General features: G+C 60.0%; 57 protein-coding genes and 10 pseudogenes (2 of these 67 running past the window's edge). 27 read left to right on the top strand and 40 right to left on the bottom strand.

Annotation, left to right across the window (positions count from 1 at the left end):
- The 6 genes and pseudogenes from V1278_RS12600 to V1278_RS12575 form a co-directional block, all read right to left on the bottom strand.
- Positions 1–76 carry the 5' end (the start) of a DUF6894 family protein gene (locus tag V1278_RS12600; RefSeq protein WP_334380936.1) on the bottom strand. 155 nt of this gene lie to the left of the window's left edge, so only the first 76 of its 231 coding nucleotides appear in the window; it begins with the start codon at positions 74–76; its stop codon lies off the left edge, out of view.
- A gap of 334 nt (positions 77–410) precedes the next feature.
- Positions 411–1,427 (bottom strand): annotated as a pseudogene (locus V1278_RS12595) (YihY/virulence factor BrkB family protein).
- A 30-nt stretch (positions 1,428–1,457) separates the two neighbouring features.
- Entirely contained in the window at positions 1,458–2,195 is a 738-nt protein-coding gene (locus V1278_RS12590) for a hypothetical protein (protein ID WP_334380935.1), read from the bottom strand.
- Positions 2,192–2,608, bottom strand: coding sequence for a phage holin family protein (locus V1278_RS12585; protein ID WP_334380934.1), 417 nt, complete (start codon positions 2,606–2,608; stop codon positions 2,192–2,194). Before V1278_RS12585 ends, V1278_RS12590 begins: the two co-directional genes overlap by 4 nt.
- Complete coding sequence (locus V1278_RS12580; protein ID WP_334380933.1) at positions 2,605–3,186, bottom strand: hypothetical protein; 582 nt, start codon at positions 3,184–3,186, stop codon at positions 2,605–2,607. The genes V1278_RS12585 and V1278_RS12580 overlap by 4 nt, the downstream gene beginning before the upstream one ends.
- Before the next feature lie 11 nt (positions 3,187–3,197).
- Entirely contained in the window at positions 3,198–4,214 is a 1,017-nt protein-coding gene (locus tag V1278_RS12575; RefSeq protein ID WP_334380932.1) for a DUF3618 domain-containing protein, read from the bottom strand.
- A gap of 222 nt (positions 4,215–4,436) precedes the next feature.
- Between V1278_RS12575 and V1278_RS12570 the strand changes: the two are divergent.
- A pseudogene (locus V1278_RS12570) lies at positions 4,437–5,136 on the top strand (SDR family oxidoreductase).
- A gap of 23 nt (positions 5,137–5,159) precedes the next feature.
- On the top strand, positions 5,160–5,333 hold the full coding sequence (locus tag V1278_RS36920; protein ID WP_442893664.1) for a hypothetical protein: 174 nt from the start codon (positions 5,160–5,162) through the stop codon (positions 5,331–5,333).
- Between the two features lie 28 nt (positions 5,334–5,361).
- Here V1278_RS36920 and V1278_RS12565 read toward each other — a convergent pair whose 3' ends face one another.
- The 3 genes and pseudogenes from V1278_RS12565 to V1278_RS12555 all read right to left on the bottom strand — a co-directional run bounded on the left by V1278_RS12565 (position 5,362) and on the right by V1278_RS12555 (position 7,984).
- Entirely contained in the window at positions 5,362–5,877 is a 516-nt protein-coding gene (locus V1278_RS12565; RefSeq protein ID WP_334380931.1) for a YciE/YciF ferroxidase family protein, read from the bottom strand.
- Between the two features lie 409 nt (positions 5,878–6,286).
- Positions 6,287–6,458 (bottom strand): annotated as a pseudogene (locus V1278_RS12560) (DUF3606 domain-containing protein).
- Between the two features lie 254 nt (positions 6,459–6,712).
- Entirely contained in the window at positions 6,713–7,984 is a 1,272-nt protein-coding gene (locus V1278_RS12555) for a DUF892 family protein (protein ID WP_334380930.1), read from the bottom strand.
- A 1,339-nt stretch (positions 7,985–9,323) separates the two neighbouring features.
- Here V1278_RS12555 and V1278_RS12550 point away from each other — a divergent pair.
- Both V1278_RS12550 and V1278_RS12545 read left to right on the top strand, forming a co-directional pair.
- Complete coding sequence (locus V1278_RS12550; protein WP_334380929.1) at positions 9,324–9,524, top strand: hypothetical protein; 201 nt, start codon at positions 9,324–9,326, stop codon at positions 9,522–9,524.
- A gap of 30 nt (positions 9,525–9,554) precedes the next feature.
- Positions 9,555–10,216: pseudogene (locus V1278_RS12545) on the top strand (SOS response-associated peptidase).
- A gap of 248 nt (positions 10,217–10,464) precedes the next feature.
- Here V1278_RS12545 and V1278_RS12540 read toward each other — a convergent pair.
- The 3 genes from V1278_RS12540 to V1278_RS12530 all read right to left on the bottom strand — a co-directional run bounded on the left by V1278_RS12540 (position 10,465) and on the right by V1278_RS12530 (position 11,434).
- The gene (locus V1278_RS12540) at positions 10,465–10,734 is read right to left on the bottom strand and encodes a DUF6894 family protein (protein ID WP_334380928.1); all 270 of its coding nucleotides are present in this window, start codon (positions 10,732–10,734) and stop codon (positions 10,465–10,467) included.
- 48 nt (positions 10,735–10,782) lie between these two features.
- Positions 10,783–10,983 carry a hypothetical protein gene (locus V1278_RS12535; RefSeq protein WP_334380927.1) on the bottom strand — a complete coding sequence of 67 codons (201 nt, stop codon included), beginning with the start codon at positions 10,981–10,983 and terminating at the stop codon, positions 10,783–10,785.
- 262 nt (positions 10,984–11,245) lie between these two features.
- Positions 11,246–11,434, bottom strand: a complete 189-nt coding sequence (locus V1278_RS12530; protein ID WP_334380926.1) for a DUF3606 domain-containing protein — start codon at positions 11,432–11,434, stop codon at positions 11,246–11,248.
- A 17-nt stretch (positions 11,435–11,451) separates the two neighbouring features.
- Between V1278_RS12530 and V1278_RS12525 the strand changes: the two genes are divergently transcribed.
- From V1278_RS12525 to V1278_RS12500, 6 genes and pseudogenes are all read left to right on the top strand, one after another.
- Entirely contained in the window at positions 11,452–12,474 is a 1,023-nt protein-coding gene (locus V1278_RS12525; protein WP_334384162.1) for an IS1182 family transposase, read from the top strand.
- 211 nt (positions 12,475–12,685) lie between these two features.
- The gene (locus V1278_RS12520) at positions 12,686–13,465 is read left to right on the top strand and encodes an AI-2E family transporter (RefSeq protein ID WP_334380925.1); all 780 of its coding nucleotides are present in this window, start codon (positions 12,686–12,688) and stop codon (positions 13,463–13,465) included.
- 9 nt (positions 13,466–13,474) lie between these two features.
- Positions 13,475–13,708: pseudogene (locus tag V1278_RS12515) on the top strand (AI-2E family transporter); the annotation flags it as partial.
- Between the two features lie 115 nt (positions 13,709–13,823).
- On the top strand, positions 13,824–14,003 hold the full coding sequence (locus tag V1278_RS12510) for a hypothetical protein (RefSeq protein ID WP_334384336.1): 180 nt from the start codon (positions 13,824–13,826) through the stop codon (positions 14,001–14,003).
- Between the two features lie 57 nt (positions 14,004–14,060).
- Entirely contained in the window at positions 14,061–15,092 is a 1,032-nt protein-coding gene (locus tag V1278_RS12505; RefSeq protein WP_334380924.1) for a GAF domain-containing protein, read from the top strand.
- A complete protein-coding gene (locus tag V1278_RS12500; protein ID WP_334380923.1) occupies positions 15,071–15,628 on the top strand; it encodes a diguanylate cyclase in 558 nt (185 codons plus the stop codon). The genes V1278_RS12505 and V1278_RS12500 overlap by 22 nt, the downstream gene beginning before the upstream one ends.
- 576 nt (positions 15,629–16,204) lie before the next feature.
- Here the strand turns inward: V1278_RS12500 and V1278_RS12495 are convergent.
- Positions 16,205–16,450: pseudogene (locus V1278_RS12495) on the bottom strand (TrbI/VirB10 family protein); the annotation flags it as partial.
- A gap of 277 nt (positions 16,451–16,727) precedes the next feature.
- On the opposite strand from V1278_RS12495, the pseudogene V1278_RS12490 reads away from it, so the two are divergent.
- Positions 16,728–16,890 (top strand): annotated as a pseudogene (locus tag V1278_RS12490) (SOS response-associated peptidase); the annotation flags it as partial.
- An 11-nt stretch (positions 16,891–16,901) separates the two neighbouring features.
- On the opposite strand, the gene V1278_RS12485 reads toward V1278_RS12490, so the two are convergent.
- Positions 16,902–17,174, bottom strand: a complete 273-nt coding sequence (locus tag V1278_RS12485; RefSeq protein ID WP_334362638.1) for a hypothetical protein — start codon at positions 17,172–17,174, stop codon at positions 16,902–16,904.
- Between the two features lie 311 nt (positions 17,175–17,485).
- Complete coding sequence (locus V1278_RS12480; RefSeq protein WP_334362639.1) at positions 17,486–17,689, bottom strand: cold-shock protein; 204 nt, start codon at positions 17,687–17,689, stop codon at positions 17,486–17,488.
- 1,407 nt (positions 17,690–19,096) lie between these two features.
- Between V1278_RS12480 and V1278_RS12475 the strand changes: the two are divergent.
- The 3 genes and pseudogenes from V1278_RS12475 to V1278_RS12465 all read left to right on the top strand — a co-directional run.
- Positions 19,097–19,222: pseudogene (locus tag V1278_RS12475) on the top strand (DUF3551 domain-containing protein); the annotation flags it as partial.
- A 50-nt stretch (positions 19,223–19,272) separates the two neighbouring features.
- Positions 19,273–19,656: a hypothetical protein gene (locus V1278_RS12470; protein ID WP_334380922.1), complete on the top strand. Its 384-nt coding sequence runs from the start codon at positions 19,273–19,275 to the stop codon at positions 19,654–19,656.
- Between the two features lie 192 nt (positions 19,657–19,848).
- Entirely contained in the window at positions 19,849–20,115 is a 267-nt protein-coding gene (locus V1278_RS12465) for a PRC-barrel domain-containing protein (RefSeq protein ID WP_334380921.1), read from the top strand.
- A gap of 270 nt (positions 20,116–20,385) precedes the next feature.
- On the opposite strand, the gene rocD is transcribed toward V1278_RS12465, so the two are convergent.
- The 12 genes and pseudogenes from rocD to V1278_RS12405 form a co-directional block, all read right to left on the bottom strand.
- Positions 20,386–21,600 carry an ornithine--oxo-acid transaminase gene (gene rocD, locus V1278_RS12460; RefSeq protein ID WP_334380920.1) on the bottom strand — a complete coding sequence of 405 codons (1,215 nt, stop codon included), beginning with the start codon at positions 21,598–21,600 and terminating at the stop codon, positions 20,386–20,388.
- Between the two features lie 484 nt (positions 21,601–22,084).
- On the bottom strand, positions 22,085–23,392 hold the full coding sequence (locus V1278_RS12455; protein WP_334380919.1) for an MFS transporter: 1,308 nt from the start codon (positions 23,390–23,392) through the stop codon (positions 22,085–22,087).
- A 127-nt stretch (positions 23,393–23,519) separates the two neighbouring features.
- Positions 23,520–24,095, bottom strand: coding sequence for a ribbon-helix-helix protein, CopG family (locus tag V1278_RS12450; RefSeq protein WP_334380918.1), 576 nt, complete (start codon positions 24,093–24,095; stop codon positions 23,520–23,522).
- 220 nt (positions 24,096–24,315) lie between these two features.
- A pseudogene (locus tag V1278_RS12445) lies at positions 24,316–26,069 on the bottom strand (relaxase/mobilization nuclease domain-containing protein).
- Positions 26,066–26,371 carry a hypothetical protein gene (locus V1278_RS12440; RefSeq protein WP_334380917.1) on the bottom strand — a complete coding sequence of 102 codons (306 nt, stop codon included), beginning with the start codon at positions 26,369–26,371 and terminating at the stop codon, positions 26,066–26,068. The pseudogene V1278_RS12445 and the gene V1278_RS12440 overlap by 4 nt, the downstream one beginning before the upstream one ends.
- A 186-nt stretch (positions 26,372–26,557) precedes the next feature.
- Entirely contained in the window at positions 26,558–27,043 is a 486-nt protein-coding gene (locus V1278_RS12435) for a S26 family signal peptidase (protein WP_334380916.1), read from the bottom strand.
- Positions 27,044–27,066: 23 nt separating this feature from the next.
- The gene (locus tag V1278_RS12430; protein ID WP_334380915.1) at positions 27,067–27,531 is read right to left on the bottom strand and encodes a DUF2840 domain-containing protein; all 465 of its coding nucleotides are present in this window, start codon (positions 27,529–27,531) and stop codon (positions 27,067–27,069) included.
- 247 nt (positions 27,532–27,778) lie between these two features.
- On the bottom strand, positions 27,779–28,660 hold the full coding sequence (locus V1278_RS12425) for a replication initiator protein A (RefSeq protein ID WP_334380914.1): 882 nt from the start codon (positions 28,658–28,660) through the stop codon (positions 27,779–27,781).
- Positions 28,660–28,941, bottom strand: a complete 282-nt coding sequence (locus tag V1278_RS12420) for a helix-turn-helix transcriptional regulator (protein ID WP_334380913.1) — start codon at positions 28,939–28,941, stop codon at positions 28,660–28,662. The genes V1278_RS12425 and V1278_RS12420 overlap by 1 nt, the downstream gene beginning before the upstream one ends.
- A gap of 129 nt (positions 28,942–29,070) precedes the next feature.
- Positions 29,071–29,601, bottom strand: a complete 531-nt coding sequence (locus V1278_RS12415) for a DUF2285 domain-containing protein (RefSeq protein WP_334380912.1) — start codon at positions 29,599–29,601, stop codon at positions 29,071–29,073.
- A gap of 46 nt (positions 29,602–29,647) precedes the next feature.
- Positions 29,648–29,836 carry a transcriptional regulator domain-containing protein gene (locus V1278_RS12410; protein ID WP_334380911.1) on the bottom strand — a complete coding sequence of 63 codons (189 nt, stop codon included), beginning with the start codon at positions 29,834–29,836 and terminating at the stop codon, positions 29,648–29,650.
- Positions 29,837–29,970: 134 nt separating this feature from the next.
- Positions 29,971–30,267, bottom strand: coding sequence for a DNA -binding domain-containing protein (locus V1278_RS12405; protein ID WP_334380910.1), 297 nt, complete (start codon positions 30,265–30,267; stop codon positions 29,971–29,973).
- A gap of 185 nt (positions 30,268–30,452) precedes the next feature.
- Between V1278_RS12405 and V1278_RS12400 the strand changes: the two genes are divergently transcribed.
- A complete protein-coding gene (locus V1278_RS12400) occupies positions 30,453–30,704 on the top strand; it encodes a helix-turn-helix domain-containing protein (RefSeq protein WP_334380908.1) in 252 nt (83 codons plus the stop codon).
- Between the two features lie 200 nt (positions 30,705–30,904).
- On the opposite strand, the gene V1278_RS12395 is transcribed toward V1278_RS12400, so the two are convergent.
- Positions 30,905–32,095: a DUF932 domain-containing protein gene (locus V1278_RS12395; RefSeq protein ID WP_334384161.1), complete on the bottom strand. Its 1,191-nt coding sequence runs from the start codon at positions 32,093–32,095 to the stop codon at positions 30,905–30,907.
- A gap of 4 nt (positions 32,096–32,099) precedes the next feature.
- Between V1278_RS12395 and V1278_RS12390 the strand changes: the two genes are divergently transcribed.
- The gene (locus tag V1278_RS12390) at positions 32,100–32,276 is read left to right on the top strand and encodes a hypothetical protein (protein ID WP_334380907.1); all 177 of its coding nucleotides are present in this window, start codon (positions 32,100–32,102) and stop codon (positions 32,274–32,276) included.
- Positions 32,277–32,457: 181 nt separating this feature from the next.
- Here V1278_RS12390 and V1278_RS12385 read toward each other — a convergent pair whose 3' ends face one another.
- The 8 genes from V1278_RS12385 to ku form a co-directional block, all read right to left on the bottom strand.
- A complete protein-coding gene (locus tag V1278_RS12385; protein ID WP_334380906.1) occupies positions 32,458–32,769 on the bottom strand; it encodes a DUF736 domain-containing protein in 312 nt (103 codons plus the stop codon).
- 705 nt (positions 32,770–33,474) lie between these two features.
- Positions 33,475–35,475 carry a ParB/RepB/Spo0J family partition protein gene (locus V1278_RS12380; protein WP_334380905.1) on the bottom strand — a complete coding sequence of 667 codons (2,001 nt, stop codon included), beginning with the start codon at positions 35,473–35,475 and terminating at the stop codon, positions 33,475–33,477.
- Between the two features lie 635 nt (positions 35,476–36,110).
- Entirely contained in the window at positions 36,111–36,293 is a 183-nt protein-coding gene (locus tag V1278_RS12375) for a hypothetical protein (protein WP_334380904.1), read from the bottom strand.
- Between the two features lie 134 nt (positions 36,294–36,427).
- Positions 36,428–36,952: a thermonuclease family protein gene (locus V1278_RS12370; protein WP_334380903.1), complete on the bottom strand. Its 525-nt coding sequence runs from the start codon at positions 36,950–36,952 to the stop codon at positions 36,428–36,430.
- 331 nt (positions 36,953–37,283) lie between these two features.
- The gene (locus tag V1278_RS12365) at positions 37,284–38,948 is read right to left on the bottom strand and encodes a recombinase family protein (protein WP_334380902.1); all 1,665 of its coding nucleotides are present in this window, start codon (positions 38,946–38,948) and stop codon (positions 37,284–37,286) included.
- Between the two features lie 226 nt (positions 38,949–39,174).
- A complete protein-coding gene (locus V1278_RS12360; RefSeq protein ID WP_334380901.1) occupies positions 39,175–39,792 on the bottom strand; it encodes a cell envelope biogenesis protein TolA in 618 nt (205 codons plus the stop codon).
- 22 nt (positions 39,793–39,814) lie between these two features.
- A complete protein-coding gene (locus V1278_RS12355; protein WP_334380900.1) occupies positions 39,815–40,720 on the bottom strand; it encodes a ribonuclease Z in 906 nt (301 codons plus the stop codon).
- A gap of 83 nt (positions 40,721–40,803) precedes the next feature.
- A complete protein-coding gene (gene ku / locus V1278_RS12350) occupies positions 40,804–41,727 on the bottom strand; it encodes a non-homologous end joining protein Ku (RefSeq protein ID WP_334380899.1) in 924 nt (307 codons plus the stop codon).
- Between the two features lie 174 nt (positions 41,728–41,901).
- Here ku and V1278_RS12345 point away from each other — a divergent pair, with 174 nt between their 5' ends.
- The 7 genes from V1278_RS12345 to V1278_RS12315 all read left to right on the top strand — a co-directional run bounded on the left by V1278_RS12345 (position 41,902) and on the right by V1278_RS12315 (position 48,519).
- Positions 41,902–42,303 carry a hypothetical protein gene (locus V1278_RS12345; protein ID WP_334380898.1) on the top strand — a complete coding sequence of 134 codons (402 nt, stop codon included), beginning with the start codon at positions 41,902–41,904 and terminating at the stop codon, positions 42,301–42,303.
- Positions 42,304–42,325: 22 nt separating this feature from the next.
- Complete coding sequence (locus V1278_RS12340; RefSeq protein WP_334380897.1) at positions 42,326–42,775, top strand: hypothetical protein; 450 nt, start codon at positions 42,326–42,328, stop codon at positions 42,773–42,775.
- A 2-nt stretch (positions 42,776–42,777) separates the two neighbouring features.
- Positions 42,778–43,506 (top strand): SOS response-associated peptidase, encoded by a 729-nt coding sequence (locus tag V1278_RS12335; protein WP_334380896.1) that lies wholly within the window; start codon positions 42,778–42,780, stop codon positions 43,504–43,506.
- Between the two features lie 128 nt (positions 43,507–43,634).
- Positions 43,635–43,904, top strand: coding sequence for a hypothetical protein (locus V1278_RS12330; protein ID WP_334380895.1), 270 nt, complete (start codon positions 43,635–43,637; stop codon positions 43,902–43,904).
- A gap of 48 nt (positions 43,905–43,952) precedes the next feature.
- Complete coding sequence (gene dinB / locus V1278_RS12325) at positions 43,953–45,056, top strand: DNA polymerase IV (protein WP_334380893.1); 1,104 nt, start codon at positions 43,953–43,955, stop codon at positions 45,054–45,056.
- Positions 45,057–45,344: 288 nt separating this feature from the next.
- Positions 45,345–46,358 (top strand): NAD(P)/FAD-dependent oxidoreductase, encoded by a 1,014-nt coding sequence (locus tag V1278_RS12320; protein WP_334380892.1) that lies wholly within the window; start codon positions 45,345–45,347, stop codon positions 46,356–46,358.
- 883 nt (positions 46,359–47,241) lie between these two features.
- Entirely contained in the window at positions 47,242–48,519 is a 1,278-nt protein-coding gene (locus V1278_RS12315) for a S41 family peptidase (RefSeq protein ID WP_334380891.1), read from the top strand.
- Positions 48,520–48,850: 331 nt separating this feature from the next.
- Here the strand turns inward: V1278_RS12315 and V1278_RS12310 are convergent, their stop codons facing one another.
- Both V1278_RS12310 and V1278_RS12305 read right to left on the bottom strand, forming a co-directional pair.
- Positions 48,851–49,552, bottom strand: a complete 702-nt coding sequence (locus V1278_RS12310) for a phosphatase PAP2 family protein (protein WP_334380890.1) — start codon at positions 49,550–49,552, stop codon at positions 48,851–48,853.
- A gap of 1,019 nt (positions 49,553–50,571) precedes the next feature.
- Positions 50,572–50,793 (bottom strand): hypothetical protein, encoded by a 222-nt coding sequence (locus tag V1278_RS12305; protein WP_334380889.1) that lies wholly within the window; start codon positions 50,791–50,793, stop codon positions 50,572–50,574.
- Positions 50,794–52,179: 1,386 nt separating this feature from the next.
- On the opposite strand from V1278_RS12305, the pseudogene V1278_RS12300 reads away from it, so the two are divergent.
- Positions 52,180–52,352 (top strand): annotated as a pseudogene (locus V1278_RS12300) (tyrosine-type recombinase/integrase); the annotation flags it as partial.
- Between the two features lie 167 nt (positions 52,353–52,519).
- Here the strand turns inward: V1278_RS12300 and V1278_RS12295 are convergent.
- Entirely contained in the window at positions 52,520–52,765 is a 246-nt protein-coding gene (locus V1278_RS12295) for a hypothetical protein (RefSeq protein ID WP_334380888.1), read from the bottom strand.
- Here V1278_RS12295 and V1278_RS36915 point away from each other — a divergent pair.
- Both V1278_RS36915 and V1278_RS12290 read left to right on the top strand, forming a co-directional pair.
- The gene (locus V1278_RS36915) at positions 52,716–52,829 is read left to right on the top strand and encodes a DUF3551 domain-containing protein (RefSeq protein ID WP_334476345.1); all 114 of its coding nucleotides are present in this window, start codon (positions 52,716–52,718) and stop codon (positions 52,827–52,829) included. The two genes, V1278_RS12295 and V1278_RS36915, sit on opposite strands and share 50 nt — an antisense overlap.
- A gap of 756 nt (positions 52,830–53,585) precedes the next feature.
- Positions 53,586–53,795 (top strand): hypothetical protein, encoded by a 210-nt coding sequence (locus tag V1278_RS12290; RefSeq protein WP_334380887.1) that lies wholly within the window; start codon positions 53,586–53,588, stop codon positions 53,793–53,795.
- Between the two features lie 367 nt (positions 53,796–54,162).
- Here V1278_RS12290 and V1278_RS12285 read toward each other — a convergent pair whose 3' ends face one another.
- Positions 54,163–54,561: a hypothetical protein gene (locus V1278_RS12285; RefSeq protein ID WP_334380886.1), complete on the bottom strand. Its 399-nt coding sequence runs from the start codon at positions 54,559–54,561 to the stop codon at positions 54,163–54,165.
- A gap of 908 nt (positions 54,562–55,469) precedes the next feature.
- On the opposite strand from V1278_RS12285, the gene V1278_RS12280 reads away from it, so the two are divergent.
- Positions 55,470–55,514, top strand: partial view of a hypothetical protein gene (locus tag V1278_RS12280; RefSeq protein ID WP_334380884.1) — the beginning only. It continues 120 nt past the right edge of the window; 45 of the gene's 165 nt are visible here — the first part of the coding sequence; it begins with the start codon at positions 55,470–55,472; its stop codon lies off the right edge, out of view.

The raw sequence follows: 55,514 nt of genomic DNA, 5'->3' as shown, positions 1-55,514 counted from the left end.
AATCCGCAAGCTCGATGGCTTCCGTCGGCTCGTCAGTTCTCCCGTTGCTCTCGATGGCGAAGAAAAAATGGGGCATTCACCCGCAAACGCCCCGTGTGCAGGTTAGGCACTGAGCATGAACCTGATCTGAACCCCGCCCGGTGAATCTCGGGATCTCCGCGATTGGATGCGCCTCCTATTTCTGGCCGGCCTTCGGGTCGGTAGTCGGCGGCCCCGCCGCTCGTATTCCGCCGCCAGATGTCTCAACCGCGCGACGACCTCGGGATCGTTGATCGAATCGGCAGGCGACGGCGCCGTGCGGCCTGCTCCAGGAGTTTGCTTTTTTGGTCCTGCAATTCTAACGGGCGCGATAGTTTTGGGTTGCAGGCCGCTTGGGACCTCGGCTGCGCGCGGGGTGTGAACGCCAAGCGTCAGGCGGAGATGGAGACGCCGATGAGCACCGGAATCCCTTGCGGGCTTGGGTTGCTGGTCTCGCTGCTGGCTTGCGATGAGCGGGAAGTCGCGGCCGATTTTCTAGAAAGCCCGATTCGCTCGCCTTCCTGGGCCCCGCCCGGCTGAGACAGAGGCTGCACGTTCGCGCAGTCGTTCTGTGATCGTCGCCGCTTGATCGAGCCCTCGTGCTTGGCGTAGGCCTGGGTGATCTCCGCGCCCATCAGGATAATCTGAGAGGTGTAGTAGACCCAGATCAGCACCACGACGATCGAGGCGGCGGCTCCGTAGGTCGATTCCAGGCCTTGCTTGCCGATGTAGAAGCCGATCGCCGCCTTTCCGACCTCGAAGAACAGGGCGGTCAGGAACGCGCCCAGCCATACGTCCCGCTAACTGACCGAGACATCCGGCAGCCACTTGAACATCATGGCGAAAAGCACCATCACAACGGCAAACGAGACCAACATGCTGACGACGTGCAGAACGCCCTCGGGCAGGTAAGGCGACGCGAATTTGCCGGCGGCGGCCAGTGCCGCGGTAACCAAAAGCGAGACGAGGAGAAGAAAGCCGAGGGCAAGGACGGCGGCGAACGACAGCACGTAGTTGCGGGCGAAATACCAAATCCCACTCTTCTCCGACTCCTTCACCTCCCAGACCACGTTGAGCGCATCCTTCAGCTGCACGACAACGCCGATGGCGGCAAACAGGAGCGCGCCGATGCCGAGGATCGTCGCTAAGGCGCCCTCGGCGGGACGGCTGGCTCCCGCCAGCATGGATTCGATAGCCTTTGCTCCGGCGTCTCCAAGCATCTGCTTCAAGGAGGACGTGACCTGCGAGGTGACCGCGTCGTGGCCGAAGAAAAGCCCAGCGATCGCGATGGCGATCACGATAATAGGGCCCAAGGAGAACACCGAGTAATATGCGAGGGCGGCACCCTGCCGGGCATCCTTGTGGCTCGACCAACTGGTCGCCGCCTCTTTCGCGACCGTCCACCACATCGAAGCTCCTCCGGTTCGGCCCGGCCTCAACTAAGGCGACTTCACCTTGTCCCGTGCCGCCTCTGCCGCATCCATGCCGGCCTGCTTCACGCGATCGACCGCCTCGGCTCCGGTGTCGCTGAGTTCGGCCTTTAGCGTATCCGAGGCTTCGCGCAGGCTCTGCGATACCGCTCCTGCGCGCGTATTCAGATCGACTTTCACATCGTCGCTGAGTTCGCCGATCCATTCGTTCTCGAGGTCGGATGTCCGGAACGCACCCGCGACTGCCGCACCGATCGCCAAGCCCACCGCGCCGAGGACGAGCGGTTGCCGTTCAAGCACGTCGACCAGCGATGATTGCGCTTTCGTGAGGGTCTCTTTTCCGGAAAGCGGATTGCCCAGCTTGCCGAAATTCTCCCGCGCATAGGCGACCCCTTCGGCGAACCGGTCTCTGATCTTGTCGGCCGCTCCTGACGTGGCATCGGAAGCCGCGCTAGCGGCATCCCGCAAGGTTTCACCGACGCGGAACGATCCGCCCTCATGGTCCATTTCAGGCGCGGTCGGCGGCGCCGCGGTGCGTTGGAGCCCGGACGCTGCCGCGCGTAGATTGTGAGCGTCGATATCGACCATCGGGGAAGCCGCGGCTGTCGCCGAACGCGCTGCACTCTTGAGTTTCTCGTTGCCGACCAACAGCCAGAACGCGCCGCCTCCGATAAGCGCTGCGGCAAGGGGATTTTCCCGGACCGCCGACACTAGACTGTCGAAAAAACCGGTTTGCGTGCTGCTCATCGCACCATTCCCTTTACGGTGTCCTTGTCCTTTTCGAGCTGCCGCATGGTCTCATGCGGCGCCAGATTGCGTGAGTCGATCCGGTTAATGCCGATGGCAAACAACACGCCGGCGATCACAGCGGCCACTATCGCTGACGTCAAATAGGAGACGGGCGGCGACCACCCCGCCGCAATCAACGCCGCGGATAACGCAAACAGCGCCATCACGAGTGCGGGGATCACCAGGACGGCGCCGCCGGCAATGAAGCCCAGCGCGCCACCGACCTTCTGAATCTTCTCGCCGAATTCGGCCTTGGCGAGATCCACCTCGTTCTGAAATAGCTTGGCGAACTGCGACAGCGCATCGCCCAGCAGCGTGGAGATGGTCCGAAGGTCGTCCTTGCTGGTTCTGATATCGTTCTGGATGCTCATGACATGTTGCTTCGCTGTGAGGATGACGATTGCTCCCGGGTATTTTCGGGCCGTTTCGAAGCTGAAGACTGGCCGCCGGACGCGTTGAGGAAGCGGACTGTCGCGAAGCCAACAAGCACGGAGATCCCGAGAAACGCGGCTGGCTGCCGCCTCGCGAAGTCGGTGGCGCCGTCGACTAGATCGCGGAAGCTTCCGTTGCGGATTTTCTCGGCGGCATCGTCGACATATCCGGCGGCGAAATTGATGCCGCGGGCGGCGAAAGGGGCGTCGCTTTCGAAGGCGCGAGCGGCCTCTCGGATGTTGCCGGCAAAGCGAGCGACGAAATCGGCGCCGGTGCGTTGCTGTTGGCGGGCCTGGTCCTGGACCTGGTGCGCGGTTCCGGAGGCAACGTCCTTGGCCGCATCAGCCGCTTCCTTGAACTGTTCACGCGCAGCATCGGTCGATGCTCGCAAGGCGTCGCCGGCGCGCTGCTTCACCTCCGCCCCGGCATCGGCCACTTGATCCTTCAGGTCCTGCGACGAGCTTGTATTCTGGTTCTGGCTGAAGTTCGTCTTCTTGGTCAGGTCCAAATCGCTCATGACGGCCTCTTTTAGGTGTTCGGGTTTCGGGAAGGACTGACGGCCGCCGTCACGACGTCATCAGCAGCCTCCTTGAGCGTGTTGGCCATGTTTTGCGTCATGCGGCTTGCATTTCCCCCGAGATCTGCCTCGGCGACGCTTTTCGCTGCCGCGTCGGCCGCTGACATCGTCGCATCCTTAGCTGCCTCAAATCCAGATTGCGCCGCCTCGGCTGCCGCCTGCTTTACACTCTCGCTCGTCTGGCCCATCACCTTGGCTTCGGCCTTGGTCTCAGGGAGGGCCGCGGCGATGATCGCCCCGATCGCGATCCCGAGACCGCCGATCAGCGCGGCGTTGTCGCCGATGACTTGATGGGCCTTTGCAGGCGCCGTGGCCGCCGCATCCTTGGCTGCGGCTGCCGTATCCGTTGCGGTGGAGCGCGCCCGCTCGATTGTGTTCTTGGCGGCATCCATGCCGCTCCTGAGTTTATCGCTGACCGTGCTGGTGGCCTGCCCCGCCCGGCTCCGGAGATCGTCGGCAATGCCGGCAGCCGTATCTTGCGCGTCATTGGCCATGCCGGTGGCCTGGATTTGAGCCGAAGAGAGTCCGTCCTTGACGTCGCCGCGCAGCGCCTGCGCGCGTTCCGCCGCGTCATCCAGCATTTCCCTGGCCTTGTCCATCGGTGGAGCCGCCGCCTCTGCGGCGCGTTCCCGCGCTGTCTTCGAGGTCAGGGCAAGGCCGGCGCCAATCATCAGAAGCGGCAGCGGAAAACCACGCGCCAGGCGCAGCACTGGAACCGCGACCGCGGTGCCGGCCGCGATCGCCCGCATCGGATTTTCTGTGGCCTGTTGCTTCAGTGCCCCGACCCAACTCTGGGTCTTGTGGCTGACGTAATCGGAGACTTCCGATTTGATGTGTTGCGGCGAAACCTTGTGGCGGATGTCTTCGGCGGTATCGGATATCCGCTCCCTCAACTGATCCACCGTTGCGGCCAGCTCTGCGCGGCTGCGCTCGGACTCACGCCTCAACTCCTCCACGGATCGTGTCATGGCGTCACCCTCTTGGATTTCTTTCAGCACGAACTCATGCTGCATTGATTGGTTCCTCGCGCGCCCTTATGGCCGGCGGCCGGTCGTAAAACTCCGCCATCACCTGGATGCGTGAGAGGTGCTTTCCAGGGTTGCCACGACCGCAGGTTCGCCGTTCTTTGCGTGGTCATCGCTGGCGATTCGAGCTGGCAGGGGACGCTTTCCAAGCTCGCCGCTGACGTCATGCTGCTGCGGGCAGGCAGTGCCGGCCGTCCACGTTTCCAAGGTGATCGATGTCAGCAACCCGGAGCGGGTCGTGTTCGAACTGACGGTCCGCGCGCGCGTCAAAATGTCTCACACAAAAAGGTCGTCATCACTGTTGGCGATAGCGGAATCGGTCGGGCGGTTGCCATCGCCTACGCCAGAGAGGGAGCTGACGTCCTGATTTCCTATCTCGACGAGCGACGACGCCCGGGAGACCGAGCGGCTGGTGACGGAAGCCGGCAGGGAGGCAGTTTGCTGCCCGGCGACATACAGGATCCCGGTCAATGCCGCGCAGTCGTCGCGAAGGCGGTGTCGGAGTTCGGCGGCATCGACATCCTCGTCAACAACGCGGCCCGTCAGGCCAGCTTCAAATCAATCGAGGACATCAGCGACGAGGAATGGGAGCTGACGTTCAAGGAGAATATCCACGCGATGTTCTATCTCAAAGGCTGCGGTCAGCCACATGAAGCCGGGTAGCTGCATCATCAACACGGCCTCGATCAATTCGGACGTACACCTCCCAACGCTGCTGGCCTATGCAACGACCAAGGGTGCGATCCACAATTTCACGGCGGGGCTGGCGCAGATGCTGGCCGAGAAGGGTATTCGCGCTAATGCGGTCTCCCCGGGGCCGATCTGGAGGCCGCTCATCCCTCGACCTTGCCTGATGAACCTGTAAAGAATTTCGGCAAGCAGGTCCCGATGAAGCGCCCCGGTCAGCCCGTCGAGTTGGCCACGGCTTATGTCATGCTGGCAGATCCGCTTTCGAGCTATGTATCCGGTGCGACGATCGCCGTTACCGGCGGAAAGCCCTTCCTGCAAAAGCCGTCCTCACAGGCTAGGCGCTGCCAAGACCCCGTTCTCGCTGGAACTTGATTCTCGAGTCTTGGCAGCCGGTGTTGGATCAGGCGGCGTGCGACGCCTTGGCGTTGACACCTTTTCGAAGGGCAATGGTATTGAGCTTCGTGTTGGCCGCCTTTTCCTCGTTGAGGTTGGTGGTCAGCAAGCGCACCACTTCGTCGTGACCGAGCTTCTCGGCCCAGGCAATCAGCGTGCCGTAGCGGCACATCTCGTAATGTTCGACGGCTTGCGCACTGGCAATGATCGCGGCATCAAGAACGGCCTTGTCTGCCACTTCGCCGGTCACCTCATCGGCTTCCTTGATCAGACCATCGATGGCCGGGCACTGGGTACCGCTCGGCTGCTTCTCGAGCTTCAAGAACACCTTGTCCAGCCGCTCGATCTGCTTGTTTGTCTCCTCCAGATGCGTCTTCAGACCCGCCGCGAGATCGCGGTTGGTCGCCTTATCGATCATCTTCGGCAATGCCTTCGTGATCTGCTGCTCTGCGTAATAGATATCCTGCAAGCCGTGCAGGAACAGGTCGTCCATTGTCTTGATGTCTCGTGAGAATAGTCCCATGGCATCCTCCTGATTTAGATGCCCGTTAAAACACTGCTGCCGCGGTTGTTGTTCCCAAAGCGGCATCATCGCTCCTTCGCCAGCCCACTGGGCGCCGGAACGAATTCGAACATGCTACGACTTGGCGGACGCGGGCTCGGGCATTCGACGATGGTGAGACGCCAAAACGCCGGCTGGCGTCACTGGTCGCTGCCTACAGTCGGAGCTTACGGGGCGGCGTGTGTGTTTCTGCATTCAACGATCACGCGTTGCCAATGGGCGTCAGCGGCGCTAGTTCTGCCGAACAGCAGGCGCTCATCACCGCGGCAGATACCGGTCGATACGACGTTCTTACAAAAGCGCTTCAGTCCTCGCTTGAAAAGCGTGCGGGCCTCGCTCCAAAGATCGCAAGCGTACCGCAGGCCTTCAGTCACACCGCCAATTCCTTGCGGACAGCACCAGCTGAATTTCCGACTTTGTCGACGGTTTTCTGTAGTTCTTCCTTCGAGACTTTCAGGTGCTTTGTCCAACACCTCATGGTGCTCACTCATGTTGATTTTGCTGCGGTCCGGCTTGTCCCTCTTGGTCAGACTATCCGTCATCAAGCTTCCTTGTTATCGGCTATCTTGAAATCCGGTCCGGCCCCCGCAAATAGCGAAATCCCTCAACCACGAGCGCTTTTCATCAGCATCCATACCGGCCAAAACTGTGACGGTAGCACCGTTCCTAATTAAGCGAACAGCGATGCACGCTCGTAGTGGACGCTCCGTTTGAACGGCGACGCTGTGCGCTGCTCATCGCGCTCAGTATCCGTTGCGCTGGCAACGGATACCGGGAGATACTTTGCAATGCGCAGTTACTCAGCCTGCTCGATCGCAGCAGGCATCTTTGCCACTGACATCAGCGAGCGGGCTACCTGATTGAGGAGCTGGTCGGCGTTTTCTTCTTCGGCCAGCGACTTCGATAACAAGGCGACAACTGCGCTGTTGCGCAATTGCTGAGCCAGGCTCTTCGCCGTCGTATAGCTCGCCATCTCGTAATGTTCCACGCGTTGCGCGGCACCGATCAGCGCAAGGTCCGCACCGGCGTCCTCCTTCTCCTCGCCCTCGGCCATGATCTCCTGACCTTCCTCGACGAGACCCATCATGCCCTTGCACGGCTTGGCGCGGGCAGTTTTGCCAAGCAGTTCGAAGCACTCGTTGATGCGCTCGATCTGCTTTTCGGTCTCGACCAGATGCTGCTCGAAAAGCTCGCGGAGCTGATCGAAGCGCGCCGCCTGCGCCATCTTTGGCAATGCCTTGGTAAGCTGTTTCTCCGCATGCAGAATGTCACGGAGTTCTTCGATCAGCAGTTCGTTCAGGCCGGCCTCGTCGACCGGCGCCGTGCTTTCCGTGACAATTCCAGTGGCCGCGCCAGGTTCGCCGGCCTGAATGGCAGGAGATTCCATGAAGACCCAGCCGTCACCCTCGTTCCAGGGGCCACGGGTATCGATTTCGCCGTGCTCTCCAGTTCCGGTGGAATCGTTGAAGAACTGGTTGACCAATCCTGGCGTCGGCGCGATGCGGCCGATGCTGAGCGCCGGCTTGTTCATGCTCTCGAGCGCAAGCGAGAACGCCTTCATGTGGGTGATTTCCCGGGTCATCAGGAACTGGAGGGCGTCCTTGGTGCCCGCGTCGTCGCAGAAGTTGATCAGGCGTTCATAGACGATCTTTGCCCGCGCCTCGGCGGCGATGTTGCTCCGGAGGTCGACATCGAGCTCGCCGGTTATTTTGAGGTAATCGGCCGTCCATGGATTGCCTTGCGAATTGAACAGGTTGATGCCGCCTCCGCCGGCGATCGCGATCAGCGGATCGGCTTCGGCGGCCTGACGATCGAACTTGGAAGGCTTGAGATGCATGCGCGCCAGACAGCCGACCACTTCGAGGTGGCTCAACTCCTCGGTGCCGATGTCCATTAGCAGGTCCTTGCGGTCCGGATCCTCGCAATTGAGCCCCTGTATCGAATACTGCATTGCAGCCGCCAATTCGCCATTAGCGCCGCCGAACTGTTCGAGCAGCATGTTGCCAAAGCGCGGATCGGGCTCGTCAACGCGAACAGTGAACATCAGCTTCTTGACGTGATGATACATAGGAGACCTCGACGGTTGGGATGATGATTGCCGAACGGCAGCGCCGTCGGTTAGTTCCTAAATTCGCCCGCGGCGGGGCCGCTGACGCGGATCCAGGGACGCAGCTCAAAGGCGAGTATTGACGTTCGCCAAGGCAATTCGCTTCGCCACCAGGGGAAAGCCCATGAAGAAAGTCTACCTCGCTGCCATTTCTGACGTGGCGTTTTCAGGTCTTGCGAGATTCGCAAGGGCAGAAGGCGCAGGCAGTGGTTTCCGTCCGACCGTTACGGCCTCTCGCCAATGCTGGGACGCGAGCACCAAAATGGCCTGGGAAATCAGACAATGACGCCGCGCGAGCGCAAAGACATGCCTTGGCTCATCATGGCCTTTGCCGTCGTCCTCGTGGTGATAATCGCGGCGGCTGTCTTGCGCTGGGTCTGATCGCAGAGAGAGACGTCAGGATCAGCCATTGACGCGTCTTGTACTGAGGCTTCCGACCTCGGGCACAAAGTATCGTCGCGATATGAGGGCGCCCGCGGCGAGACCGGCAGCCAAGCCCGCAAATGCCCCCATCATCGATTTCTTGGATAGGGTCAACTCCCAGCCCGGTGTCAGACGCTTTGGGGTTATCGTAATCCACGACCGCGGAAATTGCCGACATTGCAGCAGCGTCGCGCAATAGTTCGATTGATGATCGAGGCGGATGAGACGCCAACCATGCCTCAAAAGGCAGCGCCCAGAACAGGGTTGATGCGTGGTGAGTAGTGAGACCTGGACCCGGATCGTTTTTCCCCTTGGGTGCGCGACCCTGTGCATGGCAACCGAGCGTCGTCGCCAGCACGGCAGTTCCAGCAATTACCAGGATCATACAAGTGGCGAAGCCGAAGGGCTGGTTGGCGACATTCAACCCAACTTGATCATGCGGACCGGCGGCTTGTAGCGGCGCGTGCCGTAGGACCGGCATCGGAAGGACGGTTCTAGCTTCCAGATCGGCGTTTCACGCGCCCTGCGGATGGCATCTGCCGCTTTCGCTTGGTCAAGCGCTCTCGTGCTTCATTAGCGTGCAAGCTGAAGAGCGGCAAATGGCGGCTTTCTTACGTCAACATCAGCAAGCAGATCGGAGACGAAATCACGTCAAGGTATTCGCAAATGTGGATACCGCAGAAAAGTGGTTCGAGGACGATCCCGAAGGCATCGCGTTCGAATGCGAGGTATTGGAATAGTCTTTGAACCGCGCGCCTCTGCCGTGCGCACTTGCCAGTGGTAAATCGTGAGCGCAGGATACTGGCTCGGTGTTGTTTTTTGGTGCCCATTGCTCTTGCTCGCAAACGTAAGTTCAATCGCTTTGGGAGAGAGGCATATGATGGACGTGTATTTGAACACCAAACGTGATCTGCTCGTTGTGAAGAAGGGATATCCGATGCCGCCCATCGCGGCGTTAGGAAAGTGGCGTAAAAGCAAAAAGAGGGTCATCAAAGTCAGCGACGAGATCAGCGCCGCGCTCCAGAGGCAGGGCTACTACATGCGCAAGCTAAGGGACCTGCATAGCAATAGAGATTAGCGCAAGGACGAGCCTTCGCGGCAGGCTTCGATGTGCAATCTCTACAGCATCACCACCAATCAAGAAGCCATTCGCGCGCTCTTCCGCGTGATGAACCGCTACGTCGGCAACCTCGCGCCGATGCCGGGCGTATTTCCCGACTATCCCGCGCCAGTTGTCCGCAATGCGGGCACCGAGCGCGAGTTAATCCTGATGCGCTGGGGCATGCCGCCACCATCCCGCACAGGCGGGCCTCCGGTGACCAACATCCGCAATACTTCCTCGCCGCATTGGCGGGTTGGCTGAAGCCGGAAAACCGCTGCCTGGTGCCGTTCAACAGTTTCGCCGAATATGCGCCGGAGCCTAACCCGGACACCAAGAAGAAGGACGTCGTCTGGTTCGCGATTAATGATGATCGGCCGCTGACCTTCTTTGCGGGCAACTGGACCGAGTTCAAAGGCGATCGTGGCACGAAATCAAAGCCGATACCCGGGCCGCACAACGTCCATGGCTTTCTTACTATTTCGCCGAATGCCGTTGTCGGACCGATCCATCCGAAAGCCATGCCGGTGATCCTCATGACGGACGAGGAGGGCGACGTCTGGATGCGCGCGCCGTGGGATGAGGCCAAGGGGCTACCGCGGCCATTGCCCGACGATGCGATCAGGATCGTAGCCCGAGGCGCTGACAAGGAAGACAAGGCTGCCGCATGACCTTCACGCCCGGGCGCGGAAGGGTTTCGCTCGCGATCAGCCTTAGCGGATGCCGCTCTGGTAAGTCGCTGCGGAGGTCACCGATGCCTCTCAGCCCTAACGGTGTGAACTGGTTCGGCAAGGAAACGCCGTAATCTTACGGAATTCTCGACCACACTGAAGGGCTGTAGCTTGGTCCAGCCAGCGCGGTCTTTTCATCCCGAACAAATTTGGCTGGCGAAGGGTCGCGCGAATGCGGCCCTTTCCTATTACCTGCCTCCGTTGCCAACATCGTGTTTGTGGTGATCAAGTTTGAATGTGAATTTGGCCTGCAGGACAGGGCCCTTCTCATCCCGGACCTCGATTGCCATCCGGTGCCTAAGAACGGTCTCAGCTTTGGACCAGATTGCATGTTTAGCCATGTCAACCAACGAACGTGCCGCCTCTATCTGGACGGCCTGTAGGTTTGGCAGTTCCAGTCCTTCGTCATCGACGGCAAGTTCGTCGTTATCGCACAGGTCAAAGTAGTAGCGAGGCATTCGCGCCTCCTGTCTTCCAAAAAGTTGGAAAGCGAGAATTCGTTCCAACTACTCTGGCGGTCGCAGGCCGGGCGAGCGGAGCCAGTCGCTCATATGCGAGCCGGTTTCGGCTTGTCTGGCCTTGCGCAGAACTTGCTCGCGGAGCGTGCCAGATGGGAGTAACTTGGCTTGCTCTCGCAAGCGTTTTGCTTCGTCGGCTAGTCGTTCTTCGAGAGATTGAACTTGCTTGAAACGGCGACGCTTCTGCATGCGCTGCTCCATTCCGTTGGGGGAAGGCGGGAGCGCAATTCGTGCGTTCTCATCACAGATAGATACCTCGGGGCCGTTCGGTGATGGGGAGCAGTGTGCGGCTATTTAACCCGGCGGGACACAACAAAGGTTAACCTGTCCGCGCTCTTATTTTCAGCTAACATACTTTTCGTGAATTACTCAAGCGTCTGCAGTTGAGCGAGGCACTCAAATGCGGACACGCACGAAACTACTGACCTAACGGATTAAGGGTTCGGCATGCTCAGTGCCTGCGGCCTAGAATTCCCAACTCCTTGCGGACAGCGGCGGCAGAATTGCCAACCTTATCGACGGCCTTCCGTAACGTGTCACGATCCACGCCGAGCGCCTTGCTCCAGTACTTGACCTCGAAGTCCTCGCTCATGTTGATTTTGCTACGGTCAGGCTGACTACGCTTTGTGAGATTATCCATGATGCGACCTCCCCCAGATCAATGCGGTCAGGAACGCCCTGTTCCTGCGAGGCAATCGACACGCCTTCTTCACAAAGGCGAAGGTGGAGCGGCGGCGTGCTCAGCTGGAGGAGAGCGTCGCGCGCTATCTGAGCCAGCTTGACACGGCCGACCGGCAGGAGCCGACGGAGGCGCTGGCCGCGAAGGTAACAAGGCTCACCGAGAAGCTGACGAAGCTGAAGGAGGAAATGGGCAAGCTTGCCGTTTACGAGAAGCAGATGCTTGCTTCGCCTGACCAGCAAATCTCATTGACCGATCCCGACAGCCGTTCGATGGCGACGAGCGGGCGTGGTTCCGGCGTCGTCGGCTACAACGTGCAGGTCGCCGTGGATACCGAGCATCATCTGATTGTGGCGCATGAGGTAACGAACAGCGGCTCAGATCGGGCTCAACTGGCCAATATGGCCAAGCAGGCCAAGGCTGTTCTCCAGGCCGAGACGCTTGAGGCCGTGGCCGATCGCGGCTACTTCAGCAGCCTGGAGATCCTCGCCTGTCACGAGGCCGGCATCACGGTAACCCTGCCCAAGCCGCAGACGTCGGGTGCCAAGTCAGATGGCCGCTTCGGCAAGCAGGACTTTGCCTATCTGCCGGTGGCAGACGCCTATCGCTGTCCGGCTGGGGAGCGGCTGCCCTATCGCTACACAAACGAAGAAGACGGCAAGATGCTGCGGCGCTACTGGACCATAGCCTGTTCAACTTGCTCGCTCAAATCGCAGTGCACGACAGGGCCAGAGCGGCGAATTACACGCTGGGAGCATGAGCATCTGCTCGAGGCTGTGCAGCAGCGCCTTGACGCCAACCCGGAAGCCATGCGTCAGCGTCGGGAGACGGTCGAGCATCCGTTTGGCACGATGAAGGCCCGCATGGCAGCGACGCACTTCCTTACCAGAACGCTCCCAAAAGTAGCGGCCGAGATGGCGCTCTCGGTTCTGGCCTACAGCCTGACACGGGTCATGAACATCGTCGGGACCAAGCCACTGATCGCTGCGATCGCGGCCTGAGACTTCTCTGCGCCTGGCTCTCAGAATTGACCTCCTGTAAGACCGTTTTTACACGGCCAAGACCCGTATCGGACATCACCGTGCCCGCTCCGAACCCGTCGGACGGTGCTGGACTGATTGAACGTTTCGAGCATCAATCGCTTTATGCTCTTGGTGGATCAGACACGCCGATCGTGCGTTGACTTGGTCATTAACGGAAAGGCCGTCGACTATGGCGGACTTTGCTCCAGTCTCGCCTCGATCTTCGCCAGCCACTCAGCCCACAGGCTCGCCGATCCTGACGGCCGGCGGCATTGTCCTTGCAATCGGAGGACTCTATTTTGGCCGGGATATCTTTGTTCCCTTCGCCCTCGCCATCCTCCTAAGCTTCGTTCTCACGCCGTTGGTAAACTTTCTAGGGCGCTGGGGGCTGCCCCGCATTGCCGCGGTGCTGATTGCCGTTACGCTTGCCTTTATCCTGATTACAGGCGTCACCTTCGTGGTCGGGCGCCAGCTCGTCCAACTCGCCAACAATCTTCCGAGCTACCAGACTACTATCACTCAGAAAATCCGTTCCTTGCAGGAGTCCGCCCCTGGTGGCAGCGTCCTCGATAACATCACCAGAACGATAGAGGATCTCGGCAAGGACATCTCGGGCGACGAGAGGAAGCCTGAAGAAGCACAGCCCCGCCTCGGAGCCGGCCCCAAGTCTCCAGAGCCGGTCACCGTGCGCCTAGAGGCGCCACGGCCAAAACCCCTTGAGATTATCCGATCCGTAGTCGGTCCGCTGTTGGCGCCGCTTGCCACTGCCGGGCTGGTCGTCATCTTCGTGATCTTCGTGCTGCTAGAGCGGGAGGACCTGCGCGATCGCTTCATCAAACTCGCAGGGGCCGGAGACCTTCAGAAAAGTACGCAAGCCATCAACGACGCCACCGCCCGGATCAGTCGTTATCTCCTGATGCAGCTCATCGTGAATCTGACCTACGGCATTCCGATTGGGATTGCCCTTTAGTTCATTGGCGTGCCCAATGCCCCGCTGTGGGGGCTGTTAGCCGCCGTCCTTCGATTTATTCCGTATCTCGGTCCTTTTCTGGCGGCCCTGTTTCCTATTGCCCTTGCAGTCGCCGTCGATCCTGGCTGGACCATGTTATTCTGGGTGGTCGGGGTGTTCCTCGTGGCTGAACTGATCAGCAACAATATCGTCGAGCCATGGCTTTACGGCGCCAGCACAGGCCTGTCCTCTCTTGCCATCATCATTGCGGCAATCTTCTGGACCATGCTGTGGGGCCCTGTCGGCCTCTTCCTAGCGACCCCTAACCGTCTGCGCCGTCGTCATCGGGCGCTACGTCCCGCAACTCGAGTTCCTTGGCGTGCTTCTTGGCAGCGATCCGGTGCTTGCGCCGGAGGAGCAGCTTTATCAACGCCTGCTAGCCGGCAACCTGGAAGAGGCGGTGGAGATTGCTGAAGACTATGTCGACAAATACTCCTCGCACGAGTTCTATGATAACGTGGCCATTCCGGCACTGCGCCTTGCGGAAAACGATCGCTAGCGCAGCACGACGGATACCAATTACCGGCGGCTCGTTGCCGACACGGCGATCTCTGTTGTGCGCGAGGTCGAAGACCATATCCAGGAAAAGGCCTCCTCAGCGGCCGAGCGGGGCGAAGATCGCACAGCCGAGCGGCCACCGTGTGTTCTCTGCGTCGCCGGCCGCACTGAGCTAGATCACGCGGCGGCGGAGATGATGGCGCAGGTGCTCAAGGAGCGAAGCATCAGCGCCAAGGTCCTGCCGCCGATCGCAGTCAGCCAGAGAGCGCTGGGGCAGCTTGCTCTCGAAGGCGTCGACGTGGTGTGCCTGTCCTATCTGCATCCTCAGCCTCAGGTCTTTGCCCGGTACATCCTCCGTCGTCTGCGTCGCCGAGCCCCCCACGTGAAGCTCATCGTCTGCTCCTGGAACCTGGCGCATGGTACGCAACAGACGGAAGAGCTCAACAAGCAGATGGCGGCCGATGCGGTATTCGCCTCGCTTGAGGGCTGTATCAAGCAAGTTGAGGAATGGATGTGCCGCCCAGCATCTGGCAGCGGTACGCGTCCGGTGCTTCCTGACGTTAGGCAAGAGCAGGTTGCAGCGCTGCACAGTCTCGGTTTGGCCGCCGCGAAAGGACGGCAGTTCGATGAGGAATCCAAGAAGATCGCGCAGGCGTTCAATGTCCCGATCGCACTCGTATCTCTGGCTCACGATATTCACCCGACTCAGCCAGACGCAATAGACCTGTCGCAGGAAAATCAGGCCATCAATCAGGCTCCTCATGAGGAGCCGCTCGGCGCATACGTGATCGCGGCAAACGAAGTGCTGGTTTCCGAAGACGTGACCGAGGATCCACGCTTTGCCGACGATCCACGCGTGTTGGAGAAGGGCATTCGCTTCTACGCAGGCGTCCCCTTGCGAACCTCAGCTGGACACGTCGTAGGCTCCCTTTGCATCGTTGACACGCAGCCCCGCGAGTTTATGGATCGCGATCGCCAACGCCTCGAGCAGATGGCCAACGATTTGATGTGTCATATCGAGAGCCGGGCTGCGGAATCTGCAGTGGCCCTTGCACTAGGAGATTTGACATGGGGGCCGACGAAGTCCTGAGGGGAATGTTGATGTATTTCGTACTGCCGCTTTGGCTGGCCGCCGGGTTTGCCGATTATCTCTGTCATCGCGCCGCCCACATCGAGAAAACGAGTGGCTGGCGGGAGTCTGTTCTGCATCTCGCCCAGTTTGCCGAGATGGCCGTTCCGGTACTTGCCGCGCTTTTCCTCGAAATCACCTCGGGCGTGATTCTGGCGATGATGGTGCTCCTGGTTCTTCATGAAGCCACTGCCATCTGGGATGTCCGCTACGCATCGGCCATGCGCGAGGTTTCGCCGACCGAGCAGCACATTCATAGCGTTCTCGAAATGCTTCCCTTGACGGGTTTGCTGCTCGTCATTGCGCTTCACTGGCCGGCATTCGCGGCATTGTTCGGTTTTGGCACGCCGGACTTTGCACTCAGGCTGAAACAGGTGCCTCTACCTCTATCTTATATTTTCACGATGCTGGCGCTGACCGCGCTCTTCGAGGTCCTGCCGTACCTGGAGGAGCTGATCCGCGGCTTGCGTTACCGGGAACGGCGGGCGAAGGACTAGTCCGATGCGCATCCTGATCATCGGCGGCACGGGCCTTGCGATCCATGCACGGCTTTCAGCGGAGGGGCATGACTGCGTATCGGTGTCGCGCCATCGAACGGGATCGCCGGATGCGCATCACGTTGCACAGGGGGCGACGCTTCCAGGTGGAAGCCCGTTCTTGCAGGAGTCGACGCCAGCAAGCTCTTCCAGGATGGCTGGCCCCGACAGCAGTATATTGGGCTGCTATATGCACTCAGGCGGTGAGCTGTCGGGGGTTCGAGTCAGTGGAGCGACTCGAACCCCCGACAACTTTTGTTCTCACGGCAGTTCGCATGCGAAATTTTAATTGAACACTGTTGCTCGTGAGGAGCGCTGTCAGCTCGCAAATGGGATGTAATACCCTGCCCTTACCGTTCTCTAGTTCTGCCAGGCTTCTGTGGGCGTCACGTCAATCCAAAAATGACCGCCCGCTTGCCCTCAGTAGACTTTTCTTGATCTCCAGTGCACACATTGTGCACACGCCGCCTTCCAACCAATTGAAAGACTTCAACTCTCGCTCCAATCCATCATTGGACAGACTCACCCGACAGTTCTTTACCCTCTGTATGGCTCAAGCACGAGGTCGCGATTGACTATGACCCGCACCGGAAATCCCGGCCGTATCGTCAGGGTCGGCTGGATGTTGAGATTGCGCCGAACAACCTGTTGGCCGGTTTGGTTTAGGGAATCCGCTGCCCCACGGCGAAGCGCCTGGAGAATGGCGCTACCTTCGTTGCCGGCATCCGAACCAGATCCGAGTCCGGCCCCGACCCCAAGCAAGGTCGACAGCAGCGCCGCCTTATCTGGAGAGCTTGGCCACCTCCCTCCCCGATGACTTTCGCGGGTCGAAAGCCGATCGGCGGGACAGCCGCCTGGCCTAGGCGGTGCGTGCTTGCTGGTGGCCTGCACCGGCTGCAACTTCCCATGATGTGCATTGCGTGTTGAGTGTTTTTGCTCCTCGGCGTATTCCTCCCAAGACTTGGGCCGCCGAACCCCGGCGGCCCTTTTTTGTGAGCGGAGCTGTTCGTCACCAGGGCGGCGACAAGCCCCTGCCGGTCGCGCTTTCGGTGGGATCGGCGAGCCGATCCACTCGAAGGCGATGCCGGTGATCTTGACGACCGACGAAGAGTGCGAACGTCTGGATACGCGCGCCCTGGGACGAAGCCAAGACGCTGCAACGGCAGTTGGCGGACGGCGCGCCGATGATCGTCGCCCGCGGCGCGGACAAGGCGGCCGCGTGAAGCCTAACGATCTATGATCGTCGGGAATCGATTAACAAACAGCGGAGTTCATCGATCCGCCGCGCGAAGTCCAACGCATTGGCCTTCAACACCTCCATGGCGTGGCCGCGATGACGTTCGTTTTCCAATTCTATGATTCGGTCGTTAAATTCGTCCAGGTGCTTTTGCAGTTTCTCGATTTCGTGTTGAATAGGAAAACGCGCAGCGGGATATTGGTCGACCTTGGCCTGGATCTCTGCGCGCATCGCCAAGAGATTGCCGAGTCTCGGCTGCCGTGCGGTCATGGCCCCTCCGAATCGCGCGGTTGACCACATCATCCTACAACCAGCCCGGCGGGTGTGACAGCGCGTCATCGGGACGCCGCAACGAGCCGCATGGGCACCGGCCGAGAATAAAAATGGCCCCAGCGCGTAACGCGCGCCGAGGCCATCCAAAATATTCACATTTCAAACAGCCAGATAGGGTAGTGGGTACCCATCTGGCGCGCTAACAGGAGCGGGAAAGCTGGCAACGTCTGCACAATAGTGAACAGAGCGTGGAAGATTGTTTGAGTGTGGCCCGCCAGCGTGGCGGCCCCCTCTACGATCCTCGACTATCAACCTACCCTAAGGTTTTCGGCGGATTCTTTCCCGCGGTTCGCTACCACGTCGTAGCTCACCTTGGCGCCCTCATTCAGATTGCTCAGACCTGCCCTCTCGACGGCTGAGATATGGACAAACACGTCCTTGCCGCCAGTGTCGGGCTGAATAAATCCGTAGCCCTTTGTCGCGTTAAACCACTTCACTGTACCTATCGCCACGTCAATTCTCCCCATTGATTCTAAAACACGAAAAGATGGCGACCGAAATCCGGCGAAAGAAAGGGCCCGGCAGCGTGAATCCTCGCACGCGAAAGCCGCCGCTGGGCCGTATCAGCGACGGCTCTTACGCATTACTCTCGCGGCGATGACCTCCGCGATTGCTCAAATCGTATCGGCCGGCAGTTTAGGAAGGGTTGGCCGCTTGGATCCTGGGCAACGCCCGCGCATGGGAACGGGAGGCACTTGAGCGCGTTAATGCTGGCGCTATGCCATCTGGCGCTGGCGCATTGGAATGACGGCCCCAGCCTACAAGCCCCCAGGCTGGGGCCGTTTCCATTAGGGAGCCGACGATGCTCCGGACATCTCTCATCCTATGCGCCCTATTCCTGATGGTCTCGGCCTGTGCGAGCGGTCCCCATGTAGCCGACATGCCGCATTGGATGGGCGGACTGCCGCCGGGCGCGCCTCCGCGTCCGGCTACGCCAGAATACGACGCCTGGCAGGCTGAGCGGGCGAGGGAAGCCGCGAGGCCAAAAACCGGGAGTGCCACCCAGCCGACACGATGATTGAGTCAAAGGGTTGGAACGCTTCAGGCCCCTGGCGAGTCGTTGAGCCGGTATCGTTCACGCGTTTGGACGGGCCATGGACAAAGCGGCCGCCTATGCAATCTCAGCCGGTCTCGTCGGCTTCGGCGTATGGATCGCTATTGCTGGCCTAAGCTCCAGTGCACCGGCTTTATGGATTTGCGCTGCTCTCGTCCCCATAGCGGTCGGGCTCATCAGCGCTGTCGGCCCCACTTAAAACCCATCCCCCTTTTGGGGGCGCCTCGGATCCGTAAGATTTCCACATGCGCGACACGCTGTAGCTTCGTGCTACTTCGGTCCCCAAGGGATTGACAATTTGCGCGATCTCGTCGGCGCGGAATCATTGCTGATGACTTCGCGGCACGACACTCACGATGGGCAGGCAAGTACCTGCCAAGCGGCCCTGCAGACTGGATTGCGAACGGGCACGTTACTTGTTCCGTTCAGTGCCCTCGGTGAACGCGATCGGCGTTTAGTGGACGTCTGGTTGGGATACCCTGCCCCAGGATCAACCTTGGTCGGTGGTCGGCTGGCGCTTCTTCTGCAAGCAGTGCAGCACGGCTGGCTCAGTGACTCATTGCGCGGGCCTGAACCATTCCGAGCACATTGATTATTGCCCACCATCTAAGCACGGCTGTTGTGCCGACTTCGAGGAAGATCCAATGCGCACTTTGGCTTTGACGATTTTGACGTGAGTATAGCCTTAGCAGACGGGCAAGCCCGGGCTCAGACATATGGCCCGGGTTTTTACGGTTCCCCCTTGGCTTATGAGAGCGTACCGAATAGCTACTGCCTGCGAGGGCGGATATAGGGCTATCCGGGCAACTGCCAATTCTCCAGCTACGCCCAATGCATGGCTACCGCGAGTGATACCGACGCCTTTTGCGGGATCAATCCCCAATACGCTTTCGCGCTCCGGCGGCGCGGCGACTACCGACCCCGATACTGAGCGGCAGTGAAGCATCATTGCGGCAGCCTTGGCCACAGCCGAGCGGCTTGATGACAGATATTGGCGTACGACTGGCGAGCGCGACCGACAGGCTTGCGTGGCAGGGGGACATACGACTACCGGCAGAACGGGATTGGCTCGGCGAATGGCGCGCCTACGACAATTTCATTCGCATCTCGAAACCGAAAGAGGCCGGCATGCTGGCCATCAAGGGCGCCACATGGGGTTCAGGCAGCCGCACCCATACCGGCGGGTTCGATTACGACGCAAAGCCTTCTGCCGATAAAATGAGCTTCGGCGACGGGACGGACGAAATCGACTGCCAAGTCACTCTGCAGCTCGTCGGCAAGTTACTGGTTGTCGGCGACAATCTCCATTGCGGCGGCGCAAACGTGTCGTTTTCAGGGATCTACCAAAAGAGACCCAAGCGATAAAGGAGTGCTAGTGGGCCTTGGGGGGAAGCAAGCGCGTGGCAAAGACACATGTGGTAGATCCGACTTCGATGCCAATTGTGATCCCCTCGGGAGTGGTCGGCCGATCGATTGCAGCAGCGCATACAAGAAAGCCATTCGAACTCATGATGACCCTGTCCCGTGTCGGAGCGAGAGTGAGGGCGCCGCTTCCGGATGCGCCGACGACGACATCCGCAGCCCTCGCATGGCCTGATTTCGGAGGCAACTACGCCTACGGCGAAACTCCATGCATTAACAATCCTTGGCGCGCTCGATGAGGCCCGGTCTGAGCTTGTCGGCAAGGCCGTAGTTCTCACTGATGGAAAGGCCGGGACAGTAGAGAACGTTTGGCTTGACGAGCTGCACGGCCTACGAATTTCGATCAGGGGCCACGATGGAAAGTGGCCCGTCTCAACCATCAAATTCGCGCAGACCGGCTGAAACGGCTAAGGCCGAAGGACTGTCTCGAACCGGCATAGCATCGGACCGGCGGTTTCGTCATCAGCGATCCCGCGCACAAGAGATGGCCGAGCTGTATCCCTCCACCAGCAAGCACTCGAGACCAGTAGCTCGGGGAAGGGAAATAGCTCAGCAAGCGCGCGCATCCGCACGCGAGTCTTGAAATGGGTTTTCGGCATACCGAGAAGATGAGGCATGCGGGCGTGTATCGAGACCAACAGAACGACGGCAATCGGCGGCGCTGGCCAGTGGTCACGAGAAATCCTGCCACAAAGTGGCGGCGATCTGTTCCAGCGCCCAGTCGACCTGATCGCTGGAGATAACAAGCGGCGGGGCGATGCGAATCGTGTGCCCATGTGTGTCCTTGGCGAGGATGCCTCGGGCCTGCAGGGCCTGACAGTAGCGACGTGCACCGCCTGCTTCCGGGTGAAGCTCGACGGCAAGCATCAGCCCGCGTCCGCGCACTTCCCGGATCGTGTTGCTGCGGATGCTGCTCAGGCCATCGAGAAAGCGGGTGCCCTGGGCGGCTGCGTTCTCGATCATCCCTTCCTCGACCAGCACGCGCAGCGCGGCCCGAGCCACCGCACAGGCCAGCGGATTGCCGCCGAAGGTCGACCCGTGCTGGCCAGGTTTCAGGGTGCCGAGCACCGCGTTGTTCGAAAGCACGGCCGACACTGGATAAAAGCCGCCGGACAACGCCTTGCCGAGCAGCGTGACATCCGCCTCGATGCCCTCGTGCTGTTCCGCGAGCAGCTTGCCGGTGCGGCCGAGCCCGGTCTGGATCTCGTCCAGAATCAGCATCACGTCGTGCGCAGTGCAGAGTTCGCGCACTGCTGTAAAGTAACCTGACGGTGGGATGACGACGCCCGCTTCTCCCTGGATCGGTTCGACCAAAAAGGCGACCGTGTTGGGCGTGATTGCCTCCTTCAGCGCCATGGCATCGCCGAAGGCGACGATCTTGAAGCCCGCCGCGAACGGTCCGAAATGGTCACGTGCCGCCGGGTCGGTGCTGAAGCCGATGATGCCAAGGGTGCGGCCGTGAAAATTATCGGCGCAGACGATGATCTCGGCCTGCCCGTCCGACACCCCCTTCACCTCATAGCCCCATTTCCGCACCGACTTGATCGCACTCTCCACCGCTTCGGCGCCGCTGTTCATCGGCAGCACCTTGTGGGAGCCGGTCAGCGCCGCGATCTCTTCGTAGAAGAGGGCCAGCTGGTCGTTGTGAAAGGCGCGCGACGTCAGCGTCAGCCGGCCCGCCTGCTCCACCATCGCGGCCAAGATCTTCGGATGGCAGTGGCCCTGATTCACCGCGGAATAGGCGGAGAGGCAATCGAGGTAGCGATGGCCCTGCGTATCCCAAACAAAGACGCCCTCGCCGCGCGACAGGACGACGCCGAGCGGTTCGTAGTTCCGGGCGCCAAAGCGCGCTTCCCTCGCGATGAAATCAGTGACCGATGGATCCATGTTTCGTCACTCCAGTTGGAGCGAATTGGCAGGCATGGGCTATCGCCATTCTCCAACCTGCGAATGCCCGATGATCATCAAATTACCACAGGCAGTTTGCTTGGGACGCATTGGGTGACGGCCGTTTGGGGCCTGCCCAAGGGGGTCGGCGCCCCAGCTCTCCTCGCGCTGCATGATCCCTCCGGCGAGACAGCCTGTCTAGGTGTATACCGACGACGTCCGCTCTACCCCCTGATTGTGTTGCAAAAGTCGTTTTTCGCCGATGACCAAAATTCTGCGGGCCGTGGGCGCGACTTTCGTGTACAAGATGTGAGGGACCTCACAGCCTCACGCAAAATTCACAGGCGACTTCGGTAACGCGATTGAGGCCATACGAATGAGCGATCGCTCGCTGCTTAGTGTTTTCGCGAAAAATCTTGAGCCCTGCAACTTTCGACTTTTGCAACAATATCGACCCAGAAGCCGGCATCAACCGCCAAGTGTGCTAGTGGGTGACCGCCAATGGCCTCAGCGACGTCTTCGTACTGATCGGTGACGCTTTCATCCGGTTCGGATGATGCTTGCGGTTTGCTGCAAATGCTATAGGCACGCGCCTGCCATTCTTCGGAAGCGTGTCACCACCCAAGTTAGAGAAAAACCAGATTGCAGCCGCGATTTGAAGACCGACGTTGCAAGCGAATGCGGTCTGGTAAGCGATGTCTGGATAGTGCCCATCTGTAGGGGTCCAGAACTGAATCACCAATCCCGTCATATATTGCACGACAAACGCGCCACTGATGTGGAAGAGATTCAGCGCCGCATTGGCCCTTCCCGCGAACTCCTTTGGGAAATACTCGGCCAGGATTGCGTAGCTGAGAACGGTCGCAGCACCTACCGCTGCGACGACGCTCCACGGGATATAGGCGGGCAAAGGCAGCCGCAGGATCAACGCCAATTGAGCCACAACGAACACCGTTGCGACGAGGCCGAATAGCAGCCGTGGTCTGACACCGCGCCGGCTCAACCGATCGGCCGTCACACCGAACAGAAGCGCGCCCAAACTCAACGCGATTGCCATGACGAACAAGTAGCGGAGCAATGCGGCTCGATCGAGGCCCTCGACATCGCTAAGCCATGGCGCCGCCCATAAGCCCTGCAAGGCCCAGGCTGTCCCGATGCAGGTGGCCGAAAGCGGCGCGAGACGCCAGAAGCGTGGGTCAGTGAAAATCGTCCTTAGACCATTGGTGGCTGGCTCACCCGCCACCGGCGCAACGTCCGGCGCCTCCGGAACGACAAGGTAGATGAGAAGTGCGCATCCAGCTGAGACCATCGCAAGTAGCTCAAACAGTCCTCGCCAGCCCATCGAGCCCATCAGGAAATCCGCGGGCAAGGTTGCCGTCAGTGCCCCCATGGCTCCCAAGGTGACCATCAGCCCGCTGAGCAGTGGAACGCGTTCCCGAGGAAACCAGACAACGAGCGCTTTCATGCCAGCCGTCATTGCCGCGGCGACTCCGAGACCGATCAGCGCACGGCCGCCCAGGAGGAGCAAGTAATGGTCCGAGACGGCAAATAACGCGGCACCCAGAGCTGCGGCGACCAACACGCCACTCTGAACCCGCCTCGGCCCGCATCGGTCCAACATAATACCAATCGGAATTTGGGCCGCCGCGAAAGTAAGGTAGTAGACAGACGTCAGCAGGCCAAGATCGCCGGCAGCGAGGCCAAACTCCGCGGTCAAAGAGCCGGCGATCGTCGCATTGATGTTGCGGAAGAGAAACGCGAGATAGTAAACGGCAACGAATGGCAAGAACACCCGCAGAAGCAGCTGCCCATTTCTTGTCAGGTCGCCGACACGTCGGCGTCGATCCGCATGGCTGGACCATCGGGATTGCAGTGGCCGGTCGCTCGATTGTTCTTCAATTTCCGGCTTCGCAACTGGCCTAGTGCAGAGGTATTCCTGCTTTTCCTGGAAAGTTGAGCAGGCTGCCGCCCTCCCGGACGGCAGCGGAGTCCACTTCGGTACCACCCGGGCATGACGTGGGGAGGCCTGGCCCGGGATTTAACGAGGAGGTCTGCGCCGCTCCCTTCCCAAAGTCATCAGTGAGAAGATCCCGCGTCTTGCCGAGCCGATCCATCGTCTCCTGCATGAGCGAGGTTCCCGACTGGACGCGACGCCCAACCTGCGCAGCAAATTCGTCGAACCGCTTCGACCCGAGCGCGCAGGCGGCGCGCAGAGCGGCGGGCGGCAGTGGCGGAGTCACCGCAAGCTGGTATCGGGCCTGCAGCGCGACAGTCTCGTTGACGATTCTAAGATTCTGATCGAGTTGTTCGAGCTGGCGGCTCATAAGGGAAAGGCGACGGTCTACCGGGATGCTGTCGACGACATCGTCATCACCGAGGAACTGAGCCAAGGCGGCTTCCACGAGCGCTGATTTGCTGGCGCCGGGACGCTTGGCGGCTGCAGCCAGCCGCGCGGCCATCTGCTCGGAGAGGTAGACGCCAATTCTGGGTTTCATCGTCGGACCTTTTGAGAGCGTGACTTTCCGTAGTGCGCGGCTGAGGTAGCGGATGATGCCGGTCGACCTCAGCCAACACGCTGAATGTGGGCTACAAAAAAGGGCGACTCCCGATTCTGAGCAACCGCTCGATCGCAGCCATCGTGCGTCCGGATAGATTGGCGTACAAAGGCCGATACCCCGCTCGACAGAGCCCAACGACTCGACCCGAATCGGGTAATCACATCGCGAGATCGATCTTCCTTCCAAAGCTCCAGGTCACCCCGCCCCCTCTCGCCGCGACGCCGGATACCTGCCGATCGAGATGTTGCTCCAATGCTGGCCGCCACGGCACGAGTTGAAACCCAAGTCCGTCGTCAATCATGGCAAAGCGGCCTGACGTCAGTGTTATGCGTCGACGATAGACGCCCACGATGCGTTCGCCCTCCGACGAAGGATCGTGGCGTAACCCTGTCTCGGCTGAGAGTCTTGCGACCGCAGCACCAAGCTCCCGTTGTCTCAGGGTATTGAGGAGATCGCGGGCAAAGATGACCCGTGCCCCCTGCCGGCGCGCGAGGCCTTCGCCTGCGAGATGGTCAACCCTGCGCTCCATGGCTTTGCGCACTTCGGATCCGAAACCGCCGTTCGCCACGACCGTATCCTGCGCGAGCAACTGCCGATCAAGCCAGGTCGCGCCCGGCGCCGTTACCTGGGCTTCGACATTGAGATCGGACCGCGTGGCGAGCGAGAGCCGCTTGCGGCCCTGAGCATCGTCGTAACTCCGCGCCTCCACGATCGCACCGGGCATGGCGTCCCCAGTCATTTCGATATCGGTGAACCTGATGTGATGCGTTCGTCCATCAATTCCCTCGACGACCGCATAGGCCGAGCCCTTCAGTTCGTCATGCAGTCCGCGCTCGATTAGACGGCCGACCACTTTATCTGCCGTCTGTTCGCCGTGCAGCGAAAAGCCGGACACGTCCAGCTCGCGGCCAAACCCGCGCATCGCCCGATGCATCGTTTTGATGATGTCGCGGCGAATCGAGAGATCGCGCAGGCTGTCCTCAATACCGGGCTTGAGGGTCCAGCAGCCGGGTACAATCTGCTCGGCGAGCCCGAAGCGTTCCAGTTTGGCAGCCCGGCCGACCATCAGGCGGCGGAGTTCGAGGTCTTCGCCTGATCACTGGGACGAAGGTCCGCCACGCCCGCCCCTTCGTCAGCGGCAATACGCAGCGCCCGATCCAGGCTCGTCCAGCGTTCTGCCTCGACCTCTCTTTCCAGGGCAGACTGGATTTCCCGCTCGCTGCGCGGGCCAAGCTCCAGCGTAACGCGCTCAGCGGCACGATCCCGAAACCCGCGGCTGATGTAATCCCGGCTGATGACCAGATCCTGACCATCCTCTGCGCGGCCGCGGATCAGAACATGGACATGCGGATTGTCGGTGTTCCAATGGTCGACCGCGATCCAGTCCAGTTTGGTTCCGAGATCCCGCGCGACATCGGTCATCAGCTCGCGGGTAAAGGCGCGGAGATCGCCGAGCTCGGCGGCGTCCTCCGGAGAAATAATAAATCGAAAATGGTGCCGGTCATCCTTGCAACGCTCTGCGAAAGCACTCTCATCCGGTGTATCCGACGCTGCATCGAACATCCGGGCATCGGCGCCGTCCCGCGTTACGCCCTCCCGTTTCAGATAGGTAATATGCTTGGACAGCGGTGCCGAGCGAAAGCGGCTGCCGTGGTGGCGGACCACGCGCGCCTTCATCACCACGCGTCGCGAGGTCGAGCGGAGTGACAAGGTGAGCGCGGCACGCCGGCCTCGCCCGAAGCGCGACCGGCTCGCGCCGCCCTTGCCGCGCCCGAAGCCGTCGCCGACATGTCCGGCCCTCTTGGCCGCCCGCATGACCTGGCCAACGAAGCTCTTTGGACGAGAGGAGCGACGTCCGCTATCGCGAATGCGGCCAGGGCGAACACGAAGATCATTGTCGTGCTGGCTCACGATAGCCTCACCGCAATCTTGCTTACGCCGACGGCGCTCGCTGCGTTGATTTCCTTGACGATTTGGAATGGAGCGACAGCTTGGTCGTTCCCGATGCCTCTTAAAACCTCAACCGCACCAACCACATGCGCCCGGCCGAAGGCGGCGCTTTTCCCTTGCCGTCCGTGGCTGGTCTGCTCCTTCTTCCAACCGCTCACCGCCAAGAATGCGAAGCGCTTCGATCGAATGCGATTCAGCGCGTTTGCCTCGTGCGCGACCGTCAGAACTGCAAAAGCGAGCGTCCACCGAACCGCAAACGGCAATCCCAACTGAAGACGAGCATGCCACCGTGCTCGCGGCCATCCAGGGTAAAGCTGCTTCGCGCCGGCCTTTCGGCCGCCCTGGACCGCCGCTGCGCGCGGCGGCTGCAACGACCTTGGTCGGGACGGAGGAATGGTGCCGCGCCCGATCGAACAGAGGAATGGTGGGGGTGCACACGGAACGCACGATCAATCTTTGAATGTCCATACTGGACGTACGCGACCGACGACAGCCGTCGCTGGTGTCATTCCAAAGTAACGCCCGTCGAAGGAGTCTGCGGCTTGCCAGTTCATGAGGAAGAGCTTCCCGTCTTCGACGACGTCGCACCCTTCCCAGACCGGCAACGGCCGCCCACGGCTGTCGCGCTCCAGCGCCTTGCCCATCACGATGCCATCGACCGTAATGGTGCTTCCGCTTCTGCAGACGCTTTGCCGGGGAAGCGCCAGCACACGCTTCAACATCGGAATGGCTGTCGGCAGATAGCCGTTCAGGTGCAGATAGGTTGCCAGCGGCTCGGGGGGCTGAACGGCGACGAGTTCGGTGACGTAGCGACTGCTGGCCGGGCGCACGCGATAGAGGCCGACAGGGACGCTCGCTGAACTGTTCCAGATGTAGATAGGGGAAGGCTTTGCGACGATCGGCCCAGCGAGAATGGCAACTGCGCCGATCGTCATGATGAGAGTTCGGTTTCGGGGCATCACGGGACGACCCTCCGCCGATGCAGCCAGGCCTGATGCCGTGACTTTGTGTAGGCGCGCGGCGTTTCGTTGACGGACAGGCGGTTGTGGACGTGATGCCAATAGTCGGGAGCAGCGTCGGCGGGATCGATGCCGAGTGCCTCAACGGCATCGATCAACTGCAATACGCGCTCGACCTTTGGCCAACCTGACAGGCGCAAGAGAATCTCGCCACCGGGTTTGACATAAGGGACAGTCGAGCAGCGTTGGCCAGTTGCGACCGCCCGCAAGATATCGATGCGGGAAACGACCGTCCCAAAATCGTTCGACATCCAGCGCACGAAGGCAAAGATGCTGTCGGGCGCGAACGACAGGACGCGCCTGTTACGGTCGAGAACTCGCTCCTCGGCCACACGACCGAAGCGAATTCGGTTCTCGATGCGCTTTTCCAGCCAGACAAGCTCGACCTGTGTGAGATCGCTCATGAGGCGGCTCCGTCTGCTCGAAGACCGGACACCTTGGGCCGGGCAAGCAAATCGGGCAGCGGGTTATGCACAGCGAGGAAAACGGCGCGGTCCGTTAGAAGAAATCCGAAGGATTTCTGGTTAGTAAAGTTACGGCGCCTGAAACGCGATTGATAACAATCGCATAAGACCGATTCCGGTCCCCGATAGCACGAGGATCTAGTCCCCGATGGTACGAGGGTTGCGGTCCCCGATAGCACGAGATGATTCACAGCTTATCTCCAGCCTGAGGTACGGGACCGCGCTTGCGAAGCCGCTCCGCGAATGGATCGATGCAATGGGGCGTAAAGTTCAAACGTTCGACGCCGTTCGGATCGCGCGTGATCAGGAGTTCATAGCCGGGCAAGGTCTGCCGCCGGACGATTTCGCGGAGGTCAAAAGCAAAGTGTTTGAGCGGCGAGAGGCTGCCGGACTTGGCGTGGAGATGCAGAAAGTCAAAGCTCCAACCGCCCTGCTGGCGACCGCCGTGCTTGCGGACAAGCCGGTAAAGCCAGCGCTCGAGTCCGCCGGTCAAACCGAAATAGGCGCGGTCGATAGTCAGCACGAGCGCGTCATCGCGAACGCCGGCATAGAACCAATCTGGCACAATAAGTTCGAGGCCCAACGGGCGCCCATTGGCGTCGGCCGTCTCTTTCCATTCGTTGATCCAGGAAAAGCGATGCCGCCGCCGTTCTGCCGGCTGGCGGATCGATGTCAGCACCGAAGTTGCCTGTAACCGGTCGAGACCTGCCTTGAGGCGATCGTAGTCGCGCACGCTGGTGCCGCGGCCGACGAAGGTCAGAATTTCGTAAGGCGTAGCCGCCATCAGACGCGAGGTCTTCAGACCTGCGTCACGCGCCTCGACAATTTGCGAGGCGGCCCAGATCAGAACGTCAGCATCCCAGATTGTCGCCATGCCGTGTTCCGGCATCGGTTCAACCCGAATGGAAATGTTTCCCGCTCGGAAATCGATCGGCACAACCCGTTTTGACTTGGCGAGCGAAAAGAATGGATAGGCCATCAAATCCTGGGCGTCGCGCGGCGCCAGATCACCGGGCAAGGCACGGAACAGCTCGAGCTGGCTGCGCTCGGATCGTAATTTGTGCCGCATCAGCGACGCTCCTGGCCGGCATAGGGGCGAAGTGTCGCGTGCTTCTTGGCAGGCAGCACCGTCCCCTTCCCGGGGTCGGACGTCGACGTCTTGGCGCCGAGATCGGCCCAGGCCTTCAGATCATCGAGCGCATAGACCACGCGGCCACCGATCTTCCGATAGGTCGGTCCGGTGCCGTAGGTGCGGTGCTTTTCCAAGGTGCGACCGGACAGTCCGAGGTATCGCGCGGCCTCCGGCGTTCGCAGGAAACGTGGCGGCAGACCAGCCATGGGATCGGGCATTCGAGGGCTCCATGAGGGGATCGCGTCATTGCTGCGGTGACAGCGTGTATGCGGTGATCATGGAGGAGCATTCCCGCGCAGGGGGATGCCGAAGATTGAGGGGTGGATTTTCGCTACCCTTAGAAGGACCTATTTGTCCTTGCGTCTTGGACGCAGGAGTTCGCGATAACCACCGCGCATCAAGGCGAGGCCGCGCTGCACCAGGCGAATGGTGCGATTGCGCAGATCGTGCGTCTTCCAGGCGCGCTCCGGAATTTGCTTCTTGCCAAACAGGCCTTCGGCGATCGCGCGATAGGTTTTGCCCTCGTTGCGTCCATCCAGCGCACGCAAGACAAGGGTCATCCGCTGACGTCGGTGTGGAGCGTAGTCAGCGAGCGGTCGACAGGGAGAACGGCCGCTCAGCGCACGCCAGAGCGAGTGGGCCGCCTGGGCCCGGAGTTCAAACGACGAGTCGATTGGCAACTCTATCGCTTGCGCAGCGCCGGCGGCAGGCAATTCCTTCAACCACACGCGATGCGTGGCGCCGCCGAACCGAAGCACGGCATGCCAGCCGTCCGTGCTCGACCGCAGTTCGCCGCCAGGCAAACTTGCGAAATCCAGTGAGAGCGGTTGAGCAGAAGCGTGCGACGAAGCGCTCACCGACAAAACGGTCGGCAACACTTCGGGCGACCAAAAGATAGTCTGCTCGTAGCAAGCCTTTTGCGGATCAGCCGCGAAAAGTCAGGCCCCATTTCTTCCGGAATTCGGCTGGAGCGGCGTCAAGTGGATTGGCAAGCTCGCAATAGTGTTTTCGGTATTCGGGATTACGGCGAAGGCATTCCCAGGCGAGACCCGTCAGATCGGCGTTCTGCACTTTTGAATAGGCCTCGGGCGAGCGCCAATCGAATTCCGGCATTGTACTTGATCCTCACGCAATACGGTGCGGCATTGCAGCACGAAAATTGTGAACCATTTGTGGTTGCAATGCGTAATGAACCGTTTGGTTACGCGAAATATTTTGTGGCAAAGAAATTATTCTGCGCGATGGATCTACTGATCCCTGTCCGGCTGCTTGCCTGGACCACCGCGAAGCAAATGGCCGTAGCCACGACTTGTCATCCATTTGGCGCGAGCCAGATGGCTCTCGAAGGCCGTCCGCGCACGCTCCGGATACTGGACCGGATCGATGTGAAGCACGATGCGCGCCACCTCGCGCCAGTCGGCATTCTCAGCGTCGGCGTCCAACAGCCGGAGATAGGTGACGACATGTTGCTCGTCATAGGCCGTCAGCACGGGGCTATCCGGTGCCAGGTCCGCAACATCAGGGTCCAGCGGGGGTGACGGCATAAGACTCCTTAGAGCTACGGGGCTGCGCCTGCCAGCTGATAGCCCCAGTTTAGTCCTATTCAAGGCAATTCGCAGCCGAGCTTTGCGAAAGTTGTCATTCCCGGAGGGCATTCGAATGCGACGCAGTTGGGAATACATACTATAGGAGATAAACCTCATAGTATGTAAAGAAGCAACTTGCGCGAATGGATATGCGCAAGTTGGTTGGCCGAAACTTCGGGCGACTGCGGAAGCAGAAGGGCTTCACGCAGGAGAAGTTTGCGGAAGCATCCGGCTTTACCCAACAATACATCAGCGGTCTCGAAAACGGACGTCGCAATCCGACCGTCGTTACATTGTTTGAACTCGCAACGACCTTGGGCGTGAGCCATATCGACCTTGTCCTACCAGATGATGAATCACGCAGCGAGCGGTCCAAACACTCCAAGAAAAAGTGAACGGTTCCATTCGAAATTCCATCGCTGACGAATGCGCCTCTCAGTTGCTCCGCGAGCCGGGCCAAAGGCCCGGCGAGCGCCGGCGCGGGCACGCGTCATCGCCGCCGATCCGCTTGCCGGATCGGCGGCGGCGCATGCAATGCACCTGAACGAAAATGGAAAGTAGCCGCGCAATTTTCTCAAATTGCGCGGCTCAATTTCTAGATGGCGCGTTCCATCAAGCGTTTGGCCTTCCCCTCCAGCTCCAGCCGCGCATCCTGATGCGACTTGGTCCGGGCCAGCGCTGTAATCCCTTGCACGAAGTCAAAGACGCTTTCGGGCTTCCGACTTTCTTTGCCAAGCACGGTTTCGATAATCTTCGCGGTCTCCGATTTCGAAAACCCGCCTTTGCGCAAGAAACTTTCCCGATCCTCATCGGTCCGGGCAACAATCCGACCGCGCGCGGCCTTGATACCGGCAACGAAGGGCGCCGGAGAAGAATTGGCAAAGCTGGTCAAGGCCGGTGCCGCCTCATACGCGAAACGTTGAGCGGCAAATTTGGAGTGCCGGATGGTGATTTCTTCGAAATTCTCGACGCCCCATAGATTGCGGTTCATGCAAACGGCGCGGAGGTAGAAACTGGCAATTCCGAGCGTCTTGCTGCCGACCTCGCTATTCCAGCAGTAAAATCCCCGGAAATACAAATCCGGTGAGCCATCGGGCAATCGGCCCGCTTCGATCGGATTCGTGTCGTCGACCAGAAAAAGGAACACGTCGCGGTCGCTGGCGTAAAGCGTCGTCGTGTCCTTGGTCACGTCTACGAAGGGGTTATGGGTCATCGTGCTCCAATCCAACACGCCGGGGACTTTCCATCGCGTGTCACCGGTGCCGTTGCCAGCGATGTTCATGACGGCCGCGACCAGTTCATGATCCCAGATGCGGCCATAATCCGGCCCGGTCACCGCGCGAAGTTCGACACGTCCGTTGTCGGCTTCCAACGTTTTGACAAGTTCGGCACGATGGGAGAGCAAGCCGTGCTGCAAGTTGATAGCCGATAAGGCCGCGGGAAGTTGCCGCAAATAGGAAGTTGGCGCGCCAACCAGTGTGCACAATTGCCCGAAACTCCAATGGGTCGGCACGACCTGTTCGTCGCGCCCGGGGACTATCAAGGCAAGCCGCTCCGAACTATCCCGGTTTGCTTCTGCCCGGATGGCCCGGCTTTCCACCGTCCGCGCCTGCGCGCGCTCCGCCCTGCCCCGCACTGCTTCATAGAGATCAGAAAGGTTCAGGAAGCGTTCGTCATCGGGCCGCGCAAACCACTCCGAGGAAACGCGGCCGATCCGCTGGCCGCGCGATACGTCGACGCGGAAACCGCTTGAAGCAGTCTGCTCGCTTTGGGTCAAGGTCATCATGTTCATGGTCTTTCTCCTTTGGGCTGAGGTTGAAGCGCAGCGCTGCGCTGCAACCCTGCCCGTCGGCGAGACCTGGGGTAGCAAGGGCAAGGGCGGCTGGACGTGGAGGGGGATCACCCGCCTGACAAGGGCGCGCGACAACGCGCGCGTCTGCACGCGCCTGACGATCACATCGTCATGAAGATCCTTTTGCGCGGAAGACCGGGGAAACCCGTCCGGCCGGCACGCTTGGCGTGCTTCACCCTTGCCCGCGCGAGGGCGGAGCCCTTAGCAGTCTTTTCAAAAATAAAACTCTTCTTGCTTCCGCACGCAAAAAAGCCCCGCCTCCGAAGAGGCGGGGCGCGCGAGATTTAAGGTCAGGATCAGTCGCCGCTGCGGCGAGACCAGATCAGGGTGAAGCCCTCATCGCCGTCGACCTTCACCAGCGAGGCGTAGATCGGTGCCGGGAAGCTCGGGTCGTCGAGCTTGACCGAGAGATACTCGCGATCGCTGTCGCGGGCGGTCTTCTTCCAGGCAGCGCCGAATTCGGTGGCGCCGGCGAAGATGCGGTAGTCGGGGGCCTTGTCGTTCTCCTTGTCGCTCGGGGAGAATTTCGCCTTGATGTTGAGCGTCAGGGTCTTGATCGAACCGATGTAGCCGTTGTCCGAGGCGGTGAAGGTGCCGATGGTAGCCATGGTAAGTCTCCGTTTGTTGCTCGGGCCGCGCCCATCGCAGCCTCGATGGCGATCCTTGGCCCGAGGAGCGATCGGCCCGCAGCCCTTGGGCCCGCAGCGTCAGCGGAGGACGGCGTGAGCCTGCTTTTTTGATTTCCCGCGAGGAATGCCGCGTCTTTCGCGGCAGGGGAAAAAAGCAGGCGTAGCCGTTGCGGGAAGGCGATCGAGGCCTTTGGCCGGCCCTCGGGCCTGATCAGCCATTCGAGGTTGCGTTGGACGCGAGCCATGAAACGAACTGACGGAGATAATCATGGCTGCCGGCATCACCACAGCACAAGGATGCGGCTTGATCGGTCGAGCACTTGCTGGCAGTCGCGCATCACCGGCCATGACGACGCGAAGGAGAAAACGCAAGCAAGCGCTTTCGCAATCTGTCGCGCGAGATCGAAGACGACCAGAGGAAATCCCGCCGAAAGGCGATCCAAGCGTTCGAAATCATCCGACAATGGAGCATTTGGCGCAAAGTTCGCCTCGCCGGTCGGCAATGCGGTAATCCCACCGATCCAGCAACAAACGATGCATCTCCGAGAGATTGCGCCCGCTCCGCCAGGAGGGCTTGAGCGTAGTGCAGCTTTGCCAACTGTGAATCGGCCGCGCGCTGCAAAAGCGCGCGGCCGAAATTTTTGGCGATCAGCCGGGGCCGCTATCGCGGCCCCGATTGGCTCTTCACTCCGCAGCCTCCGAATAGGCCTCGCCGCCTGCAACATCGGTCGGCGTTTCGACCGGTTCCGCAACAGGCTTGGCCGTTCTCAGCAACACAGGGAGCCAATCGGTCGGGACCAATAACTGTTCAGCCGCTTCCGCCATGTCGAACTTCTTCATGTCGGCCATTCGCTCTGCAGCCTCATCGCTCACGCCTTCCCGCACAGCCTCAAGAATGCGTGCCTTGGTGACGCGGCCGAGATAGCTTCGCACGGTCGGCGTCCAATAGCCGTTCATGTCGAGCGAGACGGCTTCCGCCAGATGATCCGCAGTTGCCATCGCGCGGGGCCTGCGATCCCAAGGCAGTCTGACCGCATTGACGGTCAGCGCAATGCAATGCGCGAACAGCGCCAGCCGGCTATCGTGATCCAGTTCGGCCACGAACGTCCACAGGCCGGTCACGTCGCGCGGCATCTGTCTTGCCCAATTGGCGTGACGATCTGCCCATGCCTTGCCGCTCGGGGTATCCTCGATCCCGTCGGCGTGCGCGGCCAAGTCCGATTTAATCGGCTGAATACCGACGACATGCGCGTCTGCGCCGAGATAGAAGATTTGCGCCGACAGCGCATGGGTCGCTGCGACGATGGCGACCTCCGGCTGCTCACTCAAATTGAGCCGAAGCCCCAAAGTGCGATGCGCGGTAAGATCGCGGACAAGCGCGTCAGACAAGGGACGGTCTTCTTCTTCCTCGTCGTCAGTCCCTTGCTCCCCTTCCCCCTCGGGGTCACCATTGGTGTCATGCGCCCCCGATGTATCCCCAGCTCCTTCGCTCTCGGCTTGGGGATGCTCGTCCCCAGGGCGAATGAACCCGCGTTCTATCCTGATCGTGCCGTCATGATTGAGGATGACGAACGCGCCACCGCGCGCGATGTGGTCGGGATCGTAGGCCTGACGCTTGCCTTCCAGACGATCGATCTCGGCTTCAAGCTCGCCGAACCGCGCATCCACCTCCTCGGTGAGCTCATCGGCCGTCTGGTGCTGTTCGGTGAGACGGTCGAACTCCGCTCTCGCCGCTCCGAGCGCGGCCTGATCGTCCGTCGATAGTTCTACCGGATGCGGGTAGGTACGCCGCATGCCATGGGCGTGGGGGAAATCCAGATGGGCTTCGGCCCATTTCCAACCCTCCGCTTCTCTCAAGGCGTCTGCAGCACGCCCGAGCTTTGCGGTGACCAGAAAATCAAGCAGCGCCACGTCTTCCAGATAGCCGCCGCGATCCTCGGTGAAGAGGTCACGGAGGATGGTTCCGCCCGCTTCCGTGTAAGCATCAATCCCGACAAAACGCGCGCGTCGGTCGGTGGCGGGGACGTGGGTTTCGGTGAGAAGGCGGCGGATGGTGCTGGCGTCACGGTTATAGGACAGCCGCTCATAGACACCCTCTTGGCGAGCGTGGTCTGCAGTAATGGCAAAAGCCATCAACTGCTCAAGCGTCAGGTCTCCATCCCGATAGACCTGCATCAGTTTTGGAGAGACCGCGCCGAGCCGCAGGCGCTGGCGCACCACATGGGGCGTAACGCCGAAACGGGCTGCGATTTCTTCCGCACCAAACCCGCGTTCGTCGGCGAGCTTCTTGAAGGCCTCGAACTGGTCGGCGGGATGCATGTTTTCGCGGGTGACGTTCTCGTCCAGACTGATCTCGTGCGGATCGTTCGCAGTATCGACAATGCAGCGGATTGGCTCGGTCTTCTTGATTTCCTTCCGCTTCACCCGCAGAAGCTGGGCAAGCCGCCTGCCCTCGCCGATGGTCACGAAATAAAATCCCGTCGCGGCCCCCTCTCCGTCAAACTCCGGTTCGACGACAAGATTTTGCAGAATGCCTTTGGCGGCGATGCTGGCCGCATAGGCCTCTATCGCTGCTTCACTATGCGGCGTCTTGCGCGCATTGTTCGGCGACTTCTTGAGCTTGTTGAGCGGAATGAAAATCCCGGTTGCGCTCTCAGGGTTGGTTTCAACGTGCTTGGCCGACATGATCGATCTCCTTTGCTTTCATGGGTGCAGGGTGCACTCCGCGCCTGCGCCCCTGCCCGTCGGCGAGACCGGGGGTAGCAAGTGCCAGGGCGACCCGGGCGGAGGGGGATCGCCCGCCCTAGCAGGGCCGCTCGAAGAGCGGGTCTGCACAAGCGCGTGCCACGAGTTCGGGCGTGGAGGAGATCCGAGAAGCGCGGAAGACCGGGGAGACCGCTCGGGTCGGCGCCGGCGCTTGCCGGCGTTTTACCCTGGCGCGCGCGAGGGGCTGCGCCCCTTAGACTCTCAATGGAGGACTCGCACAGTGCGAGCGAAGTCACCTAGGTCCGACAAAAACAAAAGAGGCAGCCGCAGGAGCGTCAGCATAGCGCCGACGCGGAAACCGCGGCGGGACGCGGGACCGACTGCAGTCGCGAGACCGGTTAAAAAGGCACCCGCAGAGGGGCAGTGATAGCGACGCCGGAATTAAATGACGGCGGGCCCCGAAGGCGAGTGCCTCCGGCGAGCGACTCATGATCGCGCGAGGGATCGAAGCCGGACGGCCGAGACGCGTCAGCGGCTCGGTTCACGAGAGTCCGGTGCGGCGGAAGCCGCATGCGCACAAGCAAAAGATTCCGCTTGTACCTGTGTCAGAAGACCTAAATTTCCTCGCGCGCCTTCGCCTGCGCGTCATAGATCCTGATCTGAAGCATGGGAAAACGCTTCTTCAGCTCTTCTCCACCTGCCCTTGCGCCGTCTCTGGTTGCAAATTCGGCTTTGAGTCGGCCGTCCACTTCAAGCGCGTAACCAGAGGCCGGCAATTCGCGGGTAGCTGCAACCATTTTCTTCCTTTTGTGCAGTGAGGCGTTCGGATTGATGGGTTAGCGTGAGTCGCCCAAACCACGCTAGAGCCTCCTGCGCGACTGTGGGTATAGGCTATCGTTCGCTGTGGATTGACGCCTCGCATTGAAGTTCATCAAGGATGGGCATTCGCGTCGTCCGAACAGTCGGAGGGCTTTCCGTTTGCGCGGATGCAGGCACGATAGAGCCACGGCTCAACGTAGCTGCCTTTCCAGAGTCCGCGGCCGGCGTGCTCGGCGTCGCGCTGAGCGCCATCATATTGGTGTTTCGAGTATTGGGGCCAATCCAGCGCCAGGCCCTTGCGCACAAGCCATTCGCCGAGATCGGTGCCGCCGACCGAACAGGTCGCAACCACCCGGCCATATGGGTCAAGGTTGACGTGCGAGCAATTAACCGGACGCCGGGCAATGAATGCGTCTAGTTCGGCGGCTGCCTTCCCGCCACAACGATACTGCGAACTATCCTCGCCGCGGCATAGCTGGCTGCTCTCCGGCGCATCGATACCCCAGAGCCGAATGCGGCTTCCATGAATTTCAAGCGTGTCGCCATCAATGACGCTGGCTTGACCAGCAATATCGTCGGCCCGCGCGACGCCTGACAGCAGAAGTAGCATCAATACCAATGTTCGGCGCTTGATCATGACGTTGGGTACCGGTGGCAATCGCAAATCGCGTGGACTGGATTTTCGGCCAGTTCCCGAGCGGCCTTACTGATGGCAGATTCTCGGCCGCTTGCGCCAGGTTGTTCGAGGCCGTCAGCATCGAAACCGAACGGCTGCGGGGCCACTTCGGAAAATCAGAAATTTAGATTGACTGGTCAGGCAAATCAGTGTTCTATGGGGCACCTGGGATGTCTCCAGGGGAATGTAATGTCCGACCAATGTTCCGAGCTCGTCGAGATTTCGAAGCTCAATGGTGATTTCAGGAGAAACTACGGCAAGGTATTGGGCGCAATTCTCTATCTGCGCTCGGTCAGCGCCGCGCGTGGACGTTCCTGGTTTTGGGCCGGCTTGATTTCCTTCGCTTGTTCGGTCGCGTTGGCTTGGCTGGCGCGGCATGGCTGGACGAAGTGAATCTCGCTTTGATGTTCCGGATAACTTCGTTCTCAGTGTCGACGCGAACGGCCTGGTGGCGAGCTAAAAGGCCATCTGATAGCGTCAGGTAAGGCGTCGTAGTGTCTGCTGAGGCCAGCAATACATAGTCTTGAACCACCTCGTTGGAGTCGTTCAGTCGCAAGTAAACGCACAGCTCGGATCGCTCCTTCCTCAGGTGGGCTCTCCATAGTGCAACGTGGTTTGGCGTTCTCTTCGCCATTCTCCGGACCACCTGAAATGAGATGATCTTTCTGCTTCCGTTCCGTGCCAGCCCTGTACCATCGCCGGTTGGATTCAAGCGAATCCCGAGATCGGTCCTTAACGCCTTCGCAACCTGTGTTGTGAGGTTTGACAGAACCTCGGTCCAGTGATCGCGCACGTCAAACCACCTACAGTCGCGCGAACCTTCATAGCCGATGAGCTTGTAGGCGTTTCTTATCGAGCCGAAATGCTTGACGTAACATGCAGGAGAGGGAAGTCCCGGCGCGTTTTTGATGATACTGGAGCTAAGCTTTCCTTTGCGACCGAGCGTGAGACGGAGCCTGCGCAGCATCTGGTCTTCCGGGATTGAGATATACCGCTCGGCCATGATTTTTTGGGCGCGCGCGAAGAGGTCTTGATCAACCACTGGAGCGACCACCGATGAGGTCCGAATCCACAGGTGATCAGGGTTGTTCACCTGCTTCTGTCCAAGGCGCCGGGACGTGCGGTTGTAAACGATGTTTCCGATATAGTTCTCGTTCTTGAGAATGTAGTGGACCATGAGGTAGGACCAAGGACGCCCATGGTGATTGGGGATATTCGCTCTATTAAGCTGCCGTGCGATTTCAACGTCAGTCTTTCGCTCCACGACGAACTGCTGGAATATCCATCTGACGACCGCGATCTCTTCGTCAGAACCGAGCCGAAGCCGCACGCGGTCCGTTTTCAGGGCCTTGTACTCGCCCTTCGCCAGCCGACCTTTCGAGCGTTGCTCCTCATCGACCATCTCCCTGCCAAGTCCGAACGTAAGCGAGCCCCCCACGCGATAGCCGAGGCTTGCTATTCGGCAGTGGCCGGCGTGCACCTTGACGCCAAGCTCCCGACTGAACTCAGCCGCCATGACGCGCTTGATGTTCTTTAAAATGCTCGACAGAAGACTTCCGTCGTTTTCGAATTGTTCAGCGCAATAGGCGACCTTGACGCCGCTTTGCTTGCAGACAAACTCATAATGCGCGCTCTCATCGACATCCTGGAAGCGCCCCCATCGGCTGACGTCGTAAACCAGAACGTGCTCAAAGTCCGCGTTTCCTGATTGAACATCCTTGATAAGTTCGGCGAGGGCCGGCCGCCGGTTGATCCGCACTCCGCTGCGCCCTTCGTCGACATAAGTCCGAACGATAGTAAGGTTTCGTTGCTGCGCGTATGCCGCGATGGCGGCCGCCTGGTTCTGGGTGGAATAGCGCTGAAGATCGGTGGACATTCGAACATATTGCGCCGCGCGAAGCGCCTTCTGGGCTTTTGCCAGTTGGGTATTGCGGTGAATGACGAGCGCATTGACCATGGATCAACGCTCCGGGCGGAAAACGCAATGAGGAACGACCGGTTCCTTTAGGGGCCAGGGACAGCTTTGCTCCGCCCGAAAGCGCTGGATGCGCTGATCGCTCTGTTGGAGAGCAATAGGCTGCAGCGCTCACGCGTGCTTTACCAGAGTATCAATCGTCTCGAGCAAGTGACGGGCCGCGGTGTCATGGTTATCCACTCACCGGTTGCTTCCAGGTAGTGGCTGCTTACCCTCGCGCCCGTCGCAACGCAGCTTCCAGTCGCGTCCTCTCCTTCTCCCAACGCGCCTCTTCGGCCTGCGATTCGTCCTCGAGAGCCCCTAGCTCGGCTCGAATGCCCGCCGATTTCTCTTCGTGCTTCCGACGGGCTGCGTCCAAGGCGCCTTGTGCCTTGTCTATCGCGTGCTGCCGTCGCTCGCGCTCCTTCTCCCGGGCGGCTTCTTCCTTCGCGCGTTCGCGCTCGCGGCGACTGTGCTCCTTCTCGAAAGCGAGTGCGGCCTTCCGGTCGGCCGCCTGGTCGTTGCCTCGCCTCGAGGGCTTCTGTGCCCTGCGGCCCTGCATTTTGCGGCCCGACGTCTTTGAGCCGCGGTCGCCGGCGAGATCGGCAGGCAGTTCGGCGTGCTCCGTGAAGGGCACGCTGGACCCGACGGGGCGTTTCAGAACGACGCCCGGCGCCGCCACGGTCGCTGCGATAACGTCGGGATCCTCACTTTGCTTCGCCACGCCCTGGTGAAAAAGATTGCTTTCCGCGCCCCAGGCTTCCAAAGCGGCCTTCATCGAAGGCGCCGCTATCGCCAGGTCGAAAAAGCCTAATGATGTCTCGTAGGTCTTCAGCTTCTTCGCCATGCATGTACTCCGCAGCGGCCGGTTAGATCACGATATGATCGAAATCCATGGCAATCCGGCTATTGGGAAACGTCTGCTTTGCCTCCGCCAATAGGTCCTCATCAGTATAACGGCCGGAAATGTGAGTCAGGACGAGCTGCTTCACGTCGCACATAGCCGCAAGCGCGGCCGCTTCGCCCGCGGTGAGATGTCCGTAGTCGCGCGCAATTGCCGCGTCGCGGTCCAGAAACGTGGCCTCGATCACCAGCACATCCGCGCCGCGAACCAGTTCGGCCAATCCCTCAGTGGTTTCGGCATCGCCCACGATGACGAGCTTTCTGCGCCGCTCTGGCGGCCCAAGGACGCCTTCGGGATCAATTGTCCTACCGTCCGCGAGTGACGCCGGTCTTCCTTCCGCCAGCTCCTTGCGCACCGGACCGTCCGGCACACCGAGGGCGGCGAGGCGGTCCGGTCGAAGGTGACGGCGAGCCCGACTTTCAAATGAGAAGCCGAAGCTGTCGGTATCACGGTGGCGGACCGGAAAGCAGGCAATTGTGAACTCGCCTCCATCAATGACCTGATCTGCCGTCAGCGGAACAAGCTCCAGCGGAATGGGTGCCCTTCCCTCGCCCCAGAGGCCGGCGAGCATCCCGACGACGACTTCGAGCGTGGCCGGGCTTGCGTGTATCGTCATGACGTCAGCGCTTTGTCGCAGCCGCAGGGTCGAAAAGAGGCCGGGAATGCCAAGCACGTGGTCGAAATGACCGTGGGTCAGCAAGAGCCGATCGAGCCTTCGAAAGCCCGCGCGGCTGCGCAGCAGCTGGCGCTGCGTCCCCTCTCCGCAATCCACCAGAATGCGGTGACTTCCGGCTTCGACGAGGAGACCAGGATGATTCCGATCAGCCGACGGAACGCTTGCCGACGTCCCCAGGAATGTGAGCGCGAACATTGGAGGCCGGCTTCCCCCTCTTACCGGTGTTGGTAGTCGAGAACGCTCACGCCCTTGTTTTCGCCGATCACACGGTATCACAATCAGGCGGACTTGCGCTGCGGCCTCGCTGCCGGCTTCTTCGCCGCCGTCTCCTTCTTTTTGCCGGCGATTGGCATCAACATTTCCTTCTGTCCGGCTGCCGCCTTGCGCGGCTTTTTCACCGGCTTCTTCGTGGCCTTCGTTTCGGCCGTAGCCCCGCCGACGCTTCGTCGCAACGCCTCCATCAGATCGACCACGTTTTCGCCGCGCGGCCGCTCCTTTGGCGTGATCGGCTTGCCGGCACGCTTCTGGTTGATGAGATCGATCAGGGCGGTTTCGTACTGATCCTCAAATTTCTCCGGCTCAAACCGCCCCGACTTTTGGTTCACGATATGCCTGGCCAGATCCAACATGTCCTTCGTAACTTTGACGTCCTGGATCTCGTCGAAATACTCATGTTCGGAGCGCACTTCATAGGGATACCGCAGGAGCGTCCCGACCAACCCTTTGTCCAGCGGCTCAAGCGCGATGATGTGCTCGCGATTGGTCAACACCACGCGGCCGATGGCGACCTTGTTCATTTCGCGGATGGTCTCGCGGATGACCGCGAAGGCATCGTGGCCGACCTTCCCGTCCGGACGCAGGTAATAGGGACGGATCAAGTAACGTGGATCGATCTCGGACTTCTCGACGAACTCGTCAATCTCGATGGTGCGCGTGGACTCCAGCGCGATCTCTTCGAGCTCTTCCTTGGTCACCTCGATGAACTGGTCTTTCTCAAGCTGGTAGCCCTTGACGATGTCCTCGTTCGGCACCTCGTCACCGGTGTCCGCGTCGACCTTGAGGTATTTGATGCGGTGGCCGGTCTGCCGATTGAGTTGGTTGAACGAGATTTTCTCGGACTCGGAGGTGGCAGGATACAGCGCGACCGGGCACGTAACCAGGGACAGACGCAGAAAGCCTTTCCAGTTGGCGCGGGGGGCCATGTACGCAGAACTCCGTTTTCGAGCGGCTCGGATTCAAGACGATCGAAAGTGGCTGGTTCCGACACTCCGCCCTGTTTTGCGACTCTCAATTTTACGGCCCATCGCAACCAGAAAATCCTCCCATCCGTCGATGGTGGGACTCGACATTTGTTCTTGATATGTTCTAATCATGCCATGAGCGATCGACCCGCGAGTTGGCGGATGCCTACCCCGAAACAAATGGAAAAGCTGGCCGCTTCGATCGGCAAAAAGACGGTAGTGACGCCCCCTCTCGGTCCGCAGGACGAGATGCCGGACGAATACTGGCAGGCCGTGCTGAATGATGCCTGTGTTGGCGACAGACTGTTGCGACAACCGAACGCAGAACGCCTCTCCGAAATCCCGCAGCATCTCCTGCGGGTGTCCTGTCGCAGGTGCCAGCGCATTGTCGAGATACAGAAGGCCGACGCCATCCGCCTGTATGGGCAGCAAGCCAGCTGGAGGGAGGTCGGGCAACGACTGCTAGACAACACCTGCCAGAACCGGACTGGCCGCCATGAGGAAGACGGCTGCTGGCCGGCCTTCGAACCAATCTGATCATAGCTCGGCGTCGTTCCGGATGGCCACCAAACATCACCCGACGCCTCTGTCTGGCGGAGACCGTAAGGCCTTGAAGAGAGAGCTCGGCGAGGCGCGGGCGATGACCGGCATTTTGGCCGCGCAGTCGGACGAGCTGCGCGCCAAGGGGGACGCACTGATCCGCCAGGCCGATCGGCTCCTGGCTGAAAGCTGGAACGAGCGGATGTGGGCGGACGGAGAACCGATCGATCCGTCTCCGACCGTCGACCAGGCGATAAACGGCGGCTATCCTTGGCTTCAGATCGAGTGCTCGCGCTGCAAGGCGCCGAGCCAGATCGATCTCGCTGCCCTGCCCCATCCACGGACAACCTTCGTTCATGATCTTGCCGGCAGGCTGCGCTGTCAGAAATGCGCTAAGGCGGGCCGGCGCCCCGCGGCGACGCTGCTGCAACTAACTCAGCGACCGCGCAACGTGCCTCCGGAGGACTGACCGTGTGCAATCTCTATTCGATGACCAAGAACGTTGACGCGATCCGTCGCCTGTTCAGCGCACTCAACAGTCGCGTTGGCAACCTGCCTTCAATGCCCGGCATCTTTCCGGACTACCCAGCGCCGATCGTTCGCAACGCGCCCGACGATCGTGAGATCGTCATGGCTCGATGGGGCATGCCGTCCTCCCAGCAGGCGCTCCTGGATGCAACCAAGAAGCGAGCCGAGAGGCTCGAGGCCAAGGGTAAGCCAGTCGATTTCAAGGAATTGCTTCGGATGGAGCCGGACGGTGGCACCACCAACATCCGAAATGTGGGCAGCGCGCATTGGAAGCAGTGGCTCGGGACCGAGCACCGTTGCCTGGTCCCCTTCACGTCGTTCAGCGAGTACGACACGATCGATGGCAAGAAGGTGCCGGTATGGTTCGCTCCGGACGAAAGCCGCCCACTGTTGGCATTCGCCGGCCTCTGGACGAACTGGACCAGCGTTCGGAAGACCAAGGAAGGAGAAGTCACGATCGACGTCTATGCCTTCCTGACCTGCAAGCCGAATGCCGAGGTGGAACGCGTCCATCCGAAGGCGATGCCGGTGATCCTGACCACGACCGAAGAGTACGACGTCTGGCTGCGCGCCCCCTGGGACGAGGCCAAGGCGCTCCAGCGGCCGTTGCCGGACGGGGCGCTGAAGATCGTTGCGACGGGCGAAAAGGAAGATCCCGCGCTGGCCGCCTGACATTTTGCATAGGCGAACGGAACACGTGGAAAAGCAATTAGCCATGCAATTCGGAATCCCTGACCTGTGTTAGCAGCCCGGAACGGACGGCGGGGTGCGAGGATTCGGCCCCGCAGGAGCGATTTCGAATGCTGATGACGAAGAAGGAGGGGCAACCAGCGATCCGGACGCTCCGCGGCTGGGCGATTTCGATGCTCAGCGAGGCCGGCGCCATTCGCGAATGCGAGGAGCACGGGTGGATGCAGGACCGCGGCGATCCACATGCCCGCGACCGCGCATTCCAGATCGCTCAGACGGATCCGCCGGCCGGCGTGTCATCGCAAGTGGCTGCCGTCGCGATCGCCGAGGTGCTGGACTCGATTGGCGACACGTGCCCTGAATGCCCCTCGGCGGATTGAGGCTGACTTGGCCGCGACTTGGCTTGCGGTCCCCTGTACAATCCGCCCATGGTCCCTCCCGATCCGGAACACAGCGTTTCGACCGCGCCTCACCGCAAGATCATCCATATCGACATGGATGCCTTCTACGCGTCGGTGGAGCAACGCGATAATCCGGACCTGCGCGGCAAGCCGGTGGCAGTGGGAGGTTCGGCCGAGCGCGGCGTCGTCGCCGCCGCGAGCTATGAAGCCCGCCAGTACGGCGTTCGCTCGGCCATGCCGTCGGTCACCGCAAAACGCCAGTGTCCGGATCTGATCTTCGTCAAGCCACGCTTCGAAGTTTACAAGGCGGTCAGCCGACAGATTCGCGAGATCTTCGCCGAGCACACGCCGATTATTGAGCCGCTATCGCTCGACGAGGCCTACCTCGACGTCACGGAAAACCTGCAAGGCATCCTGCTGGCCAGAGACATCGCGCTGCGGATCCGGGAGAAGATCAAGGCTGAGACCGGCCTGAATGCGTCGGCCGGCATCTCCTACAACAAGTTCCTGGCGAAGCTCGCTTCCGATCATCGCAAACCCAACGGGCAGTATGTCATCTCGCCGGAGATGGGACCGGCCTTTGTCGAGCAGCTTCCGGTCGGGAAGTTTCACGGCATCGGACCGGCAACCGCCGCCAAATTCAACGCCTTCGGGATTTGGACTGGCCTCGACATTCGCAACCAGTCCCTGGCCTTCCTGCAGGAGAATTTCGGCAAGTCCGGTAGCTATTACTACTGGATTTCGCGCGGCGTCGATGACCGTCCTGTACGGGCCAATCGTATCCGCAAATCGGTCGGCGCCGAGAACACATTCTTCACCGATCTCACGGAATTCGACGCAATGCTCGCCGAGCTTCAGCCGCTGATAGAAAAGGTCTGGCGACATTGCGAGGCGACGGGCACCCGGGGGCGAACAGTGACACTTAAAGTGAAGTTCGCCGACTTCGAGATCATCACGCGCAGCCGATCCGTCTCTGCTGTCGTCGCGAACCGCGACGATCTCGCGCGCCTGGCGATCGGCCTGCTGGAAGACGCCATGCCCCTTCCAAAAGCGGTGCGCCTCCTGGGAGTGTCGCTGTCTTCCCTGCAAGGCGAGAACGACACGGAGCCGCAACTGGATTTCGGAATTTGAATCGGAATAAGGGCAGCGCGGTAAGCATCCAGCCAGTCTACGTGATGGCATCGGTCAGCCGGCGTGATTAGTCTCAAGATACAGCCACTCCTTTCGTTGAATCTTGGTTCCAAACCGTTGGACCTGCACGCCAGAGGCTCGGGTTGTGTCGGCCCTTTCATCAGCGCCCACGTGCGCAAGCCGTCTGTATCTAAAGGTACGTCATAAGCTCAAGGAGACAAAGGGACGGCCGACGCGTTAGCATCCCGGACCTCCTCGGCGTTTTGATAGCTTGCAAGCGGAGAGACCATGCGGGTTGTGATTTGCGGCGGCGGCGTAGTGGGCGCCTGCACAGCCTACTTCCTTAGCCGACGCGGCGCCCAGGTGATCGTGGTTGAGAGCACTGAGGTTGCCGCCGCAGCATCTGGAAAGGCCGGCGGATTTCTGGCACTCGACTGGTGCGCTGGCACGCCGCTAGACGCACTGGCCCGACGCAGTTTCCAGCTGCACGCTGCATTGCCGAAGGAGATCGCCGACGATTGGGGCTATCGTCCTATGACCGCTTACAGCGGCTTCGTAGCTTCCGAGCGCGACCCGCGCCGCCAGAAACCTTCGGAGCTCGATTGGCTCTCCAACGGCGTTGTCATTGCGTCGCGGTTAAGCACCCCTGAGACGACGGCAATTGTTCATCCCCGCATGTTCACCTCCGCTATGATGCGCGCCGCCCAGGCGCGCGGCGCCGAACTGCGCCGCGGGCGCGCTACTGGCGTGGTGAGGCATACCCACGCCACGACTGTGCGGGGCGTCGAAGTTGATGGTGACATTATTGAGGCAGACGCCGTCGTTGTCGCCATGGGACCGTGGTCATTGCTGGCGGCGGAATGGATGAGCTTGCCGGCCGTTTTCGGGCAGCGTAGTCCGAGTCTTGTCTACGACACTGGCGCAGACTTTCCCCCACACGCACTATTTCTCGACTATCACGACGAGACCGGAGACATGGTAAGCGTCGAGGTGTTTCCGCGCGCAGACGGCAGCACCCATATTACGGCTCTATCCGACGTGGTCCCGCTGCCGATCGACCCCGCCGCGGTAAAGCCGGATTCAGAGGCCATCGGTCGCCTGCAGGCCATCGCCGAACGATTGTCGCCGGTCTTCCGCCCAGAAAGGATCCTTGCGCGGCAGGCCTGTTTCCGACCGGTCACACATGACGGCTTGCCGCTGATAGGCAAAGTCCCACGCAGCGAGGGGCTCTATGTCGCTACCGGGCACAATGTCTGGGGTATACTTAACTCACCAGCGACCGGGAAGCGATTGCCGAATTGATCGCTGACGGTGCAGCAAAAACCATCGATCTAGCACCGTTCGACCCGATGAGACTGCCTGCGCTCGACCTTTCGCTGCTGCGCATGAGTTGAATTTCGGTCGGCACGTTGATCTGAATCCTGCATCATGTACTGGTCGTGGACCGGATCGAGATCGGCGTTGCTAATAGCAGGGAAAGTAGCAAACGCATTGCTTGTTGGTGGAACTGACAGAACTAGGAGATGCCGTGGCGGACTTCACGTTTCGGGCGCGAACTGCCGTCGTTGGGGGAGCTCTCGCGTTTCAGATGCGCCGCGCAGCTGCAGCGCGTTCGAACGAATGCGGCCTTCAGATCCTGACAATACCACAGCTCGCCGCGAGGCTGCCAGGTGGCTTCACGACATCAATCTCGTCAGAACATCTCGATCTTGCGGTTCAGCGCGCCCTCGCCGAGGGCGGCTTCCTTGAGCTGGAAACGGTCCGATACCTGCGGGGAATGACCCGAGCGGTTTCCCGAACCTTGCGCAAGGTCTGGGATGCGGACATCGATTTGCAATCGAAAGGGCGCACAATAAAATGTCCGTCTCGGCGACTTGGCACTGATCGAGGAGCGTATCCGACGATATCTGCCGTGCACGACATTGCTACCACGCGACCTGTGGGACGCGGCTCTCGGACGAATTCGTCACGCGACGCGCGTGGTCGGTCCGGTGACAAACGCTTGCACCTCTTCCAATCTTTCTGGCGATCCTTTTATGCTATTTGACTATCCGAACGATCGGATGGAGCCTCGAAACGGCAGGCTATATATCCTGACTAGGCAAACACCATGAAAGTTGGAAGAGAGCTTGTTCATCATCACGTTCCAACCTGATGTGAAGCGACGAGCTCCAAAGGCTGCACGATGAAGGAGGCAATCAACTCAGCACCGTCGCGCCGCCACTTTTTGCGGCTAACATCAATGGCTGCGGCATCAGCCCTGGCTCCAGTGTGGGCCGAACAGCTAGAACCAGCGGATTCGGCCACATCCCAGCCCGTGTCCGGACGCATCGCCACGTTCGAGGAGGTATGGCGGACCGTCCGAGACCGATTCTACGATCCGCACCTACGCGGGCTCGATTGGTCGGCTGTTCGGGAACGTTACTTGCCAGACGCCATCCGGGCGAGTTCCGAAGAGGCGCTGGCCAGCGTCACTAATAGCATGCTCTCCGAGCTGCATGCTTCGCACACCCGCTACTACACACGGTACGAACCAGAGTACTACCAGCTTTCCGATATTTTTGCCGGTGCGCTAAGGCGACGCGGACTGGAACGCGCTTTTCCGGGTGGCCGTATCTCCTATCCCGGCATTGGCATCCTCTCGCGTCTCGACATGCAGGGCCATAGCGTGATTACCGGTGTTATAGAGCGCACGCCGGCCCAACAAGCCGGCCTGCTCGCTGGCGATGTGATCGTCTTCGCAGACGGTGCACCGTTTCAGCCGGTACAGTCGTTCCGCGAAAAAATTGGCAAGGAAGTAGTGCTGAGCCTGCGTCGTGCCGGCGCGCTTATGCAAATATCGGCTACCCCAGTCGATATCGAACCCAACAAAATGTTCTTGGACGGCTTGAGGGCCAGCGCCCGCATAATACGAGCCAACGGCCGAAGCATCGGCTATGTTCATGTCTGGTGCTACGCTGGCTCCGTATATCAGCGGACACTCGAGCATCTTCTATCGCAAGGTCCGCTGAACGAAGCCGACGCGCTGATCTGGGACCTACGCGATGGCTGGGGCGGCGCGATTCCCGAGTATCTCGATTTGTTCAACACCCGAGCGCCGATGATGCGAGTCACTGATCGCAATGGCGCCAGCGAACTCCGGAACGTGAAGTGGCGCAAGCCAGTCGCCATGCTTATCAACGGTGGCACCCGCAGCGGCAAGGAGATCCTTGCCTACGGCTTCAAAAAATACCGGCTTGGCGAGGTCATCGGTACCCGTACCGAGGGAGCTGTCCTCGCTGCGACAGCATTCTTCATTGGCGGCGGCTTGCTGTTGCTCGCGGTCCAGGACGTGCATGTCGACGGGGAGCGGCTGGAAGGCGTTGGCGTCGCACCCACGATCGAAGTCCAAGCTGACCCGGACTCCATGGATCGTAGTGATCCTCAACTCAATCGTGCAATCGCGGTCCTATCCAGGGTCTGATCCTCGGGAGGCAGCCAGCTGGCTCTTACACTGTTCCGGAGGACCGGACGCCACCAGTGAAATGCTGCTTGCCTGAGCATTCGCGCCCACGGCCGCTAGATTAGAGCTAGTCCACTCGTGCGCCCAATCGCCTTGGTACCGCGCCAAATCCTCTCTGATCCCTTTGAAGAACAGCTGCCCACCAAGACGGCCTGGGCGACGTCATTCTGTCGATTGCCTTCGGAGGCGCTGGTTTCAACACTATCCGCCAATAGCGGAAGTCCGACGTATTCATTCGATCACTTCGTCGGCGCAGGCGAGCAAAGTCGCCGCCTGGGCGGCGCAACGCGAACTAGTCGCTCGGCTGCTCGATCCTTCCGGTGCGCTGAAAATACGACATGAGCATCTGGCAAATTAGGGCCCACGAAGTGCCGAAGCACCAGCCCGCCAACACATCGCTCGGATAATGAACTCCGAGATATATGCGGCTGACTCCGACCAGCAGGGTAAGGATCGCGGCGGTCATTATAAGATGGATGCGAACAGAGCGGGAAGCTTGCGTTTGAGCAAGCATCAAGCCGAGCGTCAGGTAGCAGACAGCCGAAATCGCTGCGTGCCCGCTCGGAAAGCTCAGCGTAGAGACCTCAGTGAGTTGAGCGACCAGATCGGGGCGCGCTCGCGCAAAGGCAAGCTTGAGAAGGGTATTGAGAATGGCGCCGCTCAGGACCGTCGTCAGGGCGAACAAACCGGCGCGACGTTTGCCTATGGCAAAAAGGAACGTGGTCACAACCGTGACCAGCAGTGCAAGTACCGCGGTGCTGCCCAGTGCGGTGATGTCTCGCACAACGTCAAGCAACCATGGCGGCCCGATTGGCCGCGAGAAGTCGGACGCATGACGAAAGGCGACCATCAACCAACGGTCAAACGCGATAGGCTCTCCTTCGGTCACTTCCAGTGCGATGAAGGCAAAACCGAACAGAAGAACGGCGACGAACAAGGTCGGAGCCCAAGACTTCAGATGCCTGGCAGCATTCTGCGATTCAGTTGTTCTCATCTTCGTCGCCTCCGGGGAGTTCAACTTCCATCAATCTCCAAAGATACGAAGTGAGGTTTGGCGGCTAAGCGAGCATTGGCAAGCGGATTATGCGCTTTGCCAAAGTCCACGCCGGGGCAGTAATAGCGGCGCCGGCATGCAATGACGGCCGCCCCTAACGCGAGAGCCTCCGGCGAGCGACACCGTATCGCGCAAGGGATCGAAGCCGGACGGCCGATACGCGTCAGCGGCCCGGTTCCCGAGAGCCCGGTCCGCGGCTAGCGGATGCGCACAAGCAGAATCCGCTTAGACTAAATTTCCTCGCACACATTCGTCTGCGCGTCATAGATCCTGATCTGAAGCATGGGAAAACGCTTCTTTAGTTCTTCTCCACCTGCCCTGGCCCCGTCTTTGCTAGCAAATTCGGCTTTGAGTCGGCAGTCCACTTCAAGCGCGAACCAGAGGCCGGCAGTTCACGGGTGCCTGCAACCATTTCATTCCTTTTGTGCAGTGAGGTGGTTGAATGATGGGTTAGCGTGAATCGCCCAAACCACGCCAGAGCCACCCGCGCGACCGTGGGAATAGGCCACCGCTCGTTGTGAATTGACACCCCGCATTGGAGTTTATCAAGGATGAGCATTTGCGTCGTCCGAACAGTCGGAGGGCTTTCCGTTTGCGTGGATCTAGGCGCGGTAGAGCCATAGATTCCCCGGCCGTCGCGTTCGGCGCCGCGCTGAGCGCCATCATATCTGCGCTTCGTGTGTCCGAGGCAGGTAATCCCGCCCAAACGCCGTTGTTTTCAATCACTCGCCGGTCCCGCCGCGAAGAGCGTCCGATCTCTCGTTTGACATCAGAAGTTCCTACACGGTGGAGGCAAGCAGTATTCTCCGACGAAGGACTCCTGACTGAGGTGGCCTCAATTTTCTGATGGCGACTGTTCACGCGCGAGCGTTGAAATAGCTTATCGGGATGGCAATCCCGATCGCCTCCACAAGTCCGACAAAACACATAACTCCTGCCAACAGCACGGATGCCCCCGCCTATTCGACGCCGAGCTCTATAATGGCGAGTGATGATAATTGTTTCGGATCGCGAAGGCCGCGCTCACCAAGTTCAATAACTTTTCTGGCGATCAATTCTGCGATGGGATCACCGCGATCAACCAAGCTGAACTTGCGCAAGGTGCGCTCATAAGCGTCAGTCAAAACCGCTATTTCCTCCGGGCCCAACGGAGAATTTTGCAGCAGGCGATAGATGGGCATCGATGCACAACCCCAGCGCAAGTTCCTTCTATCACAGAACCATGACAGCCGCGGGAAAACCGGAACCAGGCCGACGGAGGCGACTGGCGCACTCCGTCGGAAGCAGGTCAGCGCCCTTGACTTGGTGCTGTCCGAATACGGACACTGCTTTTCAGGAACCAGGACACTAACGAATTGACCCCGGCCAATGGTGCCCGGGCGGTAGCTTTTTAGCTTCCTCTCGAAGTTGCTTAGCGTCCTCGGCGAGACGTTCTTCCAGAGGGCGAATGTGTTTGATCCGACTGCGCTGTTTCATGGGCCTGTCACCTCCATGAGACTCAAGCGAGATTCAAACGCAACCCATTCTTACGCGTTCCCAGAAATGGGGCGCCAGGAAATTCGGATTACTGATGCGCTATATTTAGCAGGTTCATTCGCCTCAAGGCGTCTGGGAACGATTGTCCGTTCCAGGCGTCGATCTTCCGCGTTGCTGTGGAGAACTCGGATGATCGGGGAAGGTATTGATGGTCCAAACAAGCGCGACCAGGCCAAGGAGGCCGTTCAGGCAGCTACTCAGGCAGTCAAGGAAACCACTCAGTCCGTCGCTGACGCCATCGAAGCAGGCCGGCACCCAAGTGCGCCTCTCGACCGCTTAGCGCGTTGGGCTCAAGAAGCGCCCCTACACGCAGTCGCTGTAGCGTTCTTAGTCGGTGTTCTGCTCGGGCGCCCGCGCAGGTAACTAGCCAATGCATTCAAACGGTCTGCCCGGAGGTCGGTTTTCCCGCAGGGGGCGATCCTCGCTTACACGGTTGCACCGCCTGCCGGTAATTGCTCTCAAACGCTGGCGCACTTTCCTTCTGTCTAATTGCGCGAGTTGGTTGACCGCTTCGGCCTATTCCTCGCTCTTCACGATCGAGCCGGTGAGTTGCCTAATTCGTACACGGCAGCTCGCGAGCGAAGGCTCACCTACTAATAGATTGCATCGCCAAGACCAGCGTCGCTGAAAGCAGCGACGAAAGGGCGAGCAACGTCCAATCCGGTCTCGCGCTTCCTGCTGTTAACTGTCCGAGCAGTAACTCTATCCGCTTCATCATTCGTCCTTGGGAAGCCGGTCAAGATAGGCGAGTCCGGAACACGTGAGTTCTTCAGTCTCGCTTTGGGCCTCCAATCTCCCTTGCAAATGGCGCTCCAGTAGGCATCGTCGACCGTCCGCAACGTCAACGTCGCGATGCGTCGCCAGATAAACGGTCCAAGCCGTGTCGACCGCCTTTCGAAGAGCTTCATCGACCATCCTCCAACTCCAGTAAGTGTGACCACTGACGGCAACTCACGTTGCCTTCGGAAGTTTGCTACCTTTCCCGGAGCGTCCGAGGTTCAACGGTAACAGATGTCGCCAAGGTCCCAAGGCTGTTCGGAACGCATTCACTACGGCGAACGAAAGCTATCCTAATCTACCAGCGGACTGGCAATCTCAGGGCCGTCCAGCTTCTGCTTGGGCATGCCAAGATCGAAAGCACGGTCCGATATCTCGGCATTGAGGTCGATGAAGCCCTGATTTAGCGGAACAAGTGGATGTCTGAAGTACCCGGGCAGAGCGGACATGCTCTGCCCGCCTTCTCACCGCCGGTTTGTGCCAATAGCTGCCGATCGTGCCGATCAAAATGGCCAGCGCGCCTCGCCCACCGGGTAGCACAATTCACTCTTGAAAAGCTGCCCATGGTTCTCCTTCGCGAACACGCTTTTGCGGCTATCGGTGGCTCCATGCTGGGGTCGGGAACCGGAGCTTGGCAGACGCGAGTTCGTCAGGCCAGACCACAACCTTCTGACCGTCCTGCCATTGGACGAAGAGGCCCTTGTTGGCAGTCTGATATCCCCGCTCATCCACGGCATAGTCGCTGAAGATCGTCTTGATCTTGAGCTTCAGCAAATGCCGCGACACGTCGCTGCCTAAATGCAACGCGTCGGCATCGGGCCGCTCGGCACAGTGCGTCATCAATCCATATTTCGGGGGCGCGCAAGAGCCCGCGGATTATCGGCGGCATCGCCGGGTCTACTGAAGTGAACCGCATTTGTCGCAGAACCGCTTACGCCATGCTTGTGATCTTGGTGCTGGCGATCGTCTGGCAAATCCTAGGATCGCTTTAGGAAACTATGGCCAGGGAGATGTGATTGAATCGCGCTTAGTTGGGCGCGTACCATGAACACCACGGATCAAGATATCGTACTGCGGGCTATGGAGGATGCCAGGCGCATCCTCGGGGAATACATCGCGCGACGCCACGGCAACGGTGCACCGGCTAATAGCCGTTCTCGATCGGGGACGAAGTTGTCCACGCTCTGGATCGCATGAAACGGCGCCGGACCATGCGGCTCGTGGAATGAAGCGGCCCCGGCAATACGCAACGCGCCGGGGCCGCCGCACCTGGAGATACCCCGGCTAGGGGCTTTGGGGGCATGCAGTCGGGGGACTTACAGAATAGCCGCCACCGGGGGCGCGGTCTGTACGGCCGCTGACAAAGACCAGGCCCGCCAGCGTGAACCGCCGGGGCCATGTCATACGCCTGTGGCATAGGCATTGCACCTAATCCAACGACTGGAATTTCAGAGCCCAGTCTGAGAAGCCGGGACAGTTTATTTCGAGCCCGCCGGCGTATCTTTTTGAAACTCCCCGCCATGCGGCAAGCACCCGGCTTTAACTAAATATTTAGACATATCAGTTGGCATTGCTTTGAACTGAACGACTGAGCGATTCTGGAAAGCAGCCTCACAGATCAAGCACTATTGCCTGATCCCATGCAGTCTGGATTGGCACCATGACGTCAGATTTTTCGATTGGCGATCGTGTTCAACTAAGCGCACTCGGCGCATCACGCTGTCCGCGCCTTGCTGACAAGGCGGGCACTATCGTCGGGCAGAGCAGCGTCTACGTAAATTGCGCCCGCGTCCTGCTCGACGGAAACAAGTCACCAACCACCGTTCATCGCGACTATCTCGAAGCAATTCTGTCGGTCATTGCAGAGTGAGTGCCTGTAACAATCTATGGCACCGCCGGACATGAATGCGGGGGACCGCAATGCCATGGTTGGAATTGCTCGCCTGGCTAATGATTGCAGGAGGCCTGTTGGTGCTGGTGGCATCCATTGCGCTAGCATTCAGCATAAAGAACGAGGTCGAAACCGACCCAATTCTGCTTCCTGGAGAGCTGACCTCATGGAGATCACAGCATCTCCCTTCATCGGAGCCGATTTCCAAGACGAAAAAGCCGGACCTCGATTAGTAAAGGGATGACTTCCACAGCATCGGAAGCGCTTGACGATTGGCGCCGCAAGGAAGGCGATCTGCCGAGCCGCCCAGAAGCCATCCGCCGGCTGGTAGAACTGGGCCTAAAGTCTAAGCGCCCCGCCTCCTAAACTTCACAACTCTTCCCGGACCCAGCGCTCTTCGTGGCGACGGTGGCCTAGGTTCACGCGGGCGGTCTGGGAAGAACGCCGTCCATTGATCATCGGTGTAGCCGTAAAGCACACTCCACCAGCTTTCAGAAAGCGACGCGCCTGACCAAGGCACCTCAGGCGTGTCCTCGATATCGTTCGGGTCGTCTTTGTCGATCTCGATCGGCACCGAGATCGCCGGACTTTCCCAAGTAATCCCACCATCTGGCAGCTCAGCATATTCGCAATCGGCGACCTCGGTGCACTCATCGATAATGGTGACCAAATCGTCGGCCTCGTCAGCGAAATAGAATCCTACAAGGTCACGAGTATCGATCACGCGGACGAGATAGGCGGGCATGGGCGGTTCCCTCAACGCCAGCCATCATCTCCAAATGCCGCGCAGAAAACAACCATTGCACTGCTCCACCAAGCGCGCGACGCGCCGGCAGATGCAGAGCTTGTGACCTCTTCGAGTGCAAGTGGCGGCGGAGTTAGATAAGCTAAAACAGCAAGTCCGGGTGACTGAAAGTGCCAAATCCAGAACACCGCGATCAATACGATTGCATGGTTAGTCAGAGCTTTGCGAAGTGGGTGATTACCAATTACATGGTGCCAAAGAGAGACCGCCTTCGGGCGGTCTTTTTGTTGGTGATTGCGCCGGCAGATGCAGAACCTGCGTCGCGGCGGCCCGATATCGGCCGAGGCCACGATAGTTTCACAGTTTGCGAGGATCGGTACTGAGTCGGCGCCAGACCCGGATCACCTCAAGGTGTCCGCAAATGCAGACACTGCGGAAACTTGGTCCGAGGAAAACGACCCGGAAGGCGTGGCGCTCGAGTATCCGGTCATCGAATGACCGGATCGGCCGCAGGACTGCTTACGCGATGATAGCTATCCTGATTTTCGCGATTGTCTGGCAGGTGCTCGGGTCGCTGTAGCGGCCCCGGCAATACGCAACGCACCGGGGCCGCCGCACCTTGGAGAAACCCCCGGCTTGGGGACATGCCGGGGATGTGCAGACTAGACCTCAATCGGACCGATCGTCTGTACGGCCGCTGACAAAGGGCGGGCCGGCTGAACCACCTGCCTGCGCCGCGAATGAAAGAGGCTGCCTGAGTTAGCGGCCTCTTCGCAAAGGCTCTGCCCACAAATTGAAGCGCCCGTAAGACTCCGGATGTGGCTCTCAAACTCGACGAATCCTGTTGAAGCTGCCGTCTCCCCTCTTCACAATGAAGTATTAGTATTAGTTAGTGAGGGATTTTCTAAATGCCTTCTCTTCAGCCGCGCATTGATATTCAGCAACGAATTGAC

Origin of the sequence: Bradyrhizobium sp. AZCC 1577 (assembly GCF_036924575.1) — a bacterium.
Taxonomy (GTDB): domain Bacteria; phylum Pseudomonadota; class Alphaproteobacteria; order Rhizobiales; family Xanthobacteraceae; genus Bradyrhizobium.
Note: the sequence above shows the minus strand (reverse complement) of the source record. Positions and strands in the feature narration are given on the sequence as shown.

Excerpts from the sequence above, each read along its gene's own strand:
- V1278_RS12590 (WP_334380935.1), bottom strand. The coding sequence starts at position 2,195 with ATGAGCAGCACGCAAACCGGTTTTTTCGACAGTCTAGTGTCGGCGGTC.
- V1278_RS12585 (WP_334380934.1), bottom strand. The coding sequence starts at position 2,608 with ATGAGCATCCAGAACGATATCAGAACCAGCAAGGACGACCTTCGGACC.
- V1278_RS12580 (WP_334380933.1), bottom strand. The coding sequence starts at position 3,186 with ATGAGCGATTTGGACCTGACCAAGAAGACGAACTTCAGCCAGAACCAG.
- V1278_RS12575 (WP_334380932.1), bottom strand. The coding sequence starts at position 4,214 with ATGACACGATCCGTGGAGGAGTTGAGGCGTGAGTCCGAGCGCAGCCGC.
- V1278_RS36920 (WP_442893664.1), top strand. The coding sequence starts at position 5,160 with ATGAAGCGCCCCGGTCAGCCCGTCGAGTTGGCCACGGCTTATGTCATG.
- V1278_RS12565 (WP_334380931.1), bottom strand. The coding sequence starts at position 5,877 with ATGGGACTATTCTCACGAGACATCAAGACAATGGACGACCTGTTCCTG.
- V1278_RS12555 (WP_334380930.1), bottom strand. The coding sequence starts at position 7,984 with ATGTATCATCACGTCAAGAAGCTGATGTTCACTGTTCGCGTTGACGAG.
- V1278_RS12550 (WP_334380929.1), top strand. The coding sequence starts at position 9,324 with ATGATGGACGTGTATTTGAACACCAAACGTGATCTGCTCGTTGTGAAG.
- V1278_RS12540 (WP_334380928.1), bottom strand. The coding sequence starts at position 10,734 with ATGCCTCGCTACTACTTTGACCTGTGCGATAACGACGAACTTGCCGTC.
- V1278_RS12535 (WP_334380927.1), bottom strand. The coding sequence starts at position 10,983 with ATGCAGAAGCGTCGCCGTTTCAAGCAAGTTCAATCTCTCGAAGAACGA.
- V1278_RS12530 (WP_334380926.1), bottom strand. The coding sequence starts at position 11,434 with ATGGATAATCTCACAAAGCGTAGTCAGCCTGACCGTAGCAAAATCAAC.
- V1278_RS12520 (WP_334380925.1), top strand. The coding sequence starts at position 12,686 with ATGGCGGACTTTGCTCCAGTCTCGCCTCGATCTTCGCCAGCCACTCAG.
- V1278_RS12500 (WP_334380923.1), top strand. The coding sequence starts at position 15,071 with ATGGGGGCCGACGAAGTCCTGAGGGGAATGTTGATGTATTTCGTACTG.
- V1278_RS12485 (WP_334362638.1), bottom strand. The coding sequence starts at position 17,174 with ATGACCGCACGGCAGCCGAGACTCGGCAATCTCTTGGCGATGCGCGCA.
- V1278_RS12470 (WP_334380922.1), top strand. The coding sequence starts at position 19,273 with ATGACAGATATTGGCGTACGACTGGCGAGCGCGACCGACAGGCTTGCG.
- V1278_RS12465 (WP_334380921.1), top strand. The coding sequence starts at position 19,849 with ATGCGCCGACGACGACATCCGCAGCCCTCGCATGGCCTGATTTCGGAG.
- rocD (WP_334380920.1), bottom strand. The coding sequence starts at position 21,600 with ATGGATCCATCGGTCACTGATTTCATCGCGAGGGAAGCGCGCTTTGGC.
- V1278_RS12450 (WP_334380918.1), bottom strand. The coding sequence starts at position 24,095 with ATGAAACCCAGAATTGGCGTCTACCTCTCCGAGCAGATGGCCGCGCGG.
- V1278_RS12435 (WP_334380916.1), bottom strand. The coding sequence starts at position 27,043 with ATGACGATCGGCGCAGTTGCCATTCTCGCTGGGCCGATCGTCGCAAAG.
- V1278_RS12430 (WP_334380915.1), bottom strand. The coding sequence starts at position 27,531 with ATGAGCGATCTCACACAGGTCGAGCTTGTCTGGCTGGAAAAGCGCATC.
- V1278_RS12425 (WP_334380914.1), bottom strand. The coding sequence starts at position 28,660 with ATGCGGCACAAATTACGATCCGAGCGCAGCCAGCTCGAGCTGTTCCGT.
- V1278_RS12420 (WP_334380913.1), bottom strand. The coding sequence starts at position 28,941 with ATGCCCGATCCCATGGCTGGTCTGCCGCCACGTTTCCTGCGAACGCCG.
- V1278_RS12410 (WP_334380911.1), bottom strand. The coding sequence starts at position 29,836 with ATGCCGGAATTCGATTGGCGCTCGCCCGAGGCCTATTCAAAAGTGCAG.
- V1278_RS12405 (WP_334380910.1), bottom strand. The coding sequence starts at position 30,267 with ATGCCGTCACCCCCGCTGGACCCTGATGTTGCGGACCTGGCACCGGAT.
- V1278_RS12400 (WP_334380908.1), top strand. The coding sequence starts at position 30,453 with ATGGATATGCGCAAGTTGGTTGGCCGAAACTTCGGGCGACTGCGGAAG.
- V1278_RS12395 (WP_334384161.1), bottom strand. The coding sequence starts at position 32,095 with ATGATGACCTTGACCCAAAGCGAGCAGACTGCTTCAAGCGGTTTCCGC.
- V1278_RS12390 (WP_334380907.1), top strand. The coding sequence starts at position 32,100 with ATGGTCTTTCTCCTTTGGGCTGAGGTTGAAGCGCAGCGCTGCGCTGCA.
- V1278_RS12385 (WP_334380906.1), bottom strand. The coding sequence starts at position 32,769 with ATGGCTACCATCGGCACCTTCACCGCCTCGGACAACGGCTACATCGGT.
- V1278_RS12380 (WP_334380905.1), bottom strand. The coding sequence starts at position 35,475 with ATGTCGGCCAAGCACGTTGAAACCAACCCTGAGAGCGCAACCGGGATT.
- V1278_RS12375 (WP_334380904.1), bottom strand. The coding sequence starts at position 36,293 with ATGGTTGCAGCTACCCGCGAATTGCCGGCCTCTGGTTACGCGCTTGAA.
- V1278_RS12370 (WP_334380903.1), bottom strand. The coding sequence starts at position 36,952 with ATGATCAAGCGCCGAACATTGGTATTGATGCTACTTCTGCTGTCAGGC.
- V1278_RS12365 (WP_334380902.1), bottom strand. The coding sequence starts at position 38,948 with ATGGTCAATGCGCTCGTCATTCACCGCAATACCCAACTGGCAAAAGCC.
- V1278_RS12360 (WP_334380901.1), bottom strand. The coding sequence starts at position 39,792 with ATGGCGAAGAAGCTGAAGACCTACGAGACATCATTAGGCTTTTTCGAC.
- V1278_RS12355 (WP_334380900.1), bottom strand. The coding sequence starts at position 40,720 with ATGTTCGCGCTCACATTCCTGGGGACGTCGGCAAGCGTTCCGTCGGCT.
- ku (WP_334380899.1), bottom strand. The coding sequence starts at position 41,727 with ATGGCCCCCCGCGCCAACTGGAAAGGCTTTCTGCGTCTGTCCCTGGTT.
- V1278_RS12345 (WP_334380898.1), top strand. The coding sequence starts at position 41,902 with ATGAGCGATCGACCCGCGAGTTGGCGGATGCCTACCCCGAAACAAATG.
- V1278_RS12340 (WP_334380897.1), top strand. The coding sequence starts at position 42,326 with ATGGCCACCAAACATCACCCGACGCCTCTGTCTGGCGGAGACCGTAAG.
- V1278_RS12330 (WP_334380895.1), top strand. The coding sequence starts at position 43,635 with ATGCTGATGACGAAGAAGGAGGGGCAACCAGCGATCCGGACGCTCCGC.
- dinB (WP_334380893.1), top strand. The coding sequence starts at position 43,953 with ATGGTCCCTCCCGATCCGGAACACAGCGTTTCGACCGCGCCTCACCGC.
- V1278_RS12320 (WP_334380892.1), top strand. The coding sequence starts at position 45,345 with ATGCGGGTTGTGATTTGCGGCGGCGGCGTAGTGGGCGCCTGCACAGCC.
- V1278_RS12315 (WP_334380891.1), top strand. The coding sequence starts at position 47,242 with ATGAAGGAGGCAATCAACTCAGCACCGTCGCGCCGCCACTTTTTGCGG.
- V1278_RS12310 (WP_334380890.1), bottom strand. The coding sequence starts at position 49,552 with ATGAGAACAACTGAATCGCAGAATGCTGCCAGGCATCTGAAGTCTTGG.
- V1278_RS12305 (WP_334380889.1), bottom strand. The coding sequence starts at position 50,793 with ATGCCCATCTATCGCCTGCTGCAAAATTCTCCGTTGGGCCCGGAGGAA.
- V1278_RS12295 (WP_334380888.1), bottom strand. The coding sequence starts at position 52,765 with ATGACGCACTGTGCCGAGCGGCCCGATGCCGACGCGTTGCATTTAGGC.
- V1278_RS12290 (WP_334380887.1), top strand. The coding sequence starts at position 53,586 with ATGACGTCAGATTTTTCGATTGGCGATCGTGTTCAACTAAGCGCACTC.
- V1278_RS12285 (WP_334380886.1), bottom strand. The coding sequence starts at position 54,561 with ATGCCCGCCTATCTCGTCCGCGTGATCGATACTCGTGACCTTGTAGGA.